This is a genomic window from Caulobacter sp. DWR1-3-2b1 (genome assembly GCF_049895765.1).
GTDB lineage: Bacteria > Pseudomonadota > Alphaproteobacteria > Caulobacterales > Caulobacteraceae > Caulobacter.
On the sequence record NZ_JAFCSZ010000028.1, the window covers coordinates 1 to 46,692 of the forward strand.

44 protein-coding genes are annotated in these 46,692 nt (G+C 66.6%); 18 read left to right on the forward strand and 26 right to left on the reverse strand.

The window, feature by feature from the left end; all coding sequences use genetic code 11:
• Positions 1-235 precede the first annotated feature (235 nt).
• Genes ACP69S_RS18395 through ACP69S_RS18420 form a run of 6 tightly spaced genes read right to left on the reverse strand, consistent with a single transcriptional unit; the run spans position 236 to position 4,979 of the window.
• Positions 236-379 (reverse strand): hypothetical protein, encoded by a 144-nt coding sequence (locus tag ACP69S_RS18395; RefSeq protein WP_425999712.1) that lies wholly within the window; start codon positions 377-379, stop codon positions 236-238.
• Positions 379-1,134 carry a nucleotidyltransferase family protein gene (locus tag ACP69S_RS18400; protein ID WP_425999714.1) on the reverse strand — a complete coding sequence of 252 codons (756 nt, stop codon included), beginning with the start codon at positions 1,132-1,134 and terminating at the stop codon, positions 379-381. The genes ACP69S_RS18395 and ACP69S_RS18400 overlap by 1 nt, the downstream gene beginning before the upstream one ends.
• Positions 1,135-1,139: 5 nt before the next feature.
• The gene (locus ACP69S_RS18405; RefSeq protein ID WP_425999716.1) at positions 1,140-2,291 is read right to left on the reverse strand and encodes a dATP pyrophosphohydrolase; all 1,152 of its coding nucleotides are present in this window, start codon (positions 2,289-2,291) and stop codon (positions 1,140-1,142) included.
• Entirely contained in the window at positions 2,291-3,352 is a 1,062-nt protein-coding gene (locus ACP69S_RS18410) for an LptF/LptG family permease (RefSeq protein WP_425999718.1), read from the reverse strand. Before ACP69S_RS18410 ends, ACP69S_RS18405 begins: the two co-directional genes overlap by 1 nt.
• Positions 3,349-4,515, reverse strand: coding sequence for an LptF/LptG family permease (locus tag ACP69S_RS18415; protein WP_425999786.1), 1,167 nt, complete (start codon positions 4,513-4,515; stop codon positions 3,349-3,351). The genes ACP69S_RS18410 and ACP69S_RS18415 overlap by 4 nt, the downstream gene beginning before the upstream one ends.
• A gap of 26 nt (positions 4,516-4,541) precedes the next feature.
• The gene (locus ACP69S_RS18420) at positions 4,542-4,979 is read right to left on the reverse strand and encodes an HIT family protein (RefSeq protein ID WP_425999719.1); all 438 of its coding nucleotides are present in this window, start codon (positions 4,977-4,979) and stop codon (positions 4,542-4,544) included.
• A 94-nt stretch (positions 4,980-5,073) separates the two neighbouring features.
• Between ACP69S_RS18420 and ACP69S_RS18425 the strand changes: the two genes are divergently transcribed.
• Entirely contained in the window at positions 5,074-5,514 is a 441-nt protein-coding gene (locus tag ACP69S_RS18425) for a DUF2141 domain-containing protein (RefSeq protein WP_425999721.1), read from the forward strand.
• Positions 5,515-5,624: 110 nt separating this feature from the next.
• On the opposite strand, the gene ACP69S_RS18430 is transcribed toward ACP69S_RS18425, so the two are convergent.
• Positions 5,625-6,518, reverse strand: a complete 894-nt coding sequence (locus tag ACP69S_RS18430; protein ID WP_425999723.1) for a metallophosphoesterase family protein — start codon at positions 6,516-6,518, stop codon at positions 5,625-5,627.
• A 159-nt stretch (positions 6,519-6,677) separates the two neighbouring features.
• Between ACP69S_RS18430 and ACP69S_RS18435 the strand changes: the two genes are divergently transcribed.
• The 3 genes from ACP69S_RS18435 to ACP69S_RS18445 are packed head-to-tail and all read left to right on the forward strand — an operon-like array spanning position 6,678 to position 9,564.
• Positions 6,678-7,712 carry a CDP-alcohol phosphatidyltransferase family protein gene (locus ACP69S_RS18435; protein ID WP_425999788.1) on the forward strand — a complete coding sequence of 345 codons (1,035 nt, stop codon included), beginning with the start codon at positions 6,678-6,680 and terminating at the stop codon, positions 7,710-7,712.
• Complete coding sequence (locus tag ACP69S_RS18440) at positions 7,712-8,629, forward strand: diacylglycerol/lipid kinase family protein (RefSeq protein ID WP_425999725.1); 918 nt, start codon at positions 7,712-7,714, stop codon at positions 8,627-8,629. The genes ACP69S_RS18435 and ACP69S_RS18440 overlap by 1 nt, the downstream gene beginning before the upstream one ends.
• Positions 8,626-9,564 carry a hypothetical protein gene (locus tag ACP69S_RS18445; protein ID WP_425999726.1) on the forward strand — a complete coding sequence of 313 codons (939 nt, stop codon included), beginning with the start codon at positions 8,626-8,628 and terminating at the stop codon, positions 9,562-9,564. Before ACP69S_RS18440 ends, ACP69S_RS18445 begins: the two co-directional genes overlap by 4 nt.
• A gap of 20 nt (positions 9,565-9,584) precedes the next feature.
• On the opposite strand, the gene spt is transcribed toward ACP69S_RS18445, so the two are convergent.
• From spt to ACP69S_RS18490, 9 genes are all read right to left on the reverse strand, one after another.
• Positions 9,585-10,802, reverse strand: a complete 1,218-nt coding sequence (gene spt / locus ACP69S_RS18450; RefSeq protein WP_425999728.1) for a serine palmitoyltransferase — start codon at positions 10,800-10,802, stop codon at positions 9,585-9,587.
• A gap of 2 nt (positions 10,803-10,804) precedes the next feature.
• Entirely contained in the window at positions 10,805-11,056 is a 252-nt protein-coding gene (locus tag ACP69S_RS18455; RefSeq protein WP_425999730.1) for an acyl carrier protein, read from the reverse strand.
• 86 nt (positions 11,057-11,142) lie between these two features.
• Positions 11,143-12,093, reverse strand: a complete 951-nt coding sequence (locus ACP69S_RS18460) for an NAD-dependent epimerase/dehydratase family protein (RefSeq protein ID WP_425999732.1) — start codon at positions 12,091-12,093, stop codon at positions 11,143-11,145.
• 2 nt (positions 12,094-12,095) lie between these two features.
• Entirely contained in the window at positions 12,096-13,799 is a 1,704-nt protein-coding gene (locus ACP69S_RS18465; RefSeq protein ID WP_425999790.1) for a fatty acyl-AMP ligase, read from the reverse strand.
• Positions 13,800-13,801: 2 nt separating this feature from the next.
• Positions 13,802-15,160 (reverse strand): lipopolysaccharide biosynthesis protein, encoded by a 1,359-nt coding sequence (locus tag ACP69S_RS18470; protein WP_425999734.1) that lies wholly within the window; start codon positions 15,158-15,160, stop codon positions 13,802-13,804.
• Positions 15,157-16,320, reverse strand: coding sequence for a glycerophosphotransferase (locus ACP69S_RS18475; RefSeq protein ID WP_425999736.1), 1,164 nt, complete (start codon positions 16,318-16,320; stop codon positions 15,157-15,159). The genes ACP69S_RS18470 and ACP69S_RS18475 overlap by 4 nt, the downstream gene beginning before the upstream one ends.
• Positions 16,321-16,339: 19 nt before the next feature.
• Positions 16,340-16,954 carry an LPS export ABC transporter periplasmic protein LptC gene (lptC, locus tag ACP69S_RS18480; protein ID WP_425999738.1) on the reverse strand — a complete coding sequence of 205 codons (615 nt, stop codon included), beginning with the start codon at positions 16,952-16,954 and terminating at the stop codon, positions 16,340-16,342.
• An 88-nt stretch (positions 16,955-17,042) separates the two neighbouring features.
• Complete coding sequence (locus ACP69S_RS18485) at positions 17,043-18,206, reverse strand: glycoside hydrolase family 88/105 protein (protein ID WP_425999740.1); 1,164 nt, start codon at positions 18,204-18,206, stop codon at positions 17,043-17,045.
• Between the two features lie 522 nt (positions 18,207-18,728).
• Complete coding sequence (locus tag ACP69S_RS18490) at positions 18,729-19,490, reverse strand: FadR/GntR family transcriptional regulator (protein ID WP_425999741.1); 762 nt, start codon at positions 19,488-19,490, stop codon at positions 18,729-18,731.
• A 331-nt stretch (positions 19,491-19,821) separates the two neighbouring features.
• Here ACP69S_RS18490 and ACP69S_RS18495 point away from each other — a divergent pair, with 331 nt between their 5' ends.
• Both ACP69S_RS18495 and ACP69S_RS18500 read left to right on the forward strand, forming a co-directional pair.
• On the forward strand, positions 19,822-22,677 hold the full coding sequence (locus ACP69S_RS18495) for a TonB-dependent receptor (RefSeq protein WP_425999743.1): 2,856 nt from the start codon (positions 19,822-19,824) through the stop codon (positions 22,675-22,677).
• Positions 22,678-22,747: 70 nt separating this feature from the next.
• Positions 22,748-24,625, forward strand: a complete 1,878-nt coding sequence (locus tag ACP69S_RS18500) for a hypothetical protein (protein WP_425999745.1) — start codon at positions 22,748-22,750, stop codon at positions 24,623-24,625.
• Positions 24,626-24,683: 58 nt separating this feature from the next.
• On the opposite strand, the gene ACP69S_RS18505 is transcribed toward ACP69S_RS18500, so the two are convergent.
• The gene (locus tag ACP69S_RS18505; RefSeq protein ID WP_062146073.1) at positions 24,684-24,962 is read right to left on the reverse strand and encodes an HU family DNA-binding protein; all 279 of its coding nucleotides are present in this window, start codon (positions 24,960-24,962) and stop codon (positions 24,684-24,686) included.
• A 221-nt stretch (positions 24,963-25,183) separates the two neighbouring features.
• Here ACP69S_RS18505 and ACP69S_RS18510 point away from each other — a divergent pair, with 221 nt between their 5' ends.
• Positions 25,184-26,851, forward strand: a complete 1,668-nt coding sequence (locus tag ACP69S_RS18510; protein WP_425999747.1) for an MFS transporter — start codon at positions 25,184-25,186, stop codon at positions 26,849-26,851.
• An 11-nt stretch (positions 26,852-26,862) separates the two neighbouring features.
• Here ACP69S_RS18510 and ACP69S_RS18515 read toward each other — a convergent pair whose 3' ends face one another.
• Positions 26,863-27,483, reverse strand: a complete 621-nt coding sequence (locus tag ACP69S_RS18515) for a TetR/AcrR family transcriptional regulator (protein ID WP_425999749.1) — start codon at positions 27,481-27,483, stop codon at positions 26,863-26,865.
• Between the two features lie 247 nt (positions 27,484-27,730).
• Here ACP69S_RS18515 and ACP69S_RS18520 point away from each other — a divergent pair, with 247 nt between their 5' ends.
• The 3 genes from ACP69S_RS18520 (at position 27,731) to ACP69S_RS18530 (ending at position 31,206) form a co-directional block, all read left to right on the forward strand.
• The gene (locus ACP69S_RS18520; protein WP_425999751.1) at positions 27,731-28,552 is read left to right on the forward strand and encodes an enoyl-CoA hydratase/isomerase family protein; all 822 of its coding nucleotides are present in this window, start codon (positions 27,731-27,733) and stop codon (positions 28,550-28,552) included.
• Between the two features lie 122 nt (positions 28,553-28,674).
• A complete protein-coding gene (locus ACP69S_RS18525) occupies positions 28,675-30,123 on the forward strand; it encodes an NAD-dependent succinate-semialdehyde dehydrogenase (RefSeq protein WP_425999753.1) in 1,449 nt (482 codons plus the stop codon).
• 114 nt (positions 30,124-30,237) lie between these two features.
• Positions 30,238-31,206: an enoyl-CoA hydratase/isomerase family protein gene (locus ACP69S_RS18530; protein WP_425999755.1), complete on the forward strand. Its 969-nt coding sequence runs from the start codon at positions 30,238-30,240 to the stop codon at positions 31,204-31,206.
• On the opposite strand, the gene ACP69S_RS18535 is transcribed toward ACP69S_RS18530, so the two are convergent.
• From ACP69S_RS18535 to ACP69S_RS18550, 4 genes are read right to left on the reverse strand one after another with little or no spacing between them, the layout of a single operon-like run.
• Positions 31,129-32,526 (reverse strand): amidohydrolase family protein, encoded by a 1,398-nt coding sequence (locus ACP69S_RS18535; RefSeq protein WP_425999757.1) that lies wholly within the window; start codon positions 32,524-32,526, stop codon positions 31,129-31,131. The two genes, ACP69S_RS18530 and ACP69S_RS18535, sit on opposite strands and share 78 nt — an antisense overlap.
• Positions 32,520-33,692, reverse strand: a complete 1,173-nt coding sequence (locus tag ACP69S_RS18540) for a CoA transferase (RefSeq protein WP_425999759.1) — start codon at positions 33,690-33,692, stop codon at positions 32,520-32,522. The genes ACP69S_RS18535 and ACP69S_RS18540 overlap by 7 nt, the downstream gene beginning before the upstream one ends.
• Positions 33,693-33,703: 11 nt before the next feature.
• Positions 33,704-35,191 carry a class I adenylate-forming enzyme family protein gene (locus ACP69S_RS18545; RefSeq protein WP_425999761.1) on the reverse strand — a complete coding sequence of 496 codons (1,488 nt, stop codon included), beginning with the start codon at positions 35,189-35,191 and terminating at the stop codon, positions 33,704-33,706.
• Positions 35,192-35,201: 10 nt separating this feature from the next.
• Positions 35,202-35,480, reverse strand: coding sequence for a hypothetical protein (locus ACP69S_RS18550; protein ID WP_425999762.1), 279 nt, complete (start codon positions 35,478-35,480; stop codon positions 35,202-35,204).
• A 258-nt stretch (positions 35,481-35,738) separates the two neighbouring features.
• Here ACP69S_RS18550 and ACP69S_RS18555 point away from each other — a divergent pair, with 258 nt between their 5' ends.
• The 3 genes from ACP69S_RS18555 (at position 35,739) to ACP69S_RS18565 (ending at position 38,155) form a co-directional block, all read left to right on the forward strand.
• Complete coding sequence (locus ACP69S_RS18555) at positions 35,739-36,410, forward strand: SDR family oxidoreductase (RefSeq protein ID WP_425999764.1); 672 nt, start codon at positions 35,739-35,741, stop codon at positions 36,408-36,410.
• A 147-nt stretch (positions 36,411-36,557) separates the two neighbouring features.
• Complete coding sequence (locus ACP69S_RS18560) at positions 36,558-36,875, forward strand: 2Fe-2S iron-sulfur cluster-binding protein (protein ID WP_425999766.1); 318 nt, start codon at positions 36,558-36,560, stop codon at positions 36,873-36,875.
• 41 nt (positions 36,876-36,916) lie between these two features.
• Positions 36,917-38,155 carry an NAD(P)/FAD-dependent oxidoreductase gene (locus tag ACP69S_RS18565; RefSeq protein ID WP_425999768.1) on the forward strand — a complete coding sequence of 413 codons (1,239 nt, stop codon included), beginning with the start codon at positions 36,917-36,919 and terminating at the stop codon, positions 38,153-38,155.
• On the opposite strand, the gene ACP69S_RS18570 is transcribed toward ACP69S_RS18565, so the two are convergent.
• The 3 genes from ACP69S_RS18570 to ACP69S_RS18580 form a co-directional block, all read right to left on the reverse strand.
• The gene (locus tag ACP69S_RS18570) at positions 38,152-39,174 is read right to left on the reverse strand and encodes a CaiB/BaiF CoA transferase family protein (RefSeq protein WP_425999771.1); all 1,023 of its coding nucleotides are present in this window, start codon (positions 39,172-39,174) and stop codon (positions 38,152-38,154) included. The two genes, ACP69S_RS18565 and ACP69S_RS18570, sit on opposite strands and share 4 nt — an antisense overlap.
• Before the next feature lie 96 nt (positions 39,175-39,270).
• Positions 39,271-40,047, reverse strand: a complete 777-nt coding sequence (locus ACP69S_RS18575) for an enoyl-CoA hydratase-related protein (protein WP_425999773.1) — start codon at positions 40,045-40,047, stop codon at positions 39,271-39,273.
• A complete protein-coding gene (locus tag ACP69S_RS18580; RefSeq protein WP_425999775.1) occupies positions 40,047-41,036 on the reverse strand; it encodes an NAD(P)H-dependent flavin oxidoreductase in 990 nt (329 codons plus the stop codon). The genes ACP69S_RS18575 and ACP69S_RS18580 overlap by 1 nt, the downstream gene beginning before the upstream one ends.
• Positions 41,037-41,254: 218 nt before the next feature.
• Between ACP69S_RS18580 and ACP69S_RS18585 the strand changes: the two genes are divergently transcribed.
• From ACP69S_RS18585 to ACP69S_RS18605, 5 genes are all read left to right on the forward strand, one after another.
• A complete protein-coding gene (locus ACP69S_RS18585) occupies positions 41,255-42,382 on the forward strand; it encodes an acyl-CoA dehydrogenase family protein (protein WP_425999777.1) in 1,128 nt (375 codons plus the stop codon).
• A 10-nt stretch (positions 42,383-42,392) separates the two neighbouring features.
• Positions 42,393-43,580 carry an acetyl-CoA C-acyltransferase gene (locus ACP69S_RS18590; protein WP_425999779.1) on the forward strand — a complete coding sequence of 396 codons (1,188 nt, stop codon included), beginning with the start codon at positions 42,393-42,395 and terminating at the stop codon, positions 43,578-43,580.
• Between the two features lie 155 nt (positions 43,581-43,735).
• On the forward strand, positions 43,736-44,497 hold the full coding sequence (locus ACP69S_RS18595) for an SDR family NAD(P)-dependent oxidoreductase (protein WP_425999781.1): 762 nt from the start codon (positions 43,736-43,738) through the stop codon (positions 44,495-44,497).
• Positions 44,498-44,500: 3 nt separating this feature from the next.
• Positions 44,501-45,286 (forward strand): enoyl-CoA hydratase/isomerase family protein, encoded by a 786-nt coding sequence (locus ACP69S_RS18600; RefSeq protein ID WP_425999782.1) that lies wholly within the window; start codon positions 44,501-44,503, stop codon positions 45,284-45,286.
• A gap of 2 nt (positions 45,287-45,288) precedes the next feature.
• Entirely contained in the window at positions 45,289-46,449 is a 1,161-nt protein-coding gene (locus ACP69S_RS18605) for an acetyl-CoA C-acetyltransferase (RefSeq protein WP_425999784.1), read from the forward strand.
• A 120-nt stretch (positions 46,450-46,569) separates the two neighbouring features.
• Here the strand turns inward: ACP69S_RS18605 and ACP69S_RS18610 are convergent.
• A partial coding sequence (locus ACP69S_RS18610; protein ID WP_425999792.1) for a hypothetical protein occupies positions 46,570-46,692 on the reverse strand: 123 nt, incomplete at its 5' end.

A 46,692-nucleotide genomic window follows, 5' to 3' on the forward strand; every position in this document is an offset into this window, starting at 1 on the left:
TGGATCCTTGGCCCGCGCCGCCAGCCGACGGGTCCGCGCGGCGTCATAATCGACTCGAAGCTTGATGGCAGACATCCACAATCTCCCTTGCAACCACGAGAGTGAATCACTGTTCGGCCCGTCAGGGAATCCTGGCGGAGCCAGAGCTAGGGGCTTTTGGTATAAGGGCTTCGCCCTTTGCTGCCCATTCTCCAAACCGCGCTATGGCTGCATATGACGCTTCACCCACATCGCCTTAGTGGAGGAGTTCTTCCCAAAGCTCTGCCCAAGCAGATTCGGCTTCGTCATTGGCCTCGATGGCTTTGAAGGCGTTTCTCGGATCGTACCGTTGCCTGTAACCGCCATTTAGGGCGTCCCAGTGTTCGTTGAGATCGTCCATCAGCGCTCCACGATCGTCCGAACCAGATCCAGATCCGCCGGCTTGTCGACATCGACCGCCGCCAGCCCATACGATGACCGCACCGCCGCCGCCTTGACTCCCGCCGCGCGGCCCAGCCGCTCCAGCGTCTCGTCCAGGGTCATCCACCCCAGCGCGAACCGCACCAGCATCAGCGGACCCAGCATCGCGGCGATGCGCCAGGGCTGCTTGCGCAGGCTCTCGGCCTTGCGCCAGAAGTCCACGGCGTTCAGGGCGGTCTCGTTACGCAGCAGAAAGAGATTGCAGCCCGAATAGCCGCCGTCCTTGAACCGCCAATAGGTCCGCTTGGTCTCCGGCGCAGCGGCGCGGACCACGGCTTCGGGAGCCAGCAGTACGGCGAAGTCGCAGTCGGTCGGGGCCTTGGCCAGGAACTCGGTGATCCATTCCGGCTGCAGCAGGGCGTGATCCACCGTGGTGACCAGCAGCGGCGTTCCCATGATGCTCGCGCCGTCCTGCACCGACTGGCTGGGACCACCGGCGGCGGGCAGGGGAGAGGCCTTGGCCACACTCTCAAGGGCCGAGACCACGGCGATATCCGAGGTCGAAACCCCGATCCGCGTTGCGCCGGCCTGGTCGAGGGCGCGCAGCACGCGGGTCAGCAGGGTCTCGCCGCCGAGGACAATCAGGCCCTTGTGGCTGACGCCGGCATAGTCGGCGACAGGATCGACGCCTCCGCGCGATCCCGCGAGGACCAGGGCCTGGAAGCTCCCGCTCATGGCGCTCAAAGCGTTTTCTCGTAGATGCGATAGGTCTTGTAGATGGTCGCGCCCATGGCCTCGGAGATGCGCCGCATCGGCATGTTCTCTTCCAGCACCCACGAAAATTCGAACTTCGTGTAGCCCAGCGCCAGAGAGGCGTCGCGGCCGGCGTTCATCAGGTGGAAGGGCAGCAGCTGGCCGCGCATGGTGTCGGCGAACTTGCGCTTCACGCCCATCAGCGGCACCCGCGCCGACTTCACGCCCTTGACCTTCAGCCGCCACAGCAGCTTGGCCCAGCCAAATGGCAAGAGCTTGCCGCCAAGGTCGCGGATCGCCTCATTGACGTTGGGCAGCAGCACGATGAAGCCCGCAGGCTCGCCGTCGATCTCGGCGAACAGGGTCATCTTCTTCTCGATGACCGGCTTGAGGGCCTTGGCCAACTGACGGGTCTCGGCCTCGGTGGTGGGCACGAAGCCCCAATTGCCAGCCCAGGCGTCGTTGAGGATTTCGGTGAGGGAGACAACTTCCTCATCATAGCGGCTCATGTCCAGTTCGCGCAGCACCACGCCATCGGGCAGGCCGCGCCTGACCCGACGCACCACCACGGCCGGCAGGTCAGCGGTCGGGTCGCACAGATAGGCGTAGAGGTCCTTGGCCTTGACGTAGCCCTGATCCTCGACCCGTGCTCCCGTATAGGCCGGATCGTGGCCCATCATCACCATCGGCGGCGTGTCGAAGCCGTTGACCAGCAGGCCGACCTCCTCGTTGATCGACAGGTTGAACGGCCCCAGCGCCCTGGTGCAGGCCCGGTCGCGCAGCCAGTCCTCGGCGGCGCGAAACAGCACCTTGAACACCATGTGATCGTCCTCGGCGGCGATCAGTCCGAAATTGCCCGTCTTCTGGCCCTCTGCCTGCGGGGCGAGAGCGTCGATCTGGGCGCTGATCCGGCCCACGTCGCGACCGTCGCGCACGGCCAGGAACAGCTGAACCTCGGCATGCTCGAAGAACGGGTTGGTCTTGGGCGACAGCGCTTCGGACCGCTCCATCATCAGCGGCGTGATCCAGTTGGGATCGCTGGCGTTAAGGCGCGCGGGTAGCCTGATGAAGCGCTGAAGCTCCTCCGGCGTACGGACCTGAATGACCCGAAGGTCGGCGTCGTGCGAATCGAACGGCATCAGCCCTCCAGATTGACCAGGGCGTTGATCGCCAGGGCGCCGAAGATCACCGGAGCGCCCCAGACAGCCAATATCGGCGAGACCGCGCCGCTCTCGCCCAGAGCCGAGAGCAGTCCGTCGACAACGAGGAACACAAGGCCGGCCGCGAGGCCAACCGTCAGCAGGACCGCGCCCTGACGGCTACGGAAGTTGGCCAGGGCCACGGGGGCGCTCAAAAGCAGCATGATCAGCGCTCCGAACGGACCGGCATAGGCGCCCAGCAGGCGGGTCTCGTAGTAGCTGGGCGGCCGGTCGGTGCCACCGTTCAGCAGGGCGCGCTTGGCAGAGTCGGCCGACGGCGCGGGATTGTCGGAGAACAGGGCCTGGACGTCGACGGGCCGCAGGGCCGAGGCCCAGCTCATCTGAGTGGTCGTGATGGTATCGACACGTTCGCCGGCAAAGCGGGTGGTCACAGCTCTGGAGAGGCTCCAGCCCTTGGCTGCGTAGATCGCGGAGGGGGCCTCGACCCGTTCGACCATCCGGCCGCTTTTGTCGCGGCGATAGATCTTCACGGCGTTCAAGGTGCGGCCGTCGGCGGTGCTGTTGGCGGCGACCACCAGGTCGTCGCCCACCCGGAAGCTGACGGGGCCAGTCTCCTTGCGGTCGGCGGCCGGCGTGTGGGCCTTCCACCAGGCGTCGAGGATCGGATCGGTGCGCGGCGCGATCAGCTGGGCGCAGGTGAAGTCCAGCAGCATCATCGCCACCGCCGCCGGGGCGGCCATGGCCACGATGCGATAGGCCGAGATTCCCGCCGCGCGCATGGCGATGATCGCGCTCTCGCGGGCCAGTTGCGAGAAGGCGAACAGGCCGCCGGCCAGCACGCTGATCGGCGCGACCTGCTCGATCAGACGCGGGGTGCGCAGGGCGGCGTAATAGAACACCCCGCCCATGCCCAGGCCCCGGTCGAGGATGTCTGTGGTCACTTCCAGCAGGTCCAGGACCTGCAGTATGCCGAGCAGGACAGCAGCCGCGCCGAGGATGCGGGTCCCCGTAACGCTCAGGACGTAGCGTTGCAGTCTCATGACGCGGCCTGCCGGCGGGGAACGACCATGCGGACGGCGCGGTCCAGGGTTTCGCCGATCTGTCGGACCACGCGGCTGATCGGCGTATCGCCGGGCCGTTTGCGGCTGCCCATGAACATCCAGACACTGAAGCTGGTGAAGATCAGGAAGGGTCCCCAGATCGCCATTATGGGATTGGCCTTGCCGGCTTCGGCCAGGCTCTGGCCCAGCAGCAGTGAATGCTGGAACGCCAACAGCAGTACGCCAGCGACGATCAGGCCGGGTGTGCGGTTGCCCCGCTTGGCCGCCAGACCCAGCGGAAAGGCCAATAGCGGCAGGAAGGGCAGGAAGGCCGCCCTAGCAAGACGACCATAGAACTCGGCCAGCAGGGTCGATTGCGGCAGTGTCGACTTGCCCGACGCTGCCTGACGCGCCAGCTCGTTCAGGGTCAATTCGCGCTCGTCGCCGCCACGCGCCCGCAGGAGGGTGGCCGCGCCGGCCAGCGGCATTTCGGTGGTGAACTGGTCGAAGACCAGGGTGCGATAGCCGCCGGCGGCGTCCAGGCCGATGCGTTGGCCGCGGCGCAGCAGCAGGATGACCTTGTCGCCCGTCGGGCTGGCGCTGAGCGTGGCGGTCTGCGCGGTGATGACTTCCTCGCGGCCCTTGTCGTCGAGACGGCGGATGAAGACGCGGGTCAGGCTTTGGCCGGCCGGATCGGCGCTGTCGGCCGTCATCAGCAGGTTGTCCTCGTCGATGAAGGCGCCGCCCGAAAGGCGTCCGTTCCAGCCGGCGTTGACGGCGGCGTGCATCACCGAGCGATAGGCGTAGCGGCTATAGGGCTGGCTGTAGCCGAACAGGGCCACGCTGAAGAGGCTGAGAAACAGGCCCACGCAGACGAACGGAATGGCGATGCGGCTCAGCGACTGGCCGCTGGCCAGCAGGGCGTCGATCTCCGAGCCGTCCGACAACTTGGTGATGACGATGAACAGGGCCACGAAGAACGCCACCGGCAGGGCCAGGCCCAGATAATGCGGCATCAGGTTGGCGGCCAGTTCGGTGACATAGCCAAAGCGGGCGCTGCTTTGCGACAGGGCGTCGAGCAGGCGCAGGATGCGCTCCAGCAGCAGGGCGACGACGGTCACCCCCAGGCAGCCGACCATCGGCCAGGCCACCAGCTTGAGCATGTAGCGGTCGATCAGACGCAGGTTGGTCACGCGGCCGACCAGTCCTTGGCCAGCAGGGTCGCCAGTACAGCCGCGGCTGGCGAATCCAGATCCACTGTCACGCCGAGGGCCGGGGCGGCCGGCCAGCCGGCGTCGGTGAAGGTGCGGCCCTCGTGGACGCGCGCGCCTTCGTATCGGGGAATGACGTGGAAGTGCACGTCGCGGTCGACCATCATCAGCATCAGATAGTTGATCTTCTCATAGGCCACGACCTTGCCCAGCAATCGCTCGATTCCGTCGACCGCGACCTTCAAATCGGCGAAGGCGGCGGGACTCAATTCAGAGAACGCTTCGGCCTTTTCCTTGCATATCAGGACCAAGGCCCCAAATGTCGGCTGCTTGGGGCGAACCAGAACAAGCCAATAGTCGGTTTCAGCCACCCTGGTGTCAGGGTAGCCAAAGCTCACGGCGGTGGGATTGGTCATGTGCAGGCTCGCCTCGTGGCGTCGAGCGCCGCCGATTCACAATAGGGACCCGACCTTTTTCATGGAAGTGTGATCAGCGCTGTTTGTCGCGGCCGTGGCCGGGCTGATCGTTGCGGCCTCGCCTGCGACGGCAGCTGACGACGGCGCCGGTCCGAGCAGCGCCACCACGCTTTCCGTGCAGGTTTCCCAGCTTTCCTCGACCGCGGGCGAGGTGGTGGTCACCCTCTATCCCTCCGACCCGCGCCGCTCCCTGGCCCCGCGCGGCAAGCTGCTTAGCCTGAGGGCCATGGCGATCCTCCCGGCGACGCGGGTCTGCTTCAACCTGCCGGGGCCGGATGTCTATGCGGTGGCGGTCTATCATGACGCCAACGCCAACGAGGATTTCGACCGCAACCGCGTGGGCATGCCCGTCGAAGGCTTCGGCTTTTCCAACGACGCTCCGACGCGGTTTGGCCGGCCGTCGTTCGATGCCGCGCGTTTCGCGGTGAAGTCGGGCGAGAACGCCTTGCGAGTGAAAATGCGCTATCAGCGCTAGAGCATTCCCCGATAAGTGTGAAACGGTTATCGGATCGAAAAATGCTCTAAACTTTTGATTTAGAGCCCTTTTCGCCCGACCCTGATGAAGCCATCAGGTCGGAAAGGGCTCTAGACCAGCACGTAGCGGCCCAGTTCGGTCGCCAGCCCCGTTTCCGGATCCAGCCCACGGGCGATGACACGAACCGACGCCGCGCCAGCGCCTTCGTGCGTGATCTCGATGGCGTGCCAGCGCGCCGCCGGATGCTTGCCGCGCCCCAGGGCCGAGGCCGAGGGCACGCCCAGCACAGGGATCGCCGCGCCGTTCGGACCCGGCGTGGTCGCCACCAGCCCCTCGTGGGCGTGGCCGTGCAGCACCAGATCGACGCCCTGACGCGCCAGGATCGCGCGCAGGGCGCCCTGGTCGTCCAGCGACTTGCGTTTCGACACCGCGCCCGGGATCGGCGGATGGTGGATCAGGACCACGCGGAAGAGGTCGCTATGGGCGGGGTCGGCCAACAGGGCCTCCAGCCGGGCCAACTGCGACTCGCCCAACCGACCGGTCGCCAAATGCGGCGCGGTGGGGATGGCCGAGCACAGGTTGATGATCGCCACCCCCTCGCGAACCCGCAGGCGGGGAAACGCAGGCTCTCCGTCGTCGCCCAGCCACGCCGCCCAGGCCAAGAATCGTTCCGGTCCGGTTGCTCCGACCAGGGCGTCGTGGTTGCCCGGGCTCAAGGTGACCCTATCTGAAGGACCAAGGCAGCTCAGCCACTGCCGCGCGGCCTCGACCTCGACGGTGGAGGCGAAGTTGGTCAGGTCGCCGGTGATGGCGATGTGGTCGGGCGCATAGGCCTTGATGTCGGCGACCAGGGCGGCCAGCACATCGGGCTGGTGCTCCTTGTGCTTGCGCCGCCAGGCGATGCGGCTGAGCAAACGTTTTGAGGGGAGGTCCCGCCAGCCGAACGCGCCCGCAGGCGGCGGCAAATGCGGGTCGGAAAGGTGGGCGATGCGGAATATCGACAAGGCAGAATCGCGCTTTTTGGCCATAAACGAAACGACGCTGCTTATCACGCGCTACGGGTTTTCAGGGGTTCTCGCACATTGACCGGCGGAAGTAATCAAGGCGGCGACGCCAGACGGGCCGCCATCACGGTCGGCAAGGCGTCGGCCCGGATCTGGGGCATGACCTCGGCCCAGCGCCTGTCGCGGATCTATGGCCGTGTGGGCCTGAACGAAGTCACGGCTGAAACGGCGCCGACCGACGGCGACGTGGTGGTGATCGACGCCGGCTGGGTGTTCGACGAGTCGCTGATCCGCGCCCTCGCCGGGCGACCCGGCGTGGCCCTGATCGACGAGACCGGCCGGGTGGTGGCCGCCAACTTGCCGGCGAGCGCCGGCGCCGATCTCTCCGTCGTTGCCGCCGACGTTCCGCGCCTGACGGCCATGGAGCTGGGCTCGGCCTATAACAGCGAACTGCGCAAGCGCGAGCCGCCGGTGCTGGAGCGCCTGACGCCCGAAACCGTCGATGTGGTCGAGAAGCGGTTGTTCATGGGCTCGTACAAGGGCGTCACCGACCTGGTGACCAAATATGTCTGGCCGGCGCCGGCCCGCGTGGTCACCCGCTGGTGCGCCTTGGCCGGGCTGACGCCCAACATGGTGACCTTCGCCAGCTTCCTGATGGTGCTGGCCGCCTTCTGGCTGTTCTGGACCGGCCAGTATGGCTGGGGTCTGGTCTGCGCCTGGATCATGACCTTCCTCGACACCGTCGACGGCAAGCTGGCCCGGGTAACCCTGACCTCGTCCAAGTGGGGCAATGTCTTCGACCACGGCATCGACCTGATCCACCCGCCGTTCTGGTGGTGGGCCTGGTTCGTCGGCTTGGGCGCCTTGGGCTTTACCGTGCCGCACGGCGGCCTGCTGCTGGCCATCGTGGTCGGCGGCTATGTGGCCCAGCGGGTGGAGGAGGGGATCTTCCTCTCGCTGTTCAAGGTCGAGATGCATGCCTGGCGGCCGTTTGACAGCTTCTTCCGGCTGATCACCGCGCGCCGAAACCCCAACCTGATCTTCCTGACGGCTACGACGCTGGTTGGCCGTCCCGACATCGGCTTCATCTTCGTGGCGGCCTGGACCGCCATCTGTTTCGTCGTGCACGGCGTGCAGATCCTGCAGGGCCTGATTGCGCCCAAAGGCGGCGTAACCTCCTGGCTGTCGCGCTGATGAAGGTCGGCGTCGTCCACAATCCGCGCAGCCACGCCAATATGGGCCGCAGCGCCGACTCGTGGGCGCCTGACGATGTCATGCTGGTCCGGCCCGCCACGCGGGAAGCGCTTGAGGTCGATCTGGTGGCCTTCGCCGCGCGGGGCGTCGAGCTGCTGGTCATCGATGGCGGCGACGGCACCATCCGCGACGTGCTGAGCCTGCTGCCGCGCGCCTTTGGCGATACGCCGCCACTGATCGCCCTGCTCCCCTCGGGCAAGACCAACGTGCTGGCCATCGATCTGGGCGTGCAGCAGGGCTGGACCCTGCAGGAGGCCTTGATCGCGGCCCGCTCGCCCAAGGCGACGATCAAGCATCGCGCGCCATTGGAGGTCGCCTGGGACGACGGCCGGCCGACGATGCGGGGCTTTGTTTTCGGCCTGGGCGCCTTCGTGCGCGCCACCCTGATGTCCAAGAGCGTCAATCGCATGGGCGCTTTCCACGGCCTGTCCGTGGCCCTCACCGTGGCCGGCGCTGCGGTGGGAGCCCTGATGGGCGGCGCACGTGATCACTGGCGGTCCGGCGTTCCGCTGAGCCTGTCCATCGACGACCAGCCGACGACCGACCAGCCGCGCTTCCTGCTGATGGCCACCACGCTCAAGCGTTTGCCCTTGGGGCTGAAACCCTTCGGCCCGCCGCGCGAGGGTCTGAAGATCCTCGATGTCGACGCGCCGCCCCGGCGTCTGCTGGCGGCTCTGGTGACACTGCTCAGCGGCGGCGACGCCGCCTGGCTGCCGAGGCTGGGCTATAGACGCGGCGACGCGCGGGTTCTGCGCGTCCGGACCGCCGAGGCTTTCGTGCTGGACGGCGAAGTCTACGAGTCCGCTGGCGGTCTGACCGTGGCCCTGGGTTCGACCCTGCGGTTCCTCGCGTCATGACTAGCCTGGCGACGGCGATGGTCGAGGCCGAGCTGCGCGCTCCTGCGCCGCCGCACGCCGTCGCCTTCGCCAGAACCCTGGTTTCCACCTTCGAGCACCCTGTGGCGGTGCTGTTCTACGGGTCGGTCCTGCGGACCGGCGATCTAGAGGGGGTGATGGACTTCTACGTCCTGACCGCCCGGGCGCGGCGCGGCTGGCGAGGCGTGATGGGCCGCAAGCTCTGGCCCGACGTCAGCTATCATGAGGCCGAGCACGAGGGGCGAACCCTGCGCGCCAAGGTCGCATCGATGACCCTGACCCAGTTCGCCCTGGCGGCGCGAGGCCGCGAGATCGACACCACGATCTGGACGCGCTTCGTCCAGCCCTCCGCCCTGGTGTGGTCTTCCGGCCCGGAGGTCGAGCCGGTCGTCATCGCCGCCGTTGCCGAGGCGGCCCATTCGGCCGCGCGGTTCGCGGCGGCGCTGGGACCCCGCGAAGGCCCGGCCGAAGCCTATTGGGCGGCTCTGTTCCAGCAAACCTACAAGGCCGAGTTTCGCGTCGAGCGCGGCGGCCGCGAACAGTCGATCCTGGCATTCGACGCCGCGCGCTACGATCGCCTGCTGGTCGCCTGCTGGCGCGAGCAGGGCCTGCTCGACATTCTGACGCCCGGATCCGTGCAGCCCAATCTGACCGAAGAGGCGCGAGCCCGGTTCGCAACGGCCTGGCGGGTGCGGCGGCGGCTGGGCAAGTCTCTGAACATGGCGCGCCTGGTCAAGGCGGCCTTCACCTTCGAGGGCGCGGCGCGCTATGCGGCGTGGAAGATCGAGCGGCACACGGGTCTTGCTGTGCCCCTGACGCCATGGCGCGAGAGGCATCCAGTGCTGGCCGCGCCGGGGGTATTGTGGCGATTATGGCGGATGCAGAGGGCCCAGAGGGCCCGCAAGGCCGAGGCTTGAGCGCCTCGGCCCGCTAAACGTCAGGCCGAAACCCGCTGGCGCTGGTTGTCGATCAGACCCATCGCGGCGCCGACCTGGGCGAACACGGACAGCACCTTCTCGATCTGCTCGTCGGTGTGGGCTGCGCTGACGCTGGTGCGCAACAGCGGACGGCTGTCGGGCGTGGCCGGCGGCAGGGCAAGGTTCAGATAGACCCCGTTCTGCAGCAGGGCGTTCCACATGCCGATGGCGCTTTCCTGATTGGGCATGGTGATCGCCACGATGGGGCTGGCGGTCGGGCCGGTCTGGAAGCCAAGTTCGGTCAGGCCGTCATAGAGGCGGCGGGCGTTGGCCATCAGGCGATGGCGCAGTTCCGGCGCTTCTTCCAGGCGCCTCAGGGCGACCAGGGTCGAGCTGACCACGGCGGGCGGCAGCGAAGCGGTGAACATGTACGGACGGCAGACGACGCGCATCACGTCGAAATCGTCGACGTTGCTCACGCAGAAGCCCCCGATGGCGCCCAGGCTCTTGGAGAAGGTGCCGACCACGAAATCGACGTCGTCCTCGACGCCTTCCTGTTCGGCCAAGCCGCGGCCGTTCTCGCCGAGCACGCCCATCGAGTGGGCTTCGTCGACCAGCAGATAGCCGCCAAGCTCGCGCTTCACGGCGGCGATTTCCTTCAGGGGCGCGGTGTCGCCGATCATCGAATAGATGCCTTCTACGACGATCAGGCGCTCGCCTGGCAGATCCTTCATGCGGCGCAGGCGCTTGTAGAGGTCTTCAGGATCGTTGTGGCGGAAGCGGATGACCTCGGCGTGGCCGAGGCGCGAGCCGTCATAGATGCTGGCGTGGCTGTCGGCGTCCAGGATCAGATGGTCGCCGCGACCGACCAGGGTCGACAGAACGCCGAGATTGGCCTGGTAGCCGGTGGTGAACACCATCGCGTGCTTGCGCCTGTAGAACTTGGCCAGGGCGGCCTCGAGTTCGACGTGCGCTTCGAAGCTGCCGTTGGCGATTCGCGAGCCGGTCGTGCCGGTGCCTCGCTCCTGCACCGCCTTGACCGACGCGGCGATGCTCTCGGCGTCGAAGGTCAGGCCGAGGTAATTATTGGTGCCCAGCAGGATCGTGGGACGGCCATCGATAACGCCCTCGGTCGGCGAAACTACCGAGTCGATTCGGACGTTAAAGGGATCGGTCCCGGCTTCCCGGATCGCCTGATAGGCGTCGCGGTAGGCGAGGTGTTTATCGAACAGCCCCATTTTTATCCCTTGTTCCGAAGTTCTTTAATCAGATTGGACAAGTCGCCCGCCGTCTCGACCGAGGCCAGACGATCAAGCGGGATCGAGATGTCGAACGCGTCTTCCAGTTCCATGATGATGTTCATCAAGGCCAGGGAATCGACCTGAAGGTCACGGCCGATATGTGTTTCGTCGGAAACCTCCACGGTGCGCCCGAGTACCGAGGACGCCGCCAGGCCGATTTCACGCAAGGTAAGATCCGTAACCACTTTCATGCCGACTCGCTGATACCCGCCGATAGCGGACCCTACTGATCCGAATTGTAACAGCCCGACTGTCGGATTCCTGTCAAAATTGGCTGCTATAGTCCTCTAACCGCAACTAAAAACCCCTCGGCGCGATACCATTGCACGCTGTGGGTGAATCCCGAGTCGATCCCGTATCGCGGAGCGATAGCTCCGGGAAGAACTTCCTCGTGTGAGACGCCCCAATCCAGATGGAGCATTTCGCGCGCTTTACCAGACGTGAAAATCGAAATCTTCCCATTGGCGAGTGATACGCCCTCGGACAGTCGCGCCAGCACAACGATTATCCACGATGGCGCCCGGGCGATATGTGGCGTTTTGCCCACCGCGCGTGCGGCGGCCAGCATCACTTCGGTCCAGCTGTAGCCAGCCGTCCGCTCGTCCGTCAGGGCGAACACGCCGGGTGTGGGGCGACAGACCAGTTCGACGATCCGCGCGGTCGCGTCCTCGACGTGCACCATGGCGATGCGGGCCCTCGGATCCAGGACGGGCAGGAGCGGGGAAATCTGAGCCAGCTGGAACAGGCCCAGGGTCTCCATATCGCCGGGGCCGTAGATAGCCGGCGGGCGAACAATGGTCAGATCATCGCCAAACGCCGCGCGGGCCGCCTCCTCGCCGCCGCGTTTGCTGCCGGCATAGTCCGAAAGCGAAGGCTCGCGCGCGGACAGGCTGGACACATGGATCAAACGGGCGCCCGCCGCCTTGGCCGCCACGGCGACATCGCGCGCGCCATCGACATTGGTGCGGTCGAAATCGGCGCGGGAGCGGGCCTTGATCAGGCCCGCCAGGTGAACGACGACCGTCGCCCCCGCGCAAAGCCTTTCCCGCGCGCCTTGATCCGAGAGTCCGCCGATCACCATCTGGGGCTCCAGCCCCGCCCAGACCGGATCGACGATGTCGCGCCGGGTCAGCACGCGAACGGTCCAGCCGCCGGCGGCGAGCGCGCGCACCAGATGTCTGCCGAGGAATCCCGTGGCGCCGGTAACCGCGACGACGCCTCGACTCATGATCAGGCGCGCTCTGCGTAGGCGCCGGCCAGGAACGCGGCCTTGGCCTTGGAGCGGCTGAGCTTGCCCGACGAGGTCTGGGGCAGGGCGTGGGCGCCGACCAGATGCACCTGGGTCTCGACGCTATGGCGCAGGCGCAGCACGGTGGCGACATTCTCGGCCAGAGCCTTTCGGGTCTCGGCGTCGCCGCCGCGGGCCTGGACCAGAACGACCACGACTTCTTCGCCCTCGCCGGGCGTGGAGAAGGCGGCCACGTCACCGCTGCGCAAGGAGTCGATCTCCGCCTCGGCGGTCCATTCCAGGTCCTGCGGCCAGATATTGCGGCCGTTGAGAATGATCAGGTCCTTGCCGCGACCGGTGATGACAATCTCGCCGTCGATCAGATAGCCAAGGTCGCCGGTGTCCAGCCAGCCGTCGGCCGACAGCACGCGGGCGGTCTCTTCGGGTTGCTCGAAATACTGCCGCATCAGGCTGGGGCCGCGGGCATAGATCCGGCCGACCCCGCGCTCGGGCAAGGCTGCGCCGGTTTCATCGCGAACTTCCAGCTCGTGATGCGGCAGGACGGGGCCGTTGCGAGCGAAGTCGCGCGAACGGCCGGCGTCGGTACTGGTCACGGCCAGGCCCTGTTCCAACTGCTCGATGTCCAGGGTCTCGACCTTCAGGCCCCCGCCCAGGGGCGACATCGACAGGGCGAGGGTGGCCTCGGCCATTCCATAGCTCGCCACGAAGGCGCTGTCGGAGAAGCCCACCGTCTTGAACCGCTCGGCGAAGGCGCGCAGCGGGCCGGTGCGGATCATGTCGCCGCCGAGGCCAGCGCTGCGCCAGCGCGACAGGTCCAGATGTTCGATGGAGGCGGCTTCAGCCCGGCGGGCGCAAAGCTCGTAGCCGAAGGTGGGGCTGTAGCTGATGGTGCCGCCGTTCCTGGTGATCAGGTCCAGCCACATCAGCGGCCGGCGCACGAAGGCGCCGGTCGGCAGCAGGTCCACGGTCATCTGGCTGGTCATGGGCGAAAGCAGGAAGCCGATCAGGCCCATGTCGTGATAGAGCGGCAGCCACGAGATCGCCCGGTCTTGGGGGCGCACCTTCAGGCCGTCGCGCGTGATCGCCTGGGCGTTGGCCATCAGGGCGCTGTGGGTGACCACGACGCCGGTCGGGAAGCGCGTGCTGCCCGACGAGAACTGCAGATAACAGGTGCGGTCGGGCTCGATGACCGGCAGCTCGGCGCCATTGGCGGCGGGCAGGTCGGCCAGGGTTCCAGCGAAGCTTAGCGGCTGTCTGGCCGCGATCTCCGGCAGCCACGCGGCCATCGAGGTCGGGCCGATCAGGATCGACGCCTTGGCTGAGGTCAGCATGCGAGCGATCTGTTCGATATAGGCCTCGCGGCCGCCCAGCGGCGCGGGCAGGGGCAGGGGCGCGGGCGGCAGGCCGGCATATTGACAGGCAAAGAAGGCGCGGACGAAGTCGGCGTCGGTCTCGGCGATCAGGCCGACACTGTCCCCCGGCTTGGCGCCGGCGGCCAGCAGGCGCTGGGCCAGCTCCATCGCCTGCTCGCGCAGACGCGCATAGGGCAGGGCCTCGACCAGTTCGCCGCGCATCGAATAGAGGTTTACGCCCGTGTCACCGGTCGCGGCGAAATCGAGCGCCTCGGTCAAGGTGGGGAAATCTGCGAAACGAACGGTTCGCGCGGCGCCAGTCGGGGTCATCATCATTACCTGCCGCCTTTGGCGTCGTTTGCGTCGTCGGCGCAAGAGGCTTCGTTGTTACCGAGCGCGGAGGATCTCGCAAGTCGCACGCGCAGTGTCAAAAACATCCCGATGGCCATGGCCAGGGCCGCGCCCACCAGAGCGCCGCCGGCGCCATACAGGCCAAACGTCTTCACCGCCGGGACTAGCGCCGCGACAAAAACAGCGCAGACGACCAGGCGCACGCGCAGCGCGGCGCCGGCCGCCCGCATGGAAACCAGCATGGGCTCCAGCGGCAGGGCCAGTATGCCAATCGCGGCGGCGGCGACCTGCCAGGTCATGATCCCGGCGGCCGGGGCGTATGCCGCGCCCATGATCAGCACGAGCAGGGGCTTTCCGGCCACGGCGGTGACCAGCAACAGGACGCCTGCGACCGCGCCGCCCAGCATCCCGATTTGGCCAGCCAGCTTGCGCATGGCCGCGTCGCCTCCGGTGGCGCGCAGCTTGGCCAGTTCCGGATAGAGGGCCGGGATCACGAGCCGTGCCGGCTTGGCCATGCCGTCTGCCACCTGCCGGCCGATGCGCCAAAGCGCCGCCTGAGCCGGACCCAGGATGGCGCCGACCATCAGGGTGATCACGTGGGTGAAGGCCACGTCCAGGCTGCTGCTGAAATTGGTCGCCCAAGCGAACTTCCACACCCCCGGCAGGCCTTCGCCGAGTGGTCCGGCCAGGGTGAAGCCGTCCAGCAGCTTGCGCCGGCCCATTTCGCGCCAGGCGACGGCCGCGACATAGAGGAACGACGCCACGGGACCGGCGGCCCAGGCCGCCAGGAACACCCACAGCGGCGCATGGGCGGCGAAGGCCAGGCCCGCACCGATCAGGCGGACGGTCGAGCTGATCGCCTGCTCGGCCGCAAGATAACGGAACTTGTCGAACAGGCGCAGCAGGCCCACTGACGTCGCCGAGGTCATCACCGCTATGGTCAGGGCGTAGAGCGCAGCGGCGGGGGCGAGATCGCGCGACCATCCCAGCACCGAGCCAAACAGCAGGGCGCCGGCGACGCCCAGTGTCACGCCCACCAGGCCGCTGGTGAGATCGAGGAAGAGCGAAAGGCGCACGACCTGCTGGAAGCGTGGCCTGTTGTTTTCGAGCAGGGGTCCTGCGCCGTACTGCAATACTGTCTGCCAGGACTGGAACTTGACCACGTCGCCGAGGAACTGGGCGAAGGCGGTGATCAGCGCCAGCACCCCAAACTGCGCCAGACCCAGGCCTCTAGCGGTCAGGGCGATATAGCCGAGGCTGACGACGGCGTTGACGGTGCGACCGCCGAGCAGGGTCCCCGCATTGGCCAGTACGCGGGCAAGAACGGGTCGCTCGGCGCTCATGCGGCTTGGCGCGCCTTGGCGAGCACGCGCTCGGCGATGGCCCGGGCGGCGCGTTCCGACGAAGGCGTGGCCGTCAGATCGAAGCTCTCCGCGAAACCGGTCTTCTGGATGGTGACATAGTCGGCGTGACCCACACGCGCGGCCTCGACGGCGTCGGTCAGGCCGTCGATCGAGGTCAGCACCGGTCCATATTGCCAATGGTGGAAGCTCTCGTCGCCCTGCCAAGAGACATCGCCCGGATTGAGGAACAGGCAGGGCTTGGGCGTGCGCAGGAACTCATAGATCTGGCTGCTGACGTCGCCCAGGTAGATGTCGGCGGCGCGAGTATAGGTCATGTCGATAGCCGCAGGACCGCCCAGGTCGATATGGATGCGGGGATGGTCGCGAAACGGCGCGACGCTCTCCAGCATGGCTTGGCTTGCGCCATCGAACAGGCGGATGTGCGGGGCGAAGATCAGGTTGAAGCGGCCGTCGGCGGCGAACTGCTCCAGCACCCTGACGCCGAAGCGCGGCCACGAGCCCAGGGTGGCGTGGAAGTGCGGGTTGTAGACGACGATCGGCTTGGCGTCGGGAAAGACCGGCAGCGGCGAGCCGGGCAGTGCGTCGATTATGTCGAACTTGGGATAGCCGACCATGGCGCAGTTCTCGGGCTTCACCCAGCCGCCCTCGACCATGCGTTGGCGCTGTTTGGGGCCGGCGGCCATCACCAGGTCGAACTGACGAAGCCGGGGCTCGAACACCCCGCCGCGATCGCCCGCGCCATGCTGAGTATAGACCAGCAGCGGCTTGCGAACGCCCAGCTTGCGCAACATCGCGGTGGTGCGTTCCGGCGTGACGATGGCGTCCATCTTGCCCAGGGCCATGGCGTTGGCGGCTAGCATCAGCGCCTTGGGCGGAGTCGAGGCTTCTTTCAGGCGCACGGCGCGCAGCCAGGCCGGTGGCAGCAGGCGCGAGGCGATGGGCGCGCCGCCCAGGGCGTCCAGCAACTGGCGGGCATAGTCGAGGTGATCCTGGGTGGTGGCTGCGATCTCGACCTCAAGTCCGGGCCAGCCTCTGGCCAGCGCGACGGCGATGGGCAGGCTGTGCAGGATCTGATGCGTCTGGGCGATGTAGAGAAAACAGACCTTGGGCCGGGATGCGGCGGTCTTGGCCAGGCTCATGAGAGTCTCGCCGGCCAGATCAGTTGCCGGGGTTGAGGCGCGAGCGCACCCGACCCTTGAAGATCACCCGGTCGCCCTCGTCGGAAACCGAATAGCTGTCGGCCCTGACCTGATTGCCGGCCCCGCCACCCTGAACGCCAGCGTCACCCATCACTTGGCCGGTGCGGGTGTCGATCACGGCCTTCTCGGTCTTGAAAGCGTAGCCATCGCCATTCTCGATCTGTACGTCGCCGGTCAGCAGCAGCGCGCCCTTGGCCTCGTCGTAGTCGCCCAGTCTGGCCACGACCTGGGTAGGATTGTCGGAGCCATAGCCACGCGTCAGTTGCGGGGCTTCAAGCGCGATCCTGTTGGGATTGGCCTTGTCGCGAACGGCGGCGGTGGCGACGATCAGGAACTCGCGGCCGTCCTTCATCGCGCCGGTGAAGCGCGGGTTCTCCATTCGCAACGGCGCGCCAGCCACCACGCTAGCCGCCTTGGCCTGGGCGGCGCGGATGGCGGCCTGGGTCGCGATGGAGCCGCCGACGATCAGCGCCACGGCGGGCAGCACCAGCCGCAGCGTGCTGACCGACTTGCGTCGGCGAGGCCGGATTTTACGCCTCAGGACGAGGGCTGAAGACGGAGCAAACGAGGTCATGACGGCCAGGGCGCAAAGCTTAGGGCAACCGGCTTAATCCCGTCCGCGCCAACTCCCAAGAGATATTCGAACGCCGCGCGACGGCGCGTTAGCGCCGGCCGCGTCCGACCTCGGTGGCGGCGAGCAGCAGAGCCCCGACCCCGTAGAGCTGCGTATCGTCGGGTTCGACCTGTTCGGGGGCGTAGCCGACCTGCTGAACCCAGACCAGCTTGCCCTCGGGCGTGACCGCGCGCTCCAGCGCCGCCCAGCCCTTGTTGGCCGCAGCGCGAAAGCGGGGCTCGGTGAGAACGCCGTTGTTGACGCCCCAGGCCAGACCATAGGTGAAGAAGGCCGTGCCGCTGGTTTCCGGTGGCGAACCCTCGGGCGCCAACAGGGACGGCGCCCAATAGCCGTCGGGCTTCTGGATCGCGACCAGCCTGGCCGACATCGCCTTGAACAGGGCGATATAGCGGGGGCGGGAAGGGTGGTCTGCGGGCAGTAGCTTCAGGACGTTGACGATCCCGGCATAGGACCAGCCATTGCCCCGGCTCCAGAAGATCTTGCGACCCTGATCGTCGCGGCGGGTCAGGTAGCGGCTGTCGCGGAAATAGAGATCGTTGTCCTTGTCGAGCAGGTAGTCGGTGGTGGCCCAGAACTCCTTGTCGGCATAGGCGGCGTAGCGCGGATCGACGGTGGCCTTCGAAAGCCCGAACCAGCTGGCCGGCGCCATGTAGAGCGCGTCGCTCCAGCACCAGCGGGTCTGGCAGGGCGGTTCGCCGACACCGTCCTGGAAGGCCAGATCCTCGTTGGGTTGGTTGGCCAGAATCGCGTCGAACCGCGTGCGCAGGGCGGCGATCCTGACGGGGTCGGCTTCCTTGCCATAGGCCCACAGCCAGCTCTGGCCGATCACATGGTCGTCGGCGTGCAGCGGCCGGCGACCCAGCTGCCAGTTCTGGGCGGCGCCATGGGCGAGCACGGCCTGAGCGTATTTCGGGTCACCCGTCCGGTCGGCGAAGGTGAAAACGCCGGTATAGAGCGCGCCCTGGATCCAGCCCTTGGGGTCGACCGTGTTGTGCTTGTAGGTGCGCGTATAGTCGAAATTGTCCATGCGCGAGAGCTGCCAGTCGGCGACCTTGCGGCCCAGGGCCAGGACTTCGGCTTCCTTGGGAGACGGAGCGGGCGTCGAGGCCGCCGACGGCGCGACGGCGCCCGGCGCAGTGGCGCAGGCCGAGGTCATGGCGAGTGCCGCGGTGAGGATCAAGCTGACGCGCATCGGGTTTCCCTTGTGTCACGCGGCTTATGCTTCCGCGTCGGTTGCGTGCTGGACGCATGAGCGTGGTCAAGCCGCCGAGGCATAGCTACGCCGTGGCCGACGCGCGTCTGCAAGCCTACTCACCCACAATACCCTTGGCCACAAGGGGCTTGGAATTCTGGGTCAGGCGAGGCATCTGACGCGGCCAAAGCCTCAGCAGGCGGGACGATGGTCTCAGCTGTTCGGAGAGTTGCGGGCTCGAGCTTGGATTATTGTGATGGATTGGTAAGGCCAATTGAGTTTGATTGGGCTACCAATTGGGATATTATGGTTTCGCAAAAGATTCCCCCCACGCAGGCCCGCAGCCCGATTCCGCAGCGGGCCGTCTTTTTGAAGGCGACGATCATCCGGCCTTCTAATCGAGCCACTGAATTCGTCGACCTGGCGGGCGATGCGTAACTTTCGCCCGCGCCTCCTCCCGAGGTTAGCCGACGAAGGGCGGCTGGGGCCTTCCCCCAGTCGCCCGCTTTATCCCGAGAGCAGCTAGACCCCTGAGCGGCGGACAAGCTCCGTCCGCCGGGCCTGGACCTCGTTGCGGGCCTGCTCCAGCGCATCGATCTCGGTGGCGGTGAGCAGGTTGTCGATCACGCGGCCCAGGTGTTCGCGCATGGCGTTGCGAGCGGCCTTGGGGTCGTGGGCTTGCAGGGCCAGGAGGATTTCCTGGTGGTCGTCGATCAGGGGCCGCACGCCGACCTGGCGAGCCCGTTCCAGCATGGCGCGGCACAGGGGCGACTTGTAGCGCAGGTCCCAAAGGTTCTCGACCACGGTCACCATGGCGCTGTTGCGGGTGGCCTGGGCAATGGCGACGTGAAAGCGGCGGTCGGCCAATTCGCCCTTCACGTTCTGGTCGTTCTCCACGACCATGTCATCCATGATGGCGGCCAGTCGGACGAGTTCCGCATCGGTGATGGTGGTGGCGGCCAGGGCGCAGCTTTCGCCCTCGATCAGGCGCCGGGCCTCGGTCAGCTCGAACGCGCCGATATCCAGTTCCGGGGCCTGGATCTCCGGTGTCGGGGCCTCGGTGACATAGACGCCCGAGCCGTGGCGGGCCTCGACCAGACCGCGGATTTCAAGCGCGATCATTGCCTCGCGCACTGTTGGACGGCTAACCCGGTAGTCCTCGGCCAGGTCCCGTTCCGATGGCAGCCTTTGTCCGGGCAGGTACTGGCCTTCGCGGATCGACTCCACGATCGAATTGGCGACCTGCTGATAGAGCTTGCGAGTTTCGGCGGTCGATGTGGTCATGACAGTCTCTTGCCCGGCCGGTCTGACCGGCGCGAGAGGAAAATAATTCAGGCGGAGGGTGAGCGCCACCGCGCAGCCTCCTGACCTTGCTTCGGCATCACCATCAAGCGGTCGGATCATCTATCGTTCCGCCTTTCGGCCTGCCCGAGGTCATGGTCGAGATCATCGACGCCAAGGTCATCGTTGCCGGCCCGCCCGAAGCTCTGAGTTGGGAGGTACGCTAGTCTGAAAGAACCCGGAATTGGCTTGACAAAATCTATGACACCGGTAGCAAATGGTCTTACCAAATAACTGATCGTCTCCGCCAATGAGGGACGAAAGAGGGGAAGCCATGACGTTCAAATCCATTCTCGGTCTTTCGACCGCCTTCTGCGCGCTAAGCGTCGGCGCCGCCTATGCCCAGAGCGCGCCCCAAGCCGCGGCATCGACGGATGTCGTCGAGGAAGTCGTCGTCACGGGCTTCCGCAAGTCGCTGCAGGCGGCGATCGCCGTCAAGCGCTCGGAAACGTCCATCGTCGACGCCATCAGCGCCGAGGACATCGCCGACTTCCCTGACCTGAACCTGGCCGACTCGCTGCAGCGCGTGCCGGGCGTCCAGATCGACCGCGACGGGGGCGAGGGCCGCTCGATTAATGTGCGGGGCCTCAGCTCGGACTTCGTGCGCGTGCGACTGGACGGACTGGAAGCTCTGGCCACCACGGGCGGCCGTGACGGCGGCCGCGCCAACCGCAACCGCGGCTTCGACTTCAACGTCTTTGCCTCGGAACTCTTCAACAGCATCAAGGTGCGCAAGTCTCAGGAAGCCTCGGTCAACGAAGGCTCGCTGGGCGCGACCGTCGATCTGCAGACCGCTCGGCCATTTGACTATCCGGGCTTCGTCCTGGCAATGGGAACTCAGGCTTCCTACAACGACCTGACCGAGGGGACTGACCCGCGCGGCACGTTCCTGGTCAGTAATCGCTGGATGGATGGCCGGCTTGGCACGCTGTTCTCGGCGGCCTACAGCAAGCGCAAGACTTTTGAAGAAGGCGCAAGCTCAGTCGGCTTCCGGGTGCCCGGCGACCACCTCTGCGTGCCCACCCGCGTTGCCGGGGTCATCACCTCCTACGTCAACGCCTCGTCCTGCTACCAGTCGGTCGGGACGATCACCAAGGCCGACGGTACGACCGTCACCGGTCTGGCTGCGCAGGAAGCGGCCTGGGGCGCGGCTCACCCACGCATCCCGCGTTATGGCCGCATCGGCTATGACCGCGAACGTCTGGGCCTGACCGGCGCGGTTCAGTTCGACGTTTCCGACAAGACCCGACTGACCTTCGACACCCTCTACGCCAAGCTGGATCAGAACCGCAGCGAGGAGTTCGTCGAGATCATCAGCCCGGCCCGCGAAACCGGCGTTCAGGGCTTCCGGGCCATGGATCTGGTGTCGGGCACCATCGGTCCCAACCGCACGCTGATCAAGGCGACCTTCGACGACGTCGACGCCCGCAGCGAGCAGCGCATCGACATCCTGTCGACCACCTTCTTCCAGAACTCGCTGGGCCTGACCCACGAGTTCAGCGACCGTCTGCGCCTCAACGCCCTGTATGGCGTGTCGCGGGCCATCGGGCGCAACCCGCAGCAGACCACGGTCTCGTTCGACCGTCATGATGTCGATGGCTATTCCTACGACTTCACCGACAAGAACCATCCGGGCATGAACTACGGCTTCGACGTCAACAACCCGGCCAACTGGGCGCTGATGTCCTCAAACGCTGCGGGCGACGCCTCAATCATTCGCCTGCGGCCCAACAAGACGGTCAACAGCTACGAGACCGGCGAGTTCGACGTCACCTACGACCTGACCGACGCCATTACCGTCAAGGGCGGCCTGTCGCGCAAGAAGTTCGGTTTCTCGGTCCACGAGATCCGCAAGGCCGTCGAGGGCGTGCCCGCCACGGCCCTGGCGAAACTGGCCGCCGAAGGCAAGACCATCGCCGACTATTCGACCCGCGTGACCAACTTCGGCAAAGGCCTCGACGTGCCGGCCGGCACCCCGCTGAGCTGGGTGATCCCGGACATCTACAAGCTGGACGCCCTGATCGGCTTCAGCTGCAACTGCGTCAATTCCTACGGCGATTTCCGCCTGACGCCCTTTAACGGTGAGGTTCGCAACGTCACCGAAACCTCGACCGGCGGCTTTGTGCAGGCCGACTTCCGCACTGAGCTGATGGACATGCCGGTGCGCGGCAATCTGGGCGTTCGCTATGTCGAGACCGAGGTGGACGCCACGGGCATCCTGGGCGCCGCGCCCCTGAACCTGAAGCACAAGTACGATGACACCCTGCCGGCTTTGAACCTGTCGATCGAACCGCGCGAGAACCTGATGGTGCGCTTCGCGGCGGCCAAGGTGATGGCGCGCCCCGCGCTCAACCAACTGACGCCCGGTGGTTCGGTGTCTCGCGGTGTGTCGGAAACCACCCTGACCGTCGGCAACCCGTTCCTGGCCCCGATCCGGGCCAATAACTACGATGTCAGTGTCGAGTGGTATCCCTATCAGGGTGCCCTGTTCAGCGTGGCCCTGTTCCGCAAGGAAATCTCGTCCTACGTCCAGACCACGCGTCAGGCGATGCTGTTCTCAGACACTGGCTTCCCGGACTCGATCCTGCCGGTCGGCGTGCTGCCCAGCGATACAGTGATCTTCACCTCAAGCCAGAACACTCCCGGCGGCAATCTCAACGGCTACGAGATCACACTCCAGACGCCGTTCACCTTCCTGCCCGGTCCGTTCGACAAGTTCGGCGGTCTGTTCAACTACACCAAGGTGGACTCGGCCATCGACTACATCGTCAACACGACGACTGGCGCGCTGTCGCGGCAGCCGATCGTGGGCCAGTCGCCCAAGTCGTGGAGCGCCACGCTCTATTACGAAAACGGTCCGTTCGAGGCTCGGGTCTCGGGCACCTATCGTGACGAGTATCTGACCCGCGTGCCGACGCTTTACGGCAACGACGTCGATGGCAAGGCCGACGCGCTCAATGTCGATATGTCGATGTCTTATGACCTCAGCAAGAATTTCACGATCTCGTTCGAGGGCATCAACCTGACAGATCAGTTCGACGAGCGTTGGACCAACAGCACCGATGAATTCATGCTGAACTACGAACATACCGGCCGCGAGTTCGTCGTCGGCATTCGCTACAAGTTCTAAGAGCGATAGCGCGGGCCGGGAAACTGGCCCGCGTTTTCATTTCCCCACAGTAAAATCGAGTTCTGTCGAGATGACCACGCACGCCTGTACTTCCGCTCGCCGTCAGGGGCTGGTGATGGCGTTGCTGATCGCGGTGGGCCAGCCCTCGATCGCCTTCGCCGATGCGCGCGGGCCTGTCCTGAACGCCGTCGCCCCGATGAACCAGACCGTGCACAAACGGCTGCAGCCGGAGCTGGAGAAGTTGCTCAACACGCTTCTGGTCGAGCAGCGCGACATGACCCTGGACGGAACCAAGGTGTTCAGCGGTGACGACAAGTTCCTGCCGGGCAAGGTCGCCATCGGCCTGGCCTATCTGGTGATCGACACCCCGCGCGACGATCCCCGCTTCGCGACCTATCTGGCCGGCTTCAAGCGTATCGCCGACCTGACCATCGACGACACCAACGACACCTGGGGCATGTATTACTACATCCAGGCCCTGCGGATGCTGCAGCAAACGGGCCTGCTGGAGCAGGCGGTCTCGCCCGAGACCCTCGCCAGGCTAAAGGTCAAGCTGGACTGGCGACGGTTCGTGCGGACCGACGACCTGACCCTGATCAACCTGCCCAACAACTATTACGGCGTGGCTTTCAGCGTAGCGCGGCTGCGCTACCAGCTGGGCTGGGAAGACGCCTCGGCCAGCGAGGCGCTGCTGGAGCGCACGCTGGACCACTATCGCAAATATTCCGGCGACTATGGCTTTGCTGACGAGACGGACGGGGAAGGGCGCTTCGACCGCTACAGCGTTTTGCTAATCGGCGAGATCGCCCACCGCCTGATCGAGGCGGAAATGCCCGCCAGCGCCGAGGTGAAGACCTGGCTGCGCAAGTCCATCGATCTGATGCTGCCGCGCCTCAACATGCGGGGCGAAGGCTTCGAATATGGCCGCAGCATCGGCGCCTATGGCGAGACGGCTTTCCTTGAGGTGCTGACGGCGGCTGCCAAGCTTGACGTGCTGACGGCCGAGGAAAAGACGATGGCCTACGCTTTCTCGTCGCGGGTCAGCGCCCGGCATATGGATTTCTGGTTCGATCCGGCCATGGGATCGGTGAACCTGTGGGAGCATGGCCGGCGCACCGACGCCTATCGCGGCAAACATCGGATCCTGGGCGAAAACCTCAGCCTGGCCCGGCAGCATTTCTATACCAACGCCGTGTGGAACGAGTTGGGCTTCACCGACAGGGTGCCAGATCCTGGCTATGCAGCGTGGCTCGACAAGCTGCCCAAGCGCACCCTCACTTGGTTCGCACGTGGTGAGCATGACCGGCTGGTTGTCACCCTGCGCGACAGGGGCCGGGTTATCAGTCTGCCGGTGATCAGCGGGGGCAGAGGGCAGCACGAGAACTCACCCTACTACCCGGTCCCCTTCTCGCCGGGGATGCTGTCTGGCGTCGCCGACGGGCAGTTTCCGCAACTGCTGCCAATGGTGAAGCTGGAGGAGGGAGCGCTGCTTGCCCCGCTGGCCTACGCCAGGGACGTCAAGGTGACGACCAAGGGCCTCGCGACCACAGTCGTTTACCGACAGGACCAGATGGACCGTCTGGGCGAAGCGGCTCCCATCGCCGATGACCGGCTGTCGATACAGACGACCTATGCCTTTGGGCCGGGCAGGATCACGCGAACGGACGTGATCTCGGCCCAGACGCCGCTGTCGGTCGCGAGCATCGACCTGGATTTCGCTGGATTTTCGCAAGCGCCAACCACCGAGGGCGGCAAGACCCGCTTCAAGCGCGGGGATGTCACGAAGTTCGCGACCAAAGGCTTCAAGAGCTGCCGTTCGCGACCACTGGCTGACGAGGAGACCTATCGCACGCCAACCGGTGCGATGACGTCGCTGGTCCAGTGTTCGACCGGACCGATCCGCTTGGCCAACCCGGTGACGCTGTCCTGGACGCTGAACTACAAATAGCGGGAAGAGAACGACCGACGCGCCTGTGGAGCGCCGGTCGCCTCAAATCCCAAAAGGATTAGCCGTTGACGGCGTCCTTGAGTTGCTTTGCTGGCGTGAAGGCGACCTTCTTGGAGGCTGCGATCTCGATGGCGGCGCCCGTGGCCGGGTTGCGACCGGTGCGGGCCGGCTTGGCCTGAACCTTGAACTTGCCAAAGCCCGGGATCGAAACTTCTTCGCCCTTAACGGCGGCGTCGGTCACGGCCTTGAACACGCCGTCGATGATCGCCTTGGCCTGAGCCTTGGTCAGCTTGTCGTCGGCGGCGACTGCGGCGTCGACCAGATCGGAAACGTTCATTTTGCTAGCTCATCCAAAGTTGGAATCAAGGAACGTCGAGCCTGACGAACCGGGAAGGATTTGTCACGTCATCCCAGCAAATACGGGCGTTTCTACGGCGTGAAGGGTAAGGTTCACCTCCCCAGGCCCGGAAAACTCTGACAACATGCCGAGATAAGCGAGTCTGAGCGTGGTGACGCTCAACTCATGCCATGGTAGCGATAACACAAACGGGGGATTCCATGGCCAAGGCCGACAATACGGGCGCAAAGGACGGTGTTGCGGTCGGCCGCAAGGACGGACTCGTCATCGGAGCCGCCTCGGTGGGCACGGTTTTCGAGTGGTACGACTTCTATCTGTACGGCTCGCTGGCCACCTATATCACCCACCATTTCTTCTCCGGCGTGAACGAAACCACGGGCTACATCTTCGCCCTGCTCGCCTTCGCCGCGGGCTTCGCGGTCCGCCCGTTCGGAGCCCTGGTGTTCGGCCGTCTGGGCGATCTGTGGGGCCGCAAGAACACCTTCCTCGTCACCATGCTCCTGATGGGCCTGTCGACCTTCGTGGTCGGCCTGCTGCCCAGCTACGAGCAGATCGGCATCATCGCCCCCATCGCCCTGGTGCTGATGCGGCTGCTGCAGGGTCTGGCGCTGGGCGGTGAATATGGCGGCGCGGCGACCTATGTGGCCGAGCATGCCCCCGCCAACCGGCGCGGGCTCTATACCAGCTTCATCCAGATCACCGCGACCTTCGGCCTGTTCCTGAGCCTGATCGTCATCCTGGTGACCCGTAACCTGATGGGTGAGGACGCCTTCAAGGAGTTTGGCTGGCGTATTCCGTTCCTGATCTCGGTGCTGCTGCTGGGCGTGTCGCTGTGGATCCGCCTGCAGCTGTCGGAAAGCCCGTCCTTCCAGAAGATGATCGACGAGGGCAAGGGCTCCAAGAAGCCCCTGGCCGACAGCTTCGCCAAGTGGGGCAATCTGAAGATCGTCATCCTGGCTCTGGTGGGTCTGACCGCCGGCCAGGCCGTGGTCTGGTACACCGGCCAGTTCTACGCCCTGTTCTTCCTGGAGAAGATGCTCAAGGTCGATGGCGGGCTGACCAACACGCTGGTGGCGATCTCGCTGCTGATCGGCACCCCGTTCTTCGTCCTCTTCGGCTGGCTGTCGGACAAGATTGGCCGCAAGTGGATCATCATGCTGGGCTGCGTGTTGGCCTGCCTGACCTATTTCCCGCTGTTCAAGACCCTGACCGTCGCCGCCAATCCGCGCTTGGCCTCCGCAGTGGCGACCTCGCCGGTGACCGTGGTCGCCGATCCCGCCGACTGCTCGTTCCAGTTCGATCCCATCGGCAAGACGGTGTTCAATACCTCCTGCGACCTGGCCAAGTCCTATCTCGCAAAGGCGGGCGTCACCTACACCAATGCGGCGGCGCCGGCCGGCGCTGTGGCCCAGGTGAAGATCGGCGAGACCGTCCTGCCATCTTTCGCCGGCGACACGCTCGACAAGGCCGCCTTCGCGGCCCGCAAGAAGAGCTGGGAGGCCGAACTGGGCGTGGCTCTGGCCACGGCGGGCTATCCCGGCAAGGCCGACAGCGCCCTGGTCAACAAGCCTCTGGTGGTCGGGATCCTGACCCTGCTGGTGATCTATGTGACCATGGTCTACGGGCCGATCGCCGCCATGCTGGTCGAGATGTTCCCGACCAATATCCGCTACACCTCGATGAGCCTGCCCTACCACATCGGCAATGGCTGGTTCGGCGGCTTCCTGCCGACCACGGCCTTCGCCATGGTCGCGGCCACGGGCAATATCTATTACGGCCTCTGGTATCCCATCGTGGTGGCCGGCGTGACGGCCGTGATCGGCATCCTGTTCCTGAAGGAAACCAAGGACGTCGATATCGAAGCCTGACGGGGCGCCGCTCAGGCCGGCGTCAGGGCCGCGACGAAGAGATCGGCGTAATGCTCGCCGATCTCCCGGGGCGAGGAGGGACCTGTCTCCTCGAACCACAGGGCGGCGGCGTTGAGCGCTCCGGCTATGGCGAAGGCGGTCATCTTGATGTCGGTCGGCTTCAGCGTTCCGTCGCGCACGCCATCCTCAAGCACCCGCCGGATGCGATCGTCGACGGTGCGCTTGATGGCCCGCAACTCCTTGCGCAGCGGGGGCGACAGGCTGTTGTCCGGCACGCGCGTCAGGCAGCGGCCGTAGATCGACAGGATGGCCTCGCCATAGGCGACGATCAGGACGCGCAGGCGCGTGCGCCCATCGGCGGCGTCGGCCTCCGAGCTACGGGTGACGTCGTCCAAGGTGTCCAGAGCGCGGCGATAGCAGGCGGCCAGCAGCGCCTCCTTGCTCTCACCGTAGTAGTAGATGGTGGGCTTGGTGACCTTCAGTGTCGTCGCGACGTCTTCCAGCGCGGTGTTGTGAAAGCCGCGCTCGTTGAACGCGCGCGCCGCGGCCAGCAGCACGGCTTCGCGCTTGATCTCGCGATCCTTGAGACGGTCGTTGGGCGTTTTCCAAGGCGAGGAGGGCGACGCAGACATTGATAGGCTTCACTCGACAAGAGGCGGCATATGCAAAGGCAAACCCAACAAACGCCAAGATCTGCGATCCTACAGAGCCCTCGCGGCCGGCGCATCCATCCATTCGACGAAGCGGGGCCGTCATCTACCGTCGGGGCGATGTGGAAGGGGGTCGGCTAGCTTTGCGGTCTGGGATAGAGGTTTCAGTGGCCGACGCGCCCATGTCGCCACCCCAATATCCGTGACTTCTCGCGGAAGGAGCCTGTTCTTGACCCATTCTCCCGAAGTCCAGACCGAGCCGCTGTCGTTCGAGCTGGAGGATGGCGTCGCGATCCTGACCCTCAACCGGCCAGGCCAGGGCAATTCCCTGAACCCGACTCTGCTGCTGGCGCTGGAAGCGGCCTGGGCGCGGGTCAATGAGGACACGGCCATCGTGGCGGTCATCCTCACCGGGGCCGGCGAGCGGCACTTCTGTACCGGAGCCGACGTGGCCGCGCTCGAGGTCGGCGTCGGCGGCTTGCAGAACCAGCCCTACGCCGCGGCCAACCGGTTCTCGCCGCGCATGTGTCAGGTGACCAAGCCGGTGATCTGCTGCGTCAACGGTCTGGTCAATGCGGGCGGCCTGCACTTCGTGGCCGACAGCGACATCGTCGTGGCCTGCCAGAGCGCGCAGTTCATGGACACCCATGTCAGTGTCGGTCAGGTCTCGGCCCTGGAATCCATCGGAATTGCTCGCAGGGCAGGTTTGGGCGCGGCCTTGTTGATGGGATTGGCGGGCAAATCATACCGGATGCCGGCCGAGCGGGCCTATGCGCTGGGTATGATCGATCTGCTCGAACCCACCGCCGCCGACGCCATGGCGAAGGCCAGGGAGCTGGCGCGCGCCCTGTGCGCCAACTCGCCCCAGGCCATGGCCCTGACCAAGCGAGCGATCTGGAGCGCCACCGAACTCAGCGATCCCGCCGCGCCGACCCATGGCTGGGAGCTGCTCAAGTCGCAGTGGTCGCACCCCGATTTCGAGGAAGGTCCCAAGGCCTTCGCCGAAAAACGCGAGCCGCGCTGGAACCCGGACCCCAACGCCCGGCGTTAGGTTTGGCGGCGCTCACAGCGTTGACGCGTTATCGCGAGCGCGATCCGCGGCGCGCCGCCGTCCTGTGCTAGGACGAGGGAAATACGGTCGCCCAAAGCGGCCCTGCCAAAGGTGATCCAGAGATGCGGCATCTGTTGAACGATCCGGCCCTCTTGCGCGAGCAGTGCTGGATTGGCGGCGCCTGGATCGGCGAGCCCAGTCTGGCCGTGACCGATCCCGCGACAGGCGAGACCCTGGGCCAGGTTCCCAGCCTAAGCGCCGAGGATGTGACCGCCGCCATCGCCGCCGCCGGGGCGGCGCTGCCTGAGTGGCGGGCAAAGACCGCCGGCGACCGGTCCCGCATCCTGCGCCGCTGGTACGACGCGGTGACAGCCGCCCAGGAGGATCTGGCGCTGATCCTCACTCGCGAGCAGGGCAAGCCCCTCGCCGAAGCGCGCGGCGAGATCGCCTATGCCGCCAGCTACATCGAGTGGTTCGCCGAAGAGGCCAAGCGCCTCTATGGCGAGGTGATCCCCAGCCACCGGGCCGACAGCCGGCTGGTTGTAATCCGCCAGCCAGTGGGCGTGGTCGCGGCGATCACACCCTGGAACTTCCCCGCGGCTATGGTGACGCGCAAGATCGCGCCAGCCCTCGCAGCGGGCTGCACGATCATCCTGAAGCCGGCGTCCCAGACGCCTCTGACCGCCCTGGCGCTGGTGCGTCTGGCCGAACAGGCCGGCATTCCGCCTGGTGTCCTCAACGTCGTCACCGGCTCGGCCCGGGTGATCGGCGGCGAGCTGACAGCCAGCCCGGTCGTGCGCAAGCTCACCTTCACCGGCTCGACCGAGGTGGGTAAGACCCTGATGGCGCAGTGTGCGCCCACCATGAAGAAGATCTCCATGGAACTGGGCGGCAACGCCCCGTTCATCGTCTTCGCTGACGCCGATCTCGACGCCGCCGTCGAAGGCGCGATCGCCTCGAAATATCGCAACAACGGCCAGACCTGCGTCTGCGTGAACCGTATCCTGGTTCACAAGGACATCGCCTCAGCCTTCGAGGCCAAGCTGGCCCAGGCCGTGGCCAAGCTGAAGGTCGGCCCCGGCAGCGAGGCCGGCGTCGCGCTTGGCCCGCTGATCGACCAGGCGGCGGTCCTCAAGGTGGAGGAGCACATCGCCGACGCGCTCAGCCATGGCGGACGCCTGGTAACCGGTGGCCGTCGCCACGACCTGGGCCATGGCTTCTTCGAGCCCACGGTGATCGGCGGCTGCACCCCGGCGATGCTGATCGCGCACGAGGAGACCTTCGGACCCGTCGCCGCGCTGTTCGAGTTCGAAACCGAAGCCGAGGCGCTAGCCATGGCCAATGACACCGAGGTCGGCCTGGCCGGCTATTTCTACACGCGGGATATCGGCCGGGTCTGGCGGGTGGCCGAGGCGCTGGAAGTGGGCATGGTCGGGATCAATACCGGCCTGATCTCCACCGAGGTCGCGCCGTTCGGCGGGATCAAGGAATCCGGCACCGGTCGCGAGGGTTCGCGGCACGGTCTGGAGGACTATAGCGAGCTGAAATACCTCTGCATGGGCGGACTCTAGCCGACCTGTCGCTCCGCGTGGGGATCAACGATCCCACGCAGAGCGCAATCCCGGACGCGATGAATACCGTGATCCTGCTTGCGGGGCGTCTGAGGTTCAGGGAAACCTCCAGTCATGATCCTCATCGATCCCGCGAACGGCTGGCCGGACATAAGCGAGCATCCCTGGCCACTGGGTTTCATCAACCTTGAGACCTGGCGCGAACCGGCGGCGATGGGCGTGGCGCCGTTTCCGCTGATCGGACTTGGCGCATCGACGCACCCTTCAGCAGCCTGGGTCGATGCGGTGGTCGAGCCCCCTGTCTCTGCCGAAGCGCTGATCTCCCAAGTCAACGCCAATCCGAACGCGGCGACTGTTGCGGTTCAAGTGCTGCGAGCGCTTGAGGGTGTCGCTGTCGAGCAGGCCTTGACCCTGGAATCCCTGGCCTACGGAATGCTGCAAGGCAGCGCCGAGCATGGCGCCTGGCTCGCAGAGCGCACGGCGAGTCCGTCGCCGCCGGGACGGGTTCTGATGACCCGCGAAGACGCCGTGTTGCGGATCACGCTGGACCGTCCCTGGGCTCGGAACGCCATCGACCGGACGATGCGGGACGAGCTCTTCCAAGCTTTTACGGTCGCCGCCAGCGATCAGGATATCCAAAGGGTTGAACTGCGATCCATCGGTCCCGCCTTCAGCGTCGGCGGCGATCTCGACGAATTCGGCGTCACCCGCGATCCTGCAACGGCTCACCGGATAAGAAGCCTGACCCTGCCGGCCCGGCCATTGTCACGCCGCGCCGAGATTGTGCACGTTCACATCCAGGGCGCGTGCGTCGGCGCCGGGCTGGAGATCGCAGCTTTCGCAGGGCGCATCACCGCGTCGCCGAAGGCCTGGTTCCAGCTTCCGGAACTGGCCATGAGCCTGATCCCCGGGGCCGGCGGTTGCGTGTCGATCGCGCGGCGGATCGGCCGTCAGCGGACCGCGCTCTTGCTGCTGTCGGGTCGCCGGATCAACGCAGCGACGGCGCTAGACTGGGGCCTTATCGACGCCATCGAAGATCGCCCGCCCATCGACCCAGGCGGCGCGGACCCGCACCTCAGCTAGGGCCTCCCGCGCCCGCGCCCAGGGACGGTCGATCAGGCAGAGGTCGGCGGGTGCGCCAACCTCCACGCGGCGTCGGCGCTCCAGCGCATCGGGCGCGCGCATATAGAGGTCCAGCGCCTCCTCGGGCGTCAACGCCTCGACCTCGCCGATCAGGTGTCCGTCCCGGGTGCGCCGCGACACGGCCGCCGCCATCGACGCCCACGGATCGGGGCCGCCGAAGGGCGCGTCGCTGCCGGCCGCCAGGGTAACGCCGGCGTCGCGGAAGGCGCTCAGACGATAGAGCAGGGGCTGCAGTTCAGGCTCCACGTCGGCGCGATAGATATCGCCGCGCTCGGCCACGAAATGCGGTTGGCTGACCACGGCCAACCCAAGGCGGGCGATCTCGTCGACGGCCGAGTTGGGGGCGATGGAGGCGTGCTCGATCCGGTCGCCGGGATGGACGCCGGCCGCGTCGAAGGCCGCCAGGGTGAAGACCAGCTCGACCTCGGTGGCGCAATGTACGGCGACCGCACGACCTCGCGTGTGGGCGGTCCGGACGAAGGATACGGCGTCGTCGAAGTCCGGCAGTTCCGCCTCGTGCAGATGCAGTTTCGCCGGGCCCAGCTGGACCGCGCCGGTCATGTCCGTCCGGCTAAGGTCCACCCGTCCGGCCAGCAGAACTTTTTGGGGCAAGGACCCAGTCGCATTCTGCGCGGCGAAATGGCGAGCCATGACAGCGTCGTTAGCGGGTGACATGTCGGTGAGGCCCGTGACGCCCGCGCGCGCCAGGATCGCGCCCACGGCCGCCAGGGCGGGGGGGCGACTGCCCAGCGCCTGTTTCATCCAGGCGTCCTCGTCGAACAGGCGTCCGGTGAACTTGCCGCCGTCGCGCTCCAGTCCGGGGGGCGGAGCGTGGTCGGCCAGCAAAATGTCCAGGGCCGCCGAATTGAGGAACCACATCCGGCCCGAGCGGTGCTGCACGCGGACAGGGCGGTCGGCCACGATCGCGTCGAGCATCGTCACGTCGAGCATGTCAGCGACGCTCTCGTGGTAGCCCGTGCCGCGTAGCCAGTCGCCGCCGGGAGCCGCCCGCAACGCTGCGGCGAAGGCGTCCGCATCGGCCACTTCTGGCGGGCCGCAGCGGACTGAGGTGAGTGACGCGGCCAGGGCGGCGGCATGGATGTGATGGTCGTGCAGACCAGGCAGCAACAAGCCACCATGCGCGGCGACCACGACTTCGCCCGGCGTGGCTTCCAATATCCCGATGGCCGTCACCACGCCCCGCTCGACGCGAATGTCACGAACAGGGCCATCCTCGAGTTGTGCGCCTGTGATCAGCATGGTGGGAGTCTCGCCAGATACGAGGCGGTGTCAGCGCCCCAGGCGGGGAGGACAGTCGCACGCCGTTTGCAGACGGGCTGGAATGGACGTCCCTCGGCCTGGCTCCAGGCCTTGAGCTCTACGGCGAGATCGGATGGCTCGGCTTCCGCCAGCGCCTTTGCGGCTACGCCGCGCATCGACAACCCGAAACGCCCGCCACGCCCCGTGCGCCAGGCATCCCAGGCCACCCGGGCGGCCATGATGCCGGTCAGCGGATCGGCGATGGCGTCACCGACGAAGCCCGAGCGGCCGCTCGCCGCCCGAAGCGCCACGCTCAGCCCCGCCGCGACGCCGCAATCGTCGCCAAACCCCACCCAGTCAGCCGCAGGGTCGTCGGCGCCGTGGCCGGTGATGGTGATCCAGACCAGTCCCGGCTTTGCGCGCACCAGTTCGCCGGCGTCGATCCCCAGTTGCGCCAGGGCGCGCGGACGGGCGGCTTCGATCACGATGTCGGACTGTGCGATCAGGGCCAGCAGCGCCCGGCGATCGTCCGGCGCGCGGAAATCCAGCGCCACGCTCGCCTTGCCCTGATTGAGTAGTCCGAACAGGGCGCAGTCGCCGTCGCGCATGGCGTCGGGGCGGGTGTGGCTCTCGACCTTGATCACCTCGGCGCCGGCGAGCCACAGCAGGTGTCCGGCTAACGGGCCAGCCCATAGAGCGGAAAGATCGAGGACCTTCGGACGGCGCGCGCTGGGCGTCGCGGGAGCGCCTTCGACAAGGGTCACGCATGATGGACCGGGCGGGGTGTCCTCGCGCTCGGCGGCGATCGCCAGGCCCATCAACCTGCCGCGCGCCACCAAGGGCATGGCGTCGGAGATGGCGATCTGGGCAGCGACAGCCTGCTCGTCAGCGATGTCCAGCGCGTCGGTCTCGAACAGCGCCGGGAGCAATTCACGGTCCGCAGCGCGGGCCAGGTTGAGGGCCACCGCGCCGTCGCGGGCGTCGTAGAGCCGGCAGCCGCCACCGGCCGAGATCCGGCCAGGGATCATAAAACCGCCAAGCATCGCCCGTTCGCCGATCAAGGTCGCGCCGTCGATCCCGGCCAGGCGCGCGTCACCGACGTCCCGGGCCAGAGCCTCGACCCAGAGGTCGGCGACGCCGGTCAGCGGGTTGCGGGGGGCGGTCACGACGCCGGGTTTCAGAAGAGTTTGCGTACCTCTCGCCTCAGCAGTTTGCCCATCTCGTTATAGGGCAGGGCGTCGACGAATACGATGTGTTCGGGCACGCGCGAAGAGCGCAGGCGCCCCCGAATGAGACTGCGAAGTTCGTCCTCGGTTGGCGCGACATGGCCAGCCTTGGCCGCCAGCGCCACGCCGACCGTTTCGCCCCATTCGACAGAGGCGACCGCGACGGCTGCCGCGTCGGCGAGCGCCGGATGCGTCATCAGCACGTCCTCGATCTCACCCGGCGAGATGTTCTCGCCGCCGCGAACGATCACGTCGTCGGCGCGGCCCGCCAGGAACAGATAGCCCCCGGCGTCTAGCCAGCCGGCGTCGCGGGTCGGGAACCAGCCATCGGCGTCCAGCGCGCTGCGCTCGCGATACTCGCCCGACACCTGCTCGCCGCGCACATAGATCTCGCCGCGTTCGCCGGTCGGAAGGACCTTTCCGTCCTCGTCGCGGATCTCCAGCTCAATAGTCGGCAGCGGCTTTCCGACCGAAGCCAGGCGCGCGCGGACGGCGTCGTCCTCCGCGCGGTGGGCGCCGCGGTGCTCGTCAGGGCCCAGCAGGGCGACGGTCGAGCTGGTTTCGGTCAGGCCATAGGCGTTGGTGAAGCCGCAGTCCGGGAACAGGTCCAGGGCGCGCTCGATCAGTTCCAGCGGCATGCGGCCGCCGCCATAGGCCAGGGCTCGCAGCGATCCGACATCGGCCGCCGCGCCCGCGTCGATCCGCGCGATGATCCGCGACAGCATGGTCGGCACGACGAAGGCGTTGCTGGCGCCCTCGGCCTCGACCAAAGCAAGCCAGGCGTCAGGATCGAAGGCCGGCAGCAGCAGAATGCGACGCAGGGCGTAGATCGAGCTCAGCAGGGCCGCGATCCCGGCGATGTGGTAAGGCGGAACGCAGACCAGCGCTGCGTCTTCCTCGGGCGCCGAGGCGAACTCGACCGTTCCCAGGATGTAGGACAGCAGGTTGGAATGGCGCAGCACGGCGGCCTTGGGCGCGGCGGTCGTGCCGCTGGTGAACAGCTGGACCGCGATGGTTTCTTCGCTGTCCTCCAGCTCGGGGCCGTCCGACGAGGCCTCGGCTTCGGCGACGAACTGCGCGCGAGAGCGGGCGACATGGCCGGCGCTCGGGCTCAGCCGTTCGATCTGCGCGGCGTCGCCAACGATATAGGCCGGCGCGACGCGGGCCAGCAGGGCGGCGAGATCGGCCTCGGCCAGACGATAGTTGAGCGGCACGTAGGGGACGCCGGCGATGGCGGCGCCGAACAGGGCGATGGCGGCGGCTTCGCTGCTCTCGTCCAGCAGGGCGACGTGGCTGCAGCCACTCTCGCGGAGGCGCCGCGCCGCGCCCAGGGCCGCGCGCTGCAATCCGGCATAGGACCAGCGTCGTCCATCGCAAACCAGACCGATGCGATCCGGATCCGCGTCGGCCGCCATCTGCAGGATGAGCGAGATATTCATGAAGCGTGACTCAGTCGGAGGAAGGCAGCGGCTTGGCTTCTTTGGTCTGCAGCGCAACGCCGTCGAGCGACAGGGAGCCCTGTCCCGCCTTCACGCACAGAAACTCGACCGTGCTGGCCGCATCGACATAACGCTTGCCGATCTGGGACCCGGTAGCGAAAGCCGGATCGGCGGCGCCGCGCTCGGCAGTGCGCTTTTCGACCATGGGCGCGCCGCCGCAAGCGACGGTTCCCGCGCCGGCGCGGATCACCATCACGTCGGTGTCGCAGACGCTGCTGCTAAGCTTCATTCCAGGCTTCATGGCCATCCTCGATGTTCACAGGCGATCGCGTTGGGCGCCGCAGGGCCAAGACTAGGCCCTGTTCCTATTATTTCACCCGAGCGTAGCAAGAGCGGCGACGGTCTTGGCGGAAGGCATCGCGGCGACGATGAGATTAGCACCTTTGGGTTTGGCCGATACTACGGCCCTTGGCCGGGCCTGTCTGGCGAAGGATATCATCCTGTCGCCGGTCGAATGATCGCGCCCGATGAGCAGCAGGAGCAAGACATGGCCCGCACAGTAGCGGTCACCGGCGCGGCGGGTGCGCTTGGCCGAAAGACGGTCGAGGTCCTGAAGCAGGCCGGATGGAACGTGGTCGGAATCGATCTCGCGGCAGACCCCTTCGAAGGCGTGGATCTGGCGCTGGGCGGTGTCGACCTGACCGACGAGACGGCAATGAAGGTCGCCGCCGGTCGTATCGAGACGCAGTTTGGTCAGCTCGATGGACTGGTGAACATCGCTGGCGGCTTCCAGTGGGAGACCGTGATCGATGGTGACATCGCGACCTGGGACCGGCTGTACGCGATGAACATCAAGACCACCCTGGTGACCTCGCGCGCGCTGACGCCACTGCTGCTGGCGTCGAAGGGCGCTATCGTCAATGTCGGCGCTGCCGCTTCAATCAAGGCGGCGATGGGAATGGGGGCCTATGCCGCGTCCAAGGCCGGCGTCGCGCGCCTGACCGAGGCCTTGGCCGAGGAACTGAAAGACGCAGGGGTCCGCGTCAACGCCGTGCTGCCTAGCATCATCGACACCGCTGCCAACCGGAAGGACATGCCGGACGCCGACTTCACCCGCTGGGTGACGCCTGAAGCCCTGGCCAATGTCGTCGTGTTTCTGCTGTCGCCGCAGGCTTCGGCCGTTACTGGCGCGCTGCTGCCCGTCACCGGCCGGGTCTGATCGCGGTCGCAAACATACGGCGTGGCGATATCTTGTGAGGAGCGGCGCCGCGTCGCCTTGTTCGCAGGGCTGGGTTGGTGCATTCGGCAAGGCTTGCGTTTGCGTCCACGACCCCGGGGCCGTAGCGCTTCATCGGAGTTTTCCATCGTGCCAAAGCTGATCGTCGTTACCCGTGAAGGCGTGGAACGGGAAATCGAGGGCGACGCCGGACTGACGGTGATGGAACTGATCCGCGACGCGGGGTTCGATGAGCTTCTGGCGCTGTGCGGCGGCTGCTGCAGCTGCGCCACCTGCCACGTCCATGTCGATCCAGCCTTCGCCGACAAGCTGCCCAAGATGACTGACGACGAGAACGACTTGCTCGACAGCTCGGCGCATCGTGACGAGCGCTCGCGCCTCTCATGCCAGTTACGCTTCAGCGACGCGCTCGACGGCATGAAGGTGCAGATCGCCGAAGAGGACTAGGCGGAAGCCGCCGAGACCGACGAAGATCATGGGACCGTCGAATGCGTAACGATACGGACGTCTTGATTGTCGGCGCGGGCCACGCCGGGGCGGCCTGCGCGATCGCGCTGCGTCAGGGCAAGTTCGAGGGCAGGATCCTCGTCGTCGGCGCCGAGCCTGACCTGCCCTATGAACGGCCACCCCTGTCGAAGGAATATTTCGGCGGCGACAAGCCGTTCGAGCGTTTGCTGATCCGTCCCGAGGCCTTCTGGGTCGAGCGGAACGTAACGTTCAAGCTCGGAACGACGGTGACCTCTGTCGACGCCGCAGCCCATACTGTGACGACGGAGTCCGGCGAGGTAATCGGCTATCGCCACCTCGTCTGGGCGACGGGCGGCGCGCCGCGCCGCGTCAGTTGCGACGGCCACCATCTGGCTGGTGTGAACACCGTGCGCACGCGAGCCGACGCCGACCGGATGATGGCCGAGATGCCCAACGTCTCGAACGTCGTGGTGATCGGCGGTGGCTATATCGGCCTCGAGGCGGCGGCGGTGCTGTCCAAGTTCGGCAAGAAGGTCGTCCTGCTTGAGGCCCTGGACCGGGTGCTGGCCAGGGTCGCGGGCGAGCCGCTGTCGCGCTTCCTGGAGGCCGAGCATCGCGCGCATGGCGTGGATGTCCGGCTCGGCGTGGCCGTCGACTGCATCCTCGGCGAGGATCGGGTCACCGGGGTGCGGCTGGCCGATGGTGAGGTGCTGCAGGCCGATCTGGTGATTGTCGGCATCGGGATCGTCCCGGCGGTTGAGCCGCTGGTCGCCGCGGGCGCCGAGGGTGGCAACGGCGTGGCGGTCGACGCGCACTGCCGCACGACCCTGCCCGACGTGTTCGCGATCGGCGACTGCGCGCGCCACGCCAACCGCTATGCCGAAGGCGCGCAGGTCCGGCTGGAGTCCGTGCAGAACGCCAATGATCAGGCGAGCGTGGCGACTAAGGCCATCCTGGGTCAGCCGATCGACCACGACGCGACGCCGTGGTTCTGGTCCAACCAGTACGACATCAAGCTGCAGACGGTCGGACTTTCCATCGGCTACGACCAGACCGTGGTCCGGGGCGACATCGCCAGCCGCAGTTTTTCCGTGATCTATCTGAAGGCCGGTCGGGTCGTCGCGCTTGATTGCGTCAATGCGGTGAAGGACTATGTCCAGGGCCGCAAGCTGGTCGTGGAAGGCGCGCGCGTGGACGTGGCGCGTCTGGCCGACGCGACCACGCCTCTCAAGGATCTGGTGACGGAAGCGGTCAGCTAACCTTCGGCGCCCTTGCGGGGTGTCGCATTCCACTGATCGACCACTGCAGCGCCGTCACCGGCCGCCTGGATCGCGCCGGGCGTGCGTGAAAAGCGCGGGACGGGCGCCACCTGCCGCAGGCCGTCGTGCGCGACATAGACTCCGCGCTCGGCCATGTGCGGGTGATCGGGCGCATCCTTCAGCGCGACGACGGGCGCGAAGCAGGCGTCGGTTCCCTCCAGCAGCACGCACCATTCGCTGGCTGTCCGAGTGCGGAAGATTTTTGCCAGGGCCATCGACCGCTCCGGCCAAAGCGAGGCGTCGTTCTGCTTGTCGAAGAAGTCGGCTGGTGCGTCGATCCGCTTGAGCAGTTCGGCGTAGAACTGCGGCTCGAGAGGACCAAGCGCGATCTCCTGGCCGTCGGCGCAGATGTAGCAGCGATAGAACGGCGCGGCGCCGCCCAGCATGTTGCCTTCGCGCGACATGTCGATGCGGCCGCTGGGCAGCAGTCCCGCGAACCTGCTCATCAGGGACGAGACCCCGTCCACTATGGCCGCGTCGATCACTTGGCCCTTGCCCGAGCGCTCGCGTTCCCGGAGCGCGGCCATGATCCCGAACGCCAACAGCATCGATCCGCCACCGAAGTCGCCCACCAGGTTCAGCGGTGGCGTCGCGGGCTCGCCCGGACGTCCCATGGCGGCAAGCGCTCCGGTGAGAGCGATGTAGTTGATGTCGTGGCCAGCCGCTTTGGCAAGGGGACCGGTCTGGCCCCAGCCGGTGATCCGCCCAAAGACCAGCCGGGGGTTGCGGGCGAGCAGGACATCCGGGCCCAGGCCCAGGCGTTCCATGGTTCCGGGCCGGAAGCCCTCAATGACCACATCGGCATGGGCGATCACGTCCAGGCAGCGGGCGAGTCCTTCTTCGCTGCGCAGGTCGATGGCCAAGGTCGCGCGGCCACGATCGACCACGGGATTGGGCCAGCCGTTGCCGCCTTGGCGGTCGATGCGAACCACCTCGGCGCCCAGGTCGGACAGCAGCATTGCACAATGCGGCCCCGGGGCCGATGCCGACGAACTCCACGAGCCGCAGCCCGCTGAGTGGGCCGGCGCGTTCCGACGTGGAGCTCGGCTTCAAGGTCATTTTCCCTTCCAGTCGGGCGCGTGCTTGGCGGCGAAGGCGGCGGGGCCTTCCCTGGCGTCTTCCGAGGCCAGCATATGTCGTACGGCGGGATAGTCCCACTGGGCTTCCAGGGCCGTGGCGAGCGGTTCGCCCAGACCCTTGAGCGCGGTCTGCTTGGTGGCGCGCACCGACATCGGGCTGCAAGCCAGGATTTCCTCGGCCCAGCGCATCGCGCCGGCCAGGGCGTCGCTCGGGACCACCTCATTGACAAAGCCCAGCGACAGACCCTCGGCGGCGCTGAGCCGGCGGCCAGTCAGCATCAGCCCCATGGCCCGCTTCAGGCCGATCTCTTGCGGCAGGCGCAGGATCCCGCCGCCCAGAGCGGCCAAGCCCACCTTGACCTCCGGCAGGGCGAAGGTGGCGTTCTGGGCGGCGACGACGATGTCGCAGGCCAGGGCGATCTCGAAGCCGCCGCCCATGGCGATGCCATTCACGGCCGCGATCACCGGCTTGGTGAGTTCAAGGCGCGAAGTGATGCCGCCAAAACCCGAGGGCGGCAGGTCAGCGCTGCTCAGCGGCATGGGCGACATGAGGTCGTGTCCCGCGCAGAAGGCCTTTGGTCCCGCGCCGGTCAGGATAGCGACCCATTGCTCGTCATCGGCCTCGAAGGCGTCGAAGGCGTGGGCCAGTTCGACCTGAGCCTCGGCGTTGAGCGCATTGTGCCTGTCGGGCCGGTTGATTGTGACGATGGTGACGCGGCCGGCGTTCTCGACCGTGAGGAAGGCGTAGGCCATCAGGCGCGCCCCTCGGTGAGGAAGCCGGACAACCGGCCCCGGATGATCGTTTCGGCGTCATGCATGATGCGGTCGATCAGATCCTGGCAGGTCGGAATGTCGTGGATCAGGCCTTGGACCTGGCCGGCCCAGATCAGCCCGGCGTCGACATCGCCCGTCTCGAGCGCGGTGCGGCCTTGGGCGCCGGAAACCAGCGGCCGGACGTCCTCGAACACCGCGCCGGCCTTGCCGCCCCGCGCCACGACCTCGTCCGACACTGAGTTCTTGGCCACGCGGCCGGTATTGTGGAAGGCGCGGAAGATCAGGTTGGTGGCGCGCTCGTCGTTCTGGACCAGCAGCAGCTTGATGTTGTCATGGATCGGGGCTTCGACCGTGGCGCAGAAGCGCGTGCCCATGTTGATGCCCTCGGCGCCGAGGGCCAGGGCGGCGGCCAGGCCACGTCCGTCGCCGATCCCGCCACTGGCGATCATCGGGATCTTGACCTTGTCGGCGGCCGCCGGGATCAGCACCAGGCCGGGAATGTCGTCTTCGCCCGGGTGGCCAGCGCATTCGAAGCCGTCGATGGAGATCGCGTCGACCCCCATCCGCTCGGCCGAGAGCGCATGGCGCACAGCCGTGCATTTGTGGATGACCTTAATTCCATGCGCCTTGAAGTCGTCGACATGCTCCTGCGGCTTGTAGCCGGCGGTCTCGACGATGGTGATGCCTGACTCGATGATCGCCCGGCGATACTCGGCATAGGGCGGCGGCGAGACCGAAGGCAGGATCGTCAGGTTCACGCCGAACGGCTTGTCGGTCATCGCCCGGCAGCGGTCGATCTCGCGGCGCAGTTCGTCGGGTGTCGGTTGGGTGAGGGCGGTCAACAGGCCAAGGCCGCCGGCATTGGAAACCGCCGCCGCCAGCTCGGCGCGACCGACCCACATCATGCCGCCCTGAACAATGGGATGCTCGATACCGACAAGCTCGGTGAAGCGGGTGCGAATCCCCATTTTTCAACCCTTCCGATTTGCGCCGCGCCCAAGGCCGACTTCGTTGTTTTTGCACTTACTTCCGGGTAGGTGATCGGGGCTCGGAACCTTGTCAATACGCCGCCCGGGCAAGCATCGCGGCTCTGATCTGTTAGGCTGCGTCACGCGTCGCGGATTGACGACGCAGCGCAAAATCCAAAGAAACTACTCTTGAGTAAATTCCAGACTTTCGGGTTTTCATGATCCTCACCGCGACGCAATTGGCCATCCGCGACGCGGTGCGCGACTTCGCGCAGGAGCGTCTTCGCCCGCAGTCAGCGGCCTTCGAAGCGGCTGGCGGTTATCCTCAGGCGCTGTTCGAAGAAGTCGCCGGGCTGGGCCTGATGGGCATGACCGCGCCCGAGGAGTTCGGCGGCGCTGGCGCGGACTATGTCTCCTATGCCCTGGCGCTGATCGAGATCGCGGCGGGCGATGGCGCATTGTCGACGATCATCTCGATCCAGAACAGCCTGATCGTTTCCGCGCTCCAGCGCTTGGGCTCGCCGGAACAGCAGACCCGCTTCCTGGCTGATCTCGTGGCTGGCCGCATGATCGGCGCGTTCGCCCTGACCGAGGCCGATGCGGGTTCGGACGCCTCGGCGATCCGGACGCGCGCGACGCGTGTCGAGGGCGGCTGGCGGCTGAATGGCGCCAAGCAATTCATCACCTCCGGGCGCATCGCCGGTCTGGCCATCGTCTTCGCTGTCACCGACCCCGCCGCCGGTAAGAAGGGCCTGTCGGCCTTCCTCGTGCCGACCGACCGCGCGGGCTATTCGGTGGACAAGGTCGAGCACAAGCTGGGCCAGGCCGCTTCGGACACCTGCGCGATCCGCTTCGAAAACCTGTTCATCGAAGACGCCTTGATGCTGGGCGGAGAGGGCGAAGGCTATCGCATCGCGCTCTCCAACCTTGAGGTCGGCCGCATCGGCATCGCGGCGCAGTGCGTGGGGATGGCCCAGGCGGCGCTCGACATCGCGGTCGGCTACGCCAAGGAGCGCAAGAGCTTCGGCAAGGCTATCATCGAGCATCAGGCCGTCGGTTTCCGCCTGGCCGATCTGGCCACGCGGCTGGAGGCGGCGCGCCAGATCGTGCTCTCCGCCGCCGCGTTGAAGGAGGCGGGAGAGCCCTGTCTCACCCAGGCCTCGATGGCCAAGCTGTTCGCCTCCGAGACCGCCGAGGCGGTTGTGTCCGGGGCGATCCAGACCCTGGGCGGCTACGGTTATCTTGAGGAATACGGCCTCGCGAAGATCTATCGCGATGTCCGCGTCTGCCAGATCTATGAGGGCACGTCCGATATCCAGCGGATGGTGATCGCCCGTGCGCTTTGAGGAAAACACTATGTCCGCTGCCGATCCCGTCGTCATCGCCGGCTATGCCCGCACCCCCATGGGCGGCTTTCAGGGCGAGCTTTCGGGCCTGAAGTCCACGGAGCTCGGCGCGGCGGCCGTCCGCGCGGCGGTCGAGCGGTCGGGCGTTTCGCCGGATGCGGTCCAGCGAATCTTCATGGGCTGCGTGCTGCCGGCCGGCCTTGGCCAGGCGCCCGCACGCCAGGCGGCGCTCGGTGCCGGCCTGTCGATTTCAACCCAGGCCACCACCGTCAACAAGATGTGCGGCTCGGGCATGCAGGCCGCAATGATGGCCTATGACGCTCTCGCCGCCGGCAGCGCCGACGTGATCGTCGCGGGCGGCATGGAGAGCATGAGCAACGCGCCCTACGCCCTGCCCAAGCATCGCGCCGGCGCGCGCATCGGTCATGGCCAGGTGATTGACACCATGATGATGGACGGCCTCGAGGACGCCTATACGCCCGGCAAGGCGATGGGCGCCTTCGCCGAGGACGCCGTGCGCGCCTATCAGTTCACGCGGGACGAACAGGACGCCTTCGCGATCCGCTCGCTCTCGCGCGCCAATGCCGCCATCGCCAGCGGCGCGTTCGAGCGCGAGATCGTCGCGGTGACGGTCTCCGGCCGAGGCGGCGATACGGTTATCTCCATCGACGAGCAGCCCGGCAAGGCCAAGCCCGAAAAGATCCCGTCGCTGAAGCCCGCCTTCCTCAAGGACGGCACCATCACCGCCGCCAACGCCTCCTCCATCTCGGATGGCGCCGCGGCGCTGGTCATGACCCGCGCGAGCGTGGCCGAGAAGCTCGGGCTGAAGGTTGTAGCGCGGGTGCTTGGCCATGAGGGCCATGCGCATGAGCCTGGGCTGTTCACGACGGCCCCGGTTCCGGCCATGCAGCGGCTGATGACGCGGATCGGCTGGACGGTCGACGATGTCGATCTGTTCGAGGTCAACGAGGCCTTCGCCGTGGTGGCCATGATCGCCGCGCGCGACCTGGGCATTCCCGACGACAAGCTCAACGTCAACGGCGGCGCCACCGCGCTGGGCCATCCGATCGGCGCCAGCGGAGCGCGCATCCTTGCGACCTTGCTCGGCGCGCTCGAAAATCGCGGCCTCAAGCGAGGCATCGCCAGCCTGTGCATTGGCGGCGGCGAAGCCACGGCCATGGCGGTGGAACTTGTCTAACCTTCCGGTCGAGCGGGGGGCTCGACGGGTCGTGACGCCTGAGGCGTCGGCTGACGGCGGTGAAATCGGCAGGGGATTGCGATTTCACCGCCTCGCCATCTTTCGCGAATGAAAAACGAGGCGTCGCTCTGCGGCGCAAGAGAAGGACGAAGCTCATGGACTTGAACGGTATCGCCGCGATCGTCACGGGTGGAGCCTCCGGGCTGGGCAATGCCACGGCCAAGATGCTGGCGGCGCAAGGCGCTAAAGTCACGATCTTTGACTTGAACGAAGAGGTCGGCGTCGCCGCCGCCAAGGAAATTGGCGGTCTGTTCGTCAAGGTCAACGTCTCCGACGAAGCCAGCGCCAACGAGGGCTTCGCGGCGGCGGAGGCGGTGCATGGCGTCGCGCGCGTGCTGGTCAACTGCGCTGGCGTCGCGCCGGCTGCCCGCATCGTGGCCAAGGATGGCTCGCCGCATTCGCTCGACATCTATCGCAAAACCATTGAGGTCAACCTGATCGGCACGTTCAACATGATCTCCAAGTTCGCCGCCCGCGTGGTCGCAGCGGGCGTGGAGGGCGAGGAAGCCGGGGTGATCGTCAACACAGCCTCGGTCGCCGCCTTTGACGGCCAGATCGGCCAGGCCGCCTATGCCTCGTCAAAGGGCGGCGTGGTGGGCCTGACCCTGACCGCGGCGCGCGATTTGGCTCAGCACCGCGTCCGCGTAGTGACCATCGCGCCGGGCATTTTCCTGACGCCCATGTTGATGGGTCTGCCGCAGACGGCGCAAGACTCGCTGGGCCAGCAGGTTCCGCACCCTAGCCGTCTGGGCAAGCCGGAAGAGTATGCGCAGATGGTCGGGGCGATCATCGCCAATCCTATGCTGAACGGCGAAGTCATCCGCCTGGACGGCGCCATCCGCATGGCGCCGCGCTAGGTCATGGCCGACACCGTCCTCCTCGAACGCGACGGCGCCGTCGCCCGGATCACCCTCAATCGGCCGGAGGTCGGCAACGCTCTCGACCTGCCGACGGCGCGCGCGCTGATGGAGGCGGTGATTGCCTGCGACGAGGATGACGCCGTTCGCTGCGTGCTGCTGACCGGTTCAGGGCGACTGTTCTGCGTGGGCGGCGACGTCGCCGCCTTCGCGCAGGCGGGCGACCAGCTGCCGGCCTTCCTCAAGGAGATCACCGTCTACGTCCATGCAGCCGTCGCGCGGCTTATGCGGATGAACAAGCCGGTGGTGACCGCGATCAACGGCTCAGCGGCCGGAGCGGGGATCGGGCTGGCGATCCTGGGCGATATCGCGCTCGCCGACCCGCGCGCCCAGTTTACCCTGGCCTACAGCGCCATCGGCCTGTCGCCGGACGGCGGGACCACCTGGTTGCTGCCGCGCCTGATCGGCCTGCGGCGCGCGCAGGAGCTTTGCTTGCGCAACCGGCGGCTCTCCGCCGAGGAAGCCGCCGCCATGGGCCTGGTCACGCGCGTTGTCGAGGGCGACCTGATGGCCGAGGCCTCCTTGGTCGCACAGGATCTGGCGCGCTCGGCCACGCCCGCGCTCGGCATGACCCGACGGCTGCTGCTCGACAGCGCCACGGCCTCGCTTGAAGCTCAACTGGACGCCGAAAGCCGCGGCATCGCCAGCGTCTCACGCACGGCCGAGGGCAAGGAGGGTGTCGCCGCCTTCCTCGAAAAGCGCGTGCCCAACTTCACCGGAGACAAGTGACCATGGCCCAAGCCTATATCGTTGAATCGCTCCGCACCGCTGGCGGTCGCCGCAAGGGCGCGCTGTCGGGGACCCACCCCGCCGATCTTGGCGCGACCGTGCTGAACGCCCTGGTCGAGCGCAGCGGCATCGATCCGGCGGCCGTCGAGGACGTCATCGTCGGTTGCGTGACCCAGGCGGGTGAGCAGTCCTTCGCCTTTGGTCGCAATCTGGTGCTGGCCTCGTCGCTGCCCGATAGCGTGCCGGCCGTGACCATTGATCGCCAGTGCGGATCCTCACAGCAAGCCGTCCAGTTCGCCGCCCAGGCCGTTATGTCGGGCACCCAGGACATCGTGATCGCGGCGGGCGCCGAAAGCATGACGCGTGTGCCGATGGGTTCGAACTTCTCGCTCCACGCCAAGGCCGAGATCGGCGAGGGGCCGTGGCCGCAGTCGATCAAGGATCGTTACGGCGTCACCGAGTTCAGCCAGTTCCGCGGCGCGCAGATGATCGCCGACAAGTACGGCTTCTCCCGCGAGCAGATGGACGAGTACGCCCTGCAAAGCCATCTGAAGGCGGCGGCGGCGATCAAGGCGGGCGCGTTCAAGAACGAGATCGTGCCAGTCCAGATTGCCGATGGCGTGTTCGATCAGGACGAAGGCGTGCGTTATGACGCCTCGCTGGAGGGCATGGCCGGCGTCAAGACGATCCTCGAAGGCGGCTCCATCACCGCCGCCAACGCCAGCCAGATGACCGACGGCGCCTCGGGCGCCCTGATCGTCAGCGAGGCGGCGCTGAAGCGCTTCAACCTGACGCCGATCGCTCGCATCGTGAACCTCACGGTCACGGCCGGCGATCCGGTCATCATGCTGGAGGAGCCGATCGCGGCGACCCGCAGGGCGCTGGAACGCGCGGGGATGAAGCTCGACGACATCGACCTGTTCGAGGTCAACGAGGCCTTCGCCTCGATCCCCATGGCTTGGTTGAAGGCGCTCGGCGCTGATCCAGCCAAGCTGAACGTCAGCGGCGGCGCCATCGCCCTGGGCCACCCGCTCGGGGCCACCGGGGCCAAGCTGATGTCGACCCTGATCCATGGCCTGAAGGCTCGGGGTGGCCGTTACGGCCTGCAGACGATGTGCGAAGGCGGCGGCATCGCCAATGTGACCATCGTGGAGCGGCTCTAGCCGAGCTCACGTCTGACTCGGAGGCCGGTTTTAGGAAAGCAAGAAACGGGCGGTTCGGGAGCTAAGTCCCGAACCGCCCGTTGGTAGTCGCCCCGGGAGGAGGGAGCGACGCACCGAGGTCTATTTCATCGTCGGTATGACGAAGGCGGAGTCCTCGACCTCGCCTTCGGGCCAGCGGGCGGTGACGGTCTTGAGCTTGGTGTAGAACCGCACGCCTTCGGAGCCGTACTGGTTGGTGTCGCC

Excerpts from the sequence above, each read along its gene's own strand:
- ACP69S_RS18555 (WP_425999764.1), top strand. The coding sequence starts at position 35,739 with ATGGCCCGCACAGTAGCGGTCACCGGCGCGGCGGGTGCGCTTGGCCGA.
- ACP69S_RS18545 (WP_425999761.1), bottom strand. The coding sequence starts at position 35,191 with ATGAATATCTCGCTCATCCTGCAGATGGCGGCCGACGCGGATCCGGAT.
- lptC (WP_425999738.1), bottom strand. The coding sequence starts at position 16,954 with ATGACCTCGTTTGCTCCGTCTTCAGCCCTCGTCCTGAGGCGTAAAATC.
- ACP69S_RS18435 (WP_425999788.1), top strand. The coding sequence starts at position 6,678 with ATGACCTCGGCCCAGCGCCTGTCGCGGATCTATGGCCGTGTGGGCCTG.
- ACP69S_RS18565 (WP_425999768.1), top strand. The coding sequence starts at position 36,917 with ATGCGTAACGATACGGACGTCTTGATTGTCGGCGCGGGCCACGCCGGG.
- ACP69S_RS18415 (WP_425999786.1), bottom strand. The coding sequence starts at position 4,515 with ATGCTCAAGCTGGTGGCCTGGCCGATGGTCGGCTGCCTGGGGGTGACC.
- ACP69S_RS18405 (WP_425999716.1), bottom strand. The coding sequence starts at position 2,291 with ATGCCGTTCGATTCGCACGACGCCGACCTTCGGGTCATTCAGGTCCGT.
- ACP69S_RS18535 (WP_425999757.1), bottom strand. The coding sequence starts at position 32,526 with ATGCTGATCACAGGCGCACAACTCGAGGATGGCCCTGTTCGTGACATT.
- ACP69S_RS18455 (WP_425999730.1), bottom strand. The coding sequence starts at position 11,056 with ATGAAAGTGGTTACGGATCTTACCTTGCGTGAAATCGGCCTGGCGGCG.
- ACP69S_RS18550 (WP_425999762.1), bottom strand. The coding sequence starts at position 35,480 with ATGAAGCTTAGCAGCAGCGTCTGCGACACCGACGTGATGGTGATCCGC.
- ACP69S_RS18595 (WP_425999781.1), top strand. The coding sequence starts at position 43,736 with ATGGACTTGAACGGTATCGCCGCGATCGTCACGGGTGGAGCCTCCGGG.
- ACP69S_RS18570 (WP_425999771.1), bottom strand. The coding sequence starts at position 39,174 with ATGCTGCTGTCCGACCTGGGCGCCGAGGTGGTTCGCATCGACCGCCAA.
- ACP69S_RS18440 (WP_425999725.1), top strand. The coding sequence starts at position 7,712 with ATGAAGGTCGGCGTCGTCCACAATCCGCGCAGCCACGCCAATATGGGC.
- ACP69S_RS18460 (WP_425999732.1), bottom strand. The coding sequence starts at position 12,093 with ATGAGTCGAGGCGTCGTCGCGGTTACCGGCGCCACGGGATTCCTCGGC.
- ACP69S_RS18500 (WP_425999745.1), top strand. The coding sequence starts at position 22,748 with ATGACCACGCACGCCTGTACTTCCGCTCGCCGTCAGGGGCTGGTGATG.
- ACP69S_RS18470 (WP_425999734.1), bottom strand. The coding sequence starts at position 15,160 with ATGAGCGCCGAGCGACCCGTTCTTGCCCGCGTACTGGCCAATGCGGGG.
- ACP69S_RS18505 (WP_062146073.1), bottom strand. The coding sequence starts at position 24,962 with ATGAACGTTTCCGATCTGGTCGACGCCGCAGTCGCCGCCGACGACAAG.
- ACP69S_RS18600 (WP_425999782.1), top strand. The coding sequence starts at position 44,501 with ATGGCCGACACCGTCCTCCTCGAACGCGACGGCGCCGTCGCCCGGATC.
- ACP69S_RS18400 (WP_425999714.1), bottom strand. The coding sequence starts at position 1,134 with ATGAGCGGGAGCTTCCAGGCCCTGGTCCTCGCGGGATCGCGCGGAGGC.
- ACP69S_RS18465 (WP_425999790.1), bottom strand. The coding sequence starts at position 13,799 with ATGATGACCCCGACTGGCGCCGCGCGAACCGTTCGTTTCGCAGATTTC.
- ACP69S_RS18445 (WP_425999726.1), top strand. The coding sequence starts at position 8,626 with ATGACTAGCCTGGCGACGGCGATGGTCGAGGCCGAGCTGCGCGCTCCT.
- ACP69S_RS18490 (WP_425999741.1), bottom strand. The coding sequence starts at position 19,490 with ATGACCACATCGACCGCCGAAACTCGCAAGCTCTATCAGCAGGTCGCC.
- ACP69S_RS18605 (WP_425999784.1), top strand. The coding sequence starts at position 45,289 with ATGGCCCAAGCCTATATCGTTGAATCGCTCCGCACCGCTGGCGGTCGC.
- ACP69S_RS18525 (WP_425999753.1), top strand. The coding sequence starts at position 28,675 with ATGCGGCATCTGTTGAACGATCCGGCCCTCTTGCGCGAGCAGTGCTGG.
- ACP69S_RS18395 (WP_425999712.1), bottom strand. The coding sequence starts at position 379 with ATGGACGATCTCAACGAACACTGGGACGCCCTAAATGGCGGTTACAGG.
- ACP69S_RS18485 (WP_425999740.1), bottom strand. The coding sequence starts at position 18,206 with ATGCGCGTCAGCTTGATCCTCACCGCGGCACTCGCCATGACCTCGGCC.
- ACP69S_RS18575 (WP_425999773.1), bottom strand. The coding sequence starts at position 40,047 with ATGGCCTACGCCTTCCTCACGGTCGAGAACGCCGGCCGCGTCACCATC.
- ACP69S_RS18580 (WP_425999775.1), bottom strand. The coding sequence starts at position 41,036 with ATGGGGATTCGCACCCGCTTCACCGAGCTTGTCGGTATCGAGCATCCC.
- spt (WP_425999728.1), bottom strand. The coding sequence starts at position 10,802 with ATGGGGCTGTTCGATAAACACCTCGCCTACCGCGACGCCTATCAGGCG.
- ACP69S_RS18420 (WP_425999719.1), bottom strand. The coding sequence starts at position 4,979 with ATGACCAATCCCACCGCCGTGAGCTTTGGCTACCCTGACACCAGGGTG.
- ACP69S_RS18475 (WP_425999736.1), bottom strand. The coding sequence starts at position 16,320 with ATGAGCCTGGCCAAGACCGCCGCATCCCGGCCCAAGGTCTGTTTTCTC.
- ACP69S_RS18585 (WP_425999777.1), top strand. The coding sequence starts at position 41,255 with ATGATCCTCACCGCGACGCAATTGGCCATCCGCGACGCGGTGCGCGAC.
- ACP69S_RS18510 (WP_425999747.1), top strand. The coding sequence starts at position 25,184 with ATGGCCAAGGCCGACAATACGGGCGCAAAGGACGGTGTTGCGGTCGGC.
- ACP69S_RS18495 (WP_425999743.1), top strand. The coding sequence starts at position 19,822 with ATGACGTTCAAATCCATTCTCGGTCTTTCGACCGCCTTCTGCGCGCTA.
- ACP69S_RS18515 (WP_425999749.1), bottom strand. The coding sequence starts at position 27,483 with ATGTCTGCGTCGCCCTCCTCGCCTTGGAAAACGCCCAACGACCGTCTC.
- ACP69S_RS18410 (WP_425999718.1), bottom strand. The coding sequence starts at position 3,352 with ATGAGACTGCAACGCTACGTCCTGAGCGTTACGGGGACCCGCATCCTC.
- ACP69S_RS18590 (WP_425999779.1), top strand. The coding sequence starts at position 42,393 with ATGTCCGCTGCCGATCCCGTCGTCATCGCCGGCTATGCCCGCACCCCC.
- ACP69S_RS18530 (WP_425999755.1), top strand. The coding sequence starts at position 30,238 with ATGATCCTCATCGATCCCGCGAACGGCTGGCCGGACATAAGCGAGCAT.